The following is a 55,878-nucleotide window of genomic DNA, read 5'->3' on the forward strand; positions in this document are numbered from 1 at the left end:
AACCCGACACGGCTGCACTCGGCGCTGGGATACAGCTCACCTAATGACTACGCAAAGCAACTGAAGCAAACTGCTTAACGCTCGCTTTATGGCGTACGTTTTGAGGGAGCAAGTCCATGGTTACTTTGGGGCTTTTCCAAAGTGACCCGCCGTAAGGGCGGAACCATACGCAGCCGTTACCGCAGCAACGGATATGTACTCAGCCCCCTCCCAAATAGGATTAGCAAAGGCCTGAGCCTACTCAATCCCCACCTGGTTACGCCCATTATGCTTGGCCGTATACAAACCCTTGTCCGCCGCCATGATCAACTGGCGGCAATCCGTACCCTGCACCGGCGTCATGGTCGACAGGCCAATGCTGACGGTCAGGCTGGAGCCTTCAGTCGGCGCAATGTGCGGGATTTTCAGCGCCGCCACGGCCATGCGCAGCTTCTCGGCCACCATGCGAGCACCGCCCGGTGACGTATTGGGCAGCACCAGGGAAAATTCTTCGCCGCCGTAGCGTGCCGGCAGGTCCGAAGGGCGGCTGCTGGCGTCGCGGATGGTAGCGGCGACTTTGCGCAAGGCTTCATCCCCTTCAACGTGGCCGAAGCTGTCGTTGTAGGTCTTGAAGAAATCCACATCGATCATCAGCAACGACAACTGCGTCTGATCACGCATGGCCCGCCGCCATTCCAGTTCCAGGTATTCGTCAAAGTGGCGACGATTGGACAACCCGGTCAACCCATCGGAGTTCATCAACCGCTGCAACACAAGATTAGTGTCCAGCAGTTGTTGCTGGCTGACTCGCAACGCGCGGTAGGCCGCGTCCCGCTGCAACAGCGTCATGTAAGACCGCGAGTGATAGCGGATACGCGCTACCAACTCGATATTATCCGGCAGCTTGACCAAGTAATCATTGGCCCCCGCCGAAAACGCCGCGCTCTTGATCAGCGGGTCTTCCTTGGTCGAAAGCACGATGATCGGGATGTTCGCCGTGGCCGGATGGTTGCGGTAGTCGCGCACCAGGGTCAGGCCATCGAGGCCGGGCATCACCAGATCCTGCAGGATCACCGTCGGTTTGATACGGATAGCCTGGGCAATCGCCTGGTGCGGATCGGCGCAGAAGTGGAAGTCGATGTTTTCTTCATGGGCCAGGCCGCGTCGCACCGCTTCGCCGATCATGGCCTGGTCGTCGACCAGCAACACCATGGCGGCATTTTCGTCGGTCTTGACGTCGTCGATCTGTAAATCATTCATCTGCAGTCACCTGAATTACCACCTGCAAGCCAACATCACGCGAGGTCATGTTCATTGTGCAAAGACCTCCAGCAATCGGGGCGCAATTCTGTCCAGTGGGCGAATTTCAACAGCAGCATCAATTGCCGCCGCCGCTTTGGGCATGCCATACACCGCCGAGCTCTGCTGATCCTGGGCGATGGTCAAATAACCTTCTTCACGCAATAACTTGAGGCCCTGGGCCCCGTCGCGACCCATGCCGGTCAGCAGTACGCCAACGGCATCGCCATTCCAGTGGCTGGCCACGCTTTCAAAGAACACGTCGATCGAAGGCCGGTAAATCTCGTTCACCGGCTCTGCGGTATAGGCTAGCGTGCCATTCTTCAATAGACGAATGTGATGATTGGTACCGGCCAGCAACACCACGCCGCTTTGTGGCGGTTCCCCTTCGCGGGCCAGGCGCACCGGCAGTCCCGAGGCACTGCTGAGCCACTCGGCCATGCCGGCGGCGAACACCTGGTCCACATGCTGCACCAGCACAATGGCGGCGGGAAAGTCCCGGGGCAAACCCTTGAGCAGGATTTCCAGGGCAGCCGGGCCACCCGCCGACGAGCCGATAGCCACCAGGCTCTGGCGTTTGCCGGTGGTGCGCGCTGATGGGGTTTCGGTGCGCACGCGGCTGCCACGCTGGCCGATCAGCCAGCCGATGTTGAGGATTTTGCGCAACAGCGGCGCCGCCGCATCCTTGGGGTTGCCCACGCCGAGGGCCGGCGTGTCCACCACATCCAGGGCGCCGTGCCCCATGGCTTCGAACACCCGGCTCATGTTGGCCTGGCGGTCGACAGTCACCAGCAGGATCGCGCACGGCGTCTCGGCCATGATCTGCCGCGTGGCCTCCACGCCGTCCATCACCGGCATGATCAGGTCCATCAGGATCAGGTCCGGGGTCAATTCGGTACAGCGCTGCACCGCTTCCAGGCCATTGCCGGCCACCCACACCACCTCGTGCGCGGGCTCGAAGCTCAAGGCGCGGCGCAAGGCCTCTACCGCCAGGGGCATGTCATTGACGATCGCAATCCTCATGCCCGCGCGCCTCCGATCAGCTCCACCACGGCGTCCAACAACGCGTCGTCGTGGAAGCTGGCTTTGGCCAGGTAGTAATCGGCACCGGCGTCCAGCCCACGGCGACGGTCCTCTTCACGGTCTTTGTACGACACCACCATCACCGGCAACGATTGCAGGCGAGTATCCCGGCGCAAGAGTGTGACCAATTCAATACCGTCCATGCGAGGCATATCAATGTCAGTGATCAGCAGGTCGAAGTCTTCGGAGCGCAAGGCGTTCCAGCCGTCCATGCCATCGACTGCAACGGCCACTTCGTACCCGCGATTAAGCAGCAATTTACGTTGCAACTCACGCACGGTGAGCGAGTCATCCACCACCAGCACGCGCTTGCGCGGCGCCTCGGTGACCTGCTGGCTGCGCCGGGCGATGCGTTCGAGGCGCCCGGTGTTGAGCAGCTTGTCCACCGAACGCAGCATGTCTTCCACATCGACAATCAACACCACCGAGCCATCATCGAGCAAGGCACCGGCGGAAATGTCCTGGACCTTGCCCAGGCGGTCATCCAGCGGCAATACCACCAGGGTCCGCTCGCCGATGAAGCGTTCCACGGCGATACCGTACACCGCATCGCGCTCGCGGATCACCACGACTTTCAGGGTCTCGTCGTTATTCTGCCCCGGCGGGCGCTGCAACAACTGGCTGGCGGCGACCAGGCCGACATGCCGGCCCTCGTGCCAGAAATGCTGGCGGCCTTCCAGTTGCACGATCTCGTCGGGGGCCAGGTCGCACATGCGTTCGATATGCGCCAGGGGGAATGCGTAGGCTTCTTCGCCGACTTCCACCACCAGGCTGCGCACCACCGACAAGGTCAGCGGCACTTCCAGATGGAAACGGCTGCCCTGCCCCGCCGTCTGCTCCAGCACCACCGCGCCGCGCAGTTGGCGGACCATATGCTGCACCGCATCCAGCCCGACCCCGCGCCCGGACACTTCGGTGACCTTGTCACGCAGGCTGAACCCCGGCAGGAACAGAAACGTGAGCAACTCCTCTTCACTGAGGGTCAGCACCGTTTCCAGAGTGGACAAATGCCGGTCGACGATGGTGCCGCGCAGGCGCTCCAGGTCGACGCCGTTGCCGTCGTCGCTCAGTTCCAGCACCAGTAAACCGGCCTGATGGGAAGCACGCAGGCGGATCAAGCCTTCGGCGGGTTTACCGGCCAGCAGGCGCTGGTCAGGCATTTCGATGCCGTGATCGACGGCATTGCGCAATAAATGGGTGAGTGGCGCTTCAAGTTTTTCCAATACGTCGCGGTCGACCTGGGTCTTTTCGCCCTCGATCTCCAGGCGCACTTGCTTGCCCAGGCTGCGGCCGAGGTCACGCACCATGCGCACCTGCCCGGCCAGCACATCGGCAAACGGACGCATGCGACAGGCCAGCGCGGTGTCGTAGAGCACCTGGGCGCGCTGCCCGGCCTGCCAGCCGAACTCATCCAGCTCGGCGGTTTTTTCCGCCAGCAGCGCCTGGGCTTCGCTCAGCAGGCGGCGGGTATCGGCCAGGGCTTCCTGGGCTTCGAGGTTCAGATCCAGGGTCTTGAGCTGGCCGTCCAGGGCATCCAGGGCGCGCACGCTCTGGCTTTGAATGCGTTTGAGGCGCTGCATGCTCGCCAGGTACGGCTTGAGACGCTGGGTTTCCACCAGGGACTTGCTCGACAGGTCCAGCAGGCTGTTAAGCCGCTCGGCGGTCACGCGCAGTACACGCTCGCCGCCTTCGGTCATGCGTTTGCCCTGGCGCGGCGGATCGCTGGCCACTGGCGGCGCGGGTTCGGGTTCCGGCGGGAGCTCTTCAACCACCGGCGCCGGCACAACGGGTGGCGGCGCGACCTTGGCGGTCGGCTGGGACGGGTCCAGCAGACGCTCCATCAACGCCACATAAGCTTCGATGTCCGCTGGCCCCACGGTGTTGCCCGGGGTGGCGATACGCATCAGCAGGTCGGTGCCTTGCAGCAAGGCGTCGATATGTTCAGGTTGCAGGTACAGACGACTTTCCTGGGCGCTGACCAGGCAGTCCTCCATGACATGGGACACGCTGACCCCGGCGTCCACCCCCACGATGCGCGCCGCGCCCTTGAGCGAGTGGGCCGCGCGCATGCAGGCTTCCAGTTGGTCGGCCTGGGTCGGGTTGCGCTCCAGGGCCAGCAGGCCCGCGCTCAGCACCTGGGTCTGTGCATCGGCTTCCAGGCTGAACAGTTCCAGCAGCGAGGCATCGCGCATCTGGTCGGGGGTCATGTGAGGCTCCGGGTCACGGCGGACAACAATTGTGCCTCGTCCAGCCAACGCAGGCTGCGGCCCTTCCACTGCAACACACCCTGCGTGAACCGTGCGCTGGCCTGGGTGCCGGACGCCGATGCAGCCTGCAAGGTGCGTTCGTCGATAGCATGGATGCCGTCCACTTCGTCCACCGGCACCACCACCGGGCCATCCTGCGCGGCGATGATCAACATGCGCGGCATGATTCGCCCACCGCTGGCGCCGTTGCCGGTGCTGTCCAGGCCGAGCAGTTCCACCAATGACAGGCACGCCACCAGCGCCCCCCGCACATTGGCCACGCCGAGCAAGGCGCGGGACCGCTGGTGCGGCAGCGAGTGAATCGGTTGCAACGGCGCCACTTCCACCAGGCAACGGGTAGCGATGCCCAACCATTCTTCGCCGAGACGGAACATCAGCAACGAGCGGGTGACGATCTCTTCGTCGACTTCAGCCGCAGCGGCCGGACGACGGTCGTCCTGCTGCAAGGCGTAGCGATCCAGCAGGCGCGTGGCGGCCGCCGAATACACGGCGCAGTTGCGGCAATGAATATGATCCACCAGCAGCGGGCAGGACTTGTCGCCGTGGATACCGATGCGGTTCCAGCAGTCGTCGATGGCCTGGGTGTCGGCCAGGGTCAGGTCCAGGCCGGCGGTGTCGAGCGCGTCGGGGCTACTCATCGTTTGGACTCACTGTCTGCTCGCTCGCTACGGGCGGCCCGCGCCTGCAAACGGCGCGCCCCCGCACTGTCGCCCTGGGATTCGAGCAACGCGGCCAGGTGCATCAAGGCCTGCGGATGCTGGGGTTCCAGGTATAAGGCTTTTCGATAAAAACCCTGGGCTTCCAGGGCGCTGCCGGCCACATCGCTGAGCAGCCCGAGCCAGTAAAACACCTGGGCGGCTGGCGGGTGGCTGTTCAAATACTGCTCGCAGGCGGCACGGGCCTCGGCACTCTTGCCTTCGTTGGCCAGGGTGGCGATACGACTGAGCAAGGTGCTTGCGTCGGAAGGCGGCGGGGCCTTGATCGGCACCACCTGGGCGCTGACTGTGCTGAACGGTCGCGGCTTGACGGGGATCGGTGCCGCGCTGCGCTGAGGCGCCGGCATGGGCACGAACACCGGTTCAGGCTGAATCGGCTCGGCGTGCCGGCTGAAGGCAAAGGACTGCGGCACTCCAATCGAACGCATGCCGTGGCGGCCCAACAGGCTGCCCTCGGCCGGGCCGATAAACAGGACGCCGTCCACGTGGGTAAGGCCCTTGAGCACATCGAACACTTGTTTTTGGGTGGGCTGGTCGAAATAGATCAAAAGGTTGCGGCAAAACACGAAGTCATAGCTCGCCTCGTTCGCCAGCAGCGTCGGGTCGAGCAGGTTGCCGACTTGCAGACGCACCTGCTCGCGCACGCGGTCGGCGATGTGGAACCCGTCGTCGTGTTCAATGAAGTGGCGGTCGCGATAGGCGATATCGCTGCCGCGAAACGAGTTTTTGCCATACACGCCGCGCCGCGCACGCTCCACCGACAGCGGGCTGACGTCCAGGCCCAGCACCTTGAACTGGTGCGGCGCCAGGCCAGCATCAAGCAGGGCCATGGCGATCGAATAGGGCTCTTCGCCAGTGGAGCACGGCAGGCTGAGGATACGCAGTGCACGCATCTGCTTGATCTCGGCCAGACGGGCAATCGCCAATCGGGCCAAGGTCGCAAAGGATTCGGGGTAACGGAAAAACCAGGTCTCGGGGACGATCACCGCTTCGATCAGCGCTTGCTGCTCGTCGTGGGAGCTTTGCAGGTGCTGCCAGTATTCACCTGGCGTTCGCGCCTGCACGGCCTGGCTGCGCTGGCGCACCGCACGTTCGATGATGGCCTCGCCGACCGACGCAACGTCCAGGCCGATACGTTCCTTGAGGAAGGCAAAGAAGCGCGGGTCGTTGCTCATACGCTCAGCTCGGCAGAAAACAACAGGGCGCGCACGTCATCGGTGAGCACGTCATTCACGCCAATCCATTGCATCAAGCCCAAGGCATCCTCCCGCACAGGCCCCAGGTAGCGCGCCTGGGGGTTATCCAGGCCATAGGGCTGGAATTCGGCGGGGTCGCAACGCAGCGTATCGGTGGCCTGTTCGAGGATCAGCCCCAGCCGGCGGGATTCGACCCAAGGTTGCGGCTGGTAATTGACCAGCACCAACCGCGTGCTGGTGCGAGCCTGCGCCGGCGTACCGAAGGTCAGCGCGCTCAGGTCGATCACCGGCACCAACGCCCCACGGTGGGCAAAGATGCCAGCCACCCAGGAAGGCGCATGGGCGATGGGCTTGAGCGGCAGGCGCGGCAGCACCTCGGCCACTTCGGTGGCCTTGAGGACATAACGTTCGCTACCGATGTGAAACACCAGGAACAACGCCTTTTTCGCTGCCGGGACGGCGCCGCGTTTAGCCGCGAGGTCGCTCATCAGACTTTGAAACGCGACACGCCGCTGCGCAGACCCACCGCAACCTGGCTCAGTTCATCAATCGCAAAACTGGCCTGGCGCAGGGATTCTACGGTCTGGCTGCTGGCATCCCCCAGTTGCACCAGCGCGTGGTTGATCTGCTCGGCGCCGGTGGCCTGGGCCTGCATGCCTTCGTTGACCATCAACACCCGCGGCGCCAGGGCCTGTACCTGATGGATGATCTGCGAGAGTTGCTCGCCCACTTGCTGCACTTCGAACATGCCGCGGCGCACTTCTTCGGAGAACTTGTCCATACCCATCACGCCCGCGGACACCGCCGACTGAATCTCGCGCACCATCTGCTCGATGTCGTAGGTGGCCACGGCGGTCTGGTCGGCCAGGCGACGCACCTCGGTTGCGACCACGGCAAACCCGCGCCCGTATTCACCGGCCTTTTCAGCTTCGATGGCGGCGTTCAGGGACAGCAGGTTGGTCTGGTCGGCGACCTTGACGATGGTCACCACCACTTGGTTGATGTTGCCGGCCTTCTCATTGAGGATCGCCAGCTTGGCGTTCACCAGGTCGGCAGCGCCCATCACCGAGTGCATGGTCTCTTCCATGCGCGCCAGGCCTTGCTGGCCGGAACCGGCGGCCACCGAAGCCTGGTCGGCAGCAGTGGAGACTTCGGTCATGGTGCGCACCAGATCCTTGGACGTGGCGGCGATTTCCCGCGATGTGGCGCCGATCTCGGTGGTCGTTGCCGCTGTTTCAGTGGCGGTGGCCTGTTGCTGCTTGGAGGTGGCGGCAATCTCGGTCACCGAGGTGGTGACCTGTACCGAAGAGCGTTGCGCCTGGGAAACCAGGGCAGTGAGTTCGGTCATCATGTCGTTGAAGCCGGTTTCCACCGCACCGAATTCGTCCTTGCGCTCAAGGTTCAGGCGTTTGCTCAGATCGCCCGTGCGCATGGTGTCGAGGATTTCGACGATACGCTGCATCGGCGCCATGATTGCGCGCATCAGCAGCAGGCCACACAGGCCGGCGGCCAGGATGGCGATGATCAGCGACACGCCCATGCTGATCTTGGCCGACAGCACGGCGTCGTCAATGGCCGCGGTGGCACGGTCCGCGACGTTTTTGTTCTCGGTAATAATGTCATTGAGCTTCATGCGACCTTCGGTCCAGATCGGCGTCAGTTGCTCTTCAAGCATTTCACGCGCAGCGGGCAGGTCATTGTTCTGGACGCGGTCCAGCACTCGCTCAAGGACTTTGTTGTAATTGATGTGTGCGGCCTTGAAGTTGTCGAACTCCATGCGGTCAGCCTGGCTGTGCACGGTTTTTTCGTAGCTGGCCATCTGCTGCTCGATGCGCGCTTCGAAGGCCTTGTAGTCGTTCTTGTCGGTATTGGTGAAGGTTTTATCCTCGCGCAGACCGATGATATCGATGGTCTGCAGGTAACTGTCGACCCACGCACTGCGGATCATGGAGCTGAGGTAAACGCCTGGCACCGCATCGTCTCGGACGGCTTCCTGGCTGACTTCAATCTTCAGCAACCGTGAATAGGAGACCACGACCATTAACAGCATGATGGCGATAATGACCGCAAAACTTGCCAGGATGCGTTGGCGCAAGGTCCAGTTCTTCACAGTATTTCCTCGAAGGGCCATTCAAATGGAGGGGAGTATAGCTGAGCAGAAGGCCTCATTAATCAACGGGTTTTGATGTAGCGCTCACAGAATGCAAAAACACCCTGGGGCATGGCGCCAGCCAGGGTGTTTTATCTACGCAGGCAGGATCAGAGGGTAGCTTGGCGCACCTGCTTTTCCAGCTCCAGCTTCAACCCAGGCTCCAGTTTCAGTTGGCGGGCCAGTTCGTCCAGATACGCTTTTTCCATGAAGTTTTCTTCGTCTACCAGCATTACGCTGGCGATGTACATTTCGGCAGCCATTTCCGGGGTGCTGGCGGCACGGGCGACATCGGCGGGGTCAAGGGGTTTGTTCAGCTCGGCGTGCAGCCAATTGTGCAGTTCGCGGTCGTTGTCCAGCTTGGTGAACTCGCCTTCGATCAGTTCGCGCTCGCGTTCGTCCACATGACCGTCCGCCTTGGCCGCTGCGACCAGCGCCTTGAGAATGCCCTGGCTGTGTTGCTCGACCTGGGCCGGTGGCAGGCGGTCGATGGTCTGCGGTTCGCCCTTGGGCGCATTGGCTTGGTTGGCCTGCCAGTTGCCGTAGGCCTTGTAGGCAATCACACCCAATGCGGCCAGCCCGCCATAGGTCAGGGCTTTGCCGCCGAATTTGCGCGCCTTTTTATTGCCCAGCAACAGGCCCATGGCCCCCGCCGCCAGAGCGCCACCACCGGCACCGCCGAGCAGGCTGCCCAACCCAGCGCCGCCCAGCAGACCGCCCAAAGCACCTTTATCGTCTTGCTTGCGTTGGCCGCCAGCCTTGTTTTGCAACATGTCCTGGCCGGACTTGAGCAACTGATCGAGCAATCCACGGGTATTCATTCGTAGCCTCCAGACACTTGGGTTCATTGGACCAATAGGCCACCAGCGTAAAACTAAGTGCCAAAAAGCCCCGATCTAGAGTGCTTCCAGATGTAACGCCGCTGCCGTTCGCTAAAACCGATATACACTCGGACAAATCTATAAAAACACCCCACTGGTAATTCCAGCATGATGACCTTGCGTCAAATCCGGCACTTTATCGCCGTGGCCGAGACCGGCTCAATCTCGGCCGCCGCGCAGACCGCGTTTATTTCCCAGTCGACGCTGACCCTGGCGATCCAGCAATTGGAGCAGGAAATCGGCGTCAACCTGTTCAACCGCCACGCCAAGGGCATGACCCTGACCCACCAGGGCCACCAGTTCCTGCGCCAGGCGCACTTGATCCTCGCCACCGTGGACAACGCCAAACGCAGCCTGCAACAAAGCACCGACCAGGTCGCCGGCCAATTGATCATCGGCGTGACCAGCCTGGTGGCCGGCTACTACCTCGCCGATCTGCTCACCCGTTTCCAGCGCGCCTACCCCAACGTGGAAATCCGTGTGATGGAGGACGAGCGCCCGTATATCGAACACTTGCTCGTCAGCGGCGAGATCGATGTCGGCGTGCTGATCCTTTCCAACCTGGAAGACCGCCACGCCCTGCAGACCGAAGTGCTTACTCACTCGCCCCACCGCCTGTGGCTGCCGGCGCAGCATCCGCTGCTGGAACACGACAGCATCAACCTTGCCGATGTCACGCGCGAGCCGCTGATTCAGCTGAATGTCGATGAAATGGGCCACAACGCACAGCGCATGTGGGCCAGCGCCGGACTACAACCGCGCGTCACGTTACGCACCGCCTCGACGGAAGCCGTCCGAAGCCTGGTGGCGGCAGGCCTGGGCCTATCGATCCAGCCGGACATGACCTACCGCCCATGGTCCCTGGAGGGCGACATTATTGAGGCGCGACCGATTGCGGATCTCAGCCAGACCCTCGACGTAGGCCTGGCGTGGCGCCGTGGCACGGCGCGACCGGCACTGGTGGACCCGTTCCTCACCGTCGCCCGGGAACAGCCCCATCCACGCAAGCCATCTATTTAATCGAATGCTGCATTCAGTATTTAGTATTTGTTGACCTCGCGCCTGACCTCTAGTCTCTGTGCATCCATAAGAGAAAGGTCAGGCCCTCGTAAGAGAACGCCCATGGCCACACAAGAAAAGAGATCGCGAAAAATGTCCGGCGCGTCTACCCCGCTGCTTACTGCATTGCTGATTGACGGCGAACTGGTCCACGGCCAGGGTTTTGCCGAGCCGATCCTCAACCCGGCCACCGGCGAAGTGCTCACCCAGATCGCCGAAGCCAGCACCGAGCAGGTGGAATCGGCCATCCTCGCCGCCCACCGTGCATTTGCCGGCTGGTCGCGGACCACGCCGCAGCAACGTTCGAACATTTTGCTGGGCATCGCCGATGCCATCGAAAAACAAGCCGACTACCTGGCCCGCCTGGAATCCCTGAACTGCGGCAAGCCATTGCACCTGGCGCGTCAGGATGACTTGAGCGCCACCGTCGACGTGTTCCGCTTCTTCGCCGGGGCCGTGCGCTGCCAGACCGGGCAACTGAGCGGCGAATACCTGCCGGGCTACACCAGCATGGTGCGGCGCGACCCGATTGGCGTCGTCGCCTCCATTGCGCCGTGGAACTACCCATTGATGATGGCCGCGTGGAAGATCGCGCCCGCCCTGGCTGCCGGAAATACCCTGGTATTCAAGCCGTCGGAACACACACCGCTGTCGATCCTCGCCTTGGCCCCCGTGCTGAAGGACTTGTTACCACGCGGTGTCATCAACATCCTGTGTGGCGGTGGCGAAAGCGTGGGCAGCCATCTGGTCAGCCACCCGAAAGTGCGCATGGTGTCCCTGACCGGCGATATCGTCACTGGGCAAAAAATCCTGCAGGCCGCGTCGAAAACCCTGAAACGCACGCACCTGGAACTGGGCGGCAAGGCGCCGGTGATCGTGTGCAACGACGCCGACCTGCAAGCCGTAGTCGAAGGCGTGCGCGCCTACGGTTATTACAACGCCGGCCAGGATTGCACCGCCGCCTGCCGCATCTATGCCCAGGCGGGGATTCACGACAAGCTGGTCGCCGACCTCGGTGCGGCGGTCAGCAGCCTGCGGTTTGCCGGCAAGCGCGATGCCGACAACGAACTGGGCCCGCTGATCAGCACACGCCAGCGCGACCGCGTGGCCAGCTTTGTCGAGCGCGCCCTCGGCCAGCCCCATATCGAACGGGTCACCGGCGCCGCGGTGCATTCCGGCGCGGGCTTCTATTACCAGCCAACGTTGCTCGCCGGTTGTAAACAGAATGATGAGATCGTGCAGCGCGAAGTGTTTGGTCCGGTGGTCACAGTGACCCGCTTCGACGAGCTGGAACAGGCGGTGGACTGGGCCAACGACTCCGAGTACGGCCTGGCCTCCTCCGTATGGACCCAAAACCTGGACAAAGCCATGCAGGTGGCAGCGCGCCTGCAATATGGCTGCACCTGGATCAACAGCCATTTCATGCTGGTCAGCGAAATGCCCCACGGCGGCTTGAAGCGCTCGGGGTATGGGAAAGATCTGTCCAGCGATTCGCTACAGGACTACAGCGTGGTGCGCCACATCATGGCCCGCCACGGCCAACATCTTTAAAACAACAACTAAGCTTCTGCGTCACCGGTTGCACACAACTGCCCCGACCATAATTAAAGAAGAGGGAACCCCCATGTCCGCGCACAAGACCGCACTGCTCAGTGCCTTGACCACCGCGCTGCTGGCCAGCGCCAGCATTCAGGCCGCCGAACCGCTCAAGGCGGTAGGCGCCGGTGAAGGCCAGCTGGATATCGTCGCCTGGCCTGGCTATATCGAACGTGGCGAAAGCGACAAGGCCTACGACTGGGTCACTGGTTTTGAGAAGGAAACCGGTTGCAAGGTCAATGTGAAAACTGCCGCCACTTCTGACGAAATGGTCAGCCTGATGGCCAAGGGCGGGTATGACCTGGTCACTGCGTCGGGCGATGCGTCGCTGCGGCTGATCGTCGGCAAGCGTGTGCAGCCGATCAACACCGCGCTGATCCCCAACTGGAAGAACATCGACCCACGCCTCAAGGATGCGCCGTGGTACGTGGTCGGCCAGCAGACCTACGGCACCCCGTACCAGTGGGGCCCGAACGTGCTGATGTACAACACCAACGTGTTCAAGACCGCGCCCACCAGTTGGAATGTGCTGTTCAACGCCCAGAACCTGCCGGACGGCAAGCCGAACAAAGGCCGCGTGCAGGCGTATGACGGCCCGATCTACATTGCCGATGCGGCGCTGTACCTCAAATCTACCCAGCCGGAACTGGGCATCCAGAGCCCGTATGAGCTGACCGAAACCCAGTACAAAGCCGTGCTCGACCTGTTGCGCGCCCAGCAACCGTTGATCCACCGCTACTGGCACGACACCACCGTGCAAATGAGTGACTTCAAGAACGAAGGCGTGGTGGCCTCCAGCGCCTGGCCGTATCAGGTCAACGGGTTGGTCAACGAGAAACAGCCGATTGCCTCGACTATCCCCAAGGAAGGCGCCACCGGCTGGGCCGACACCACCATGTTGCACAGCGAAGCCAAGCACCCGAACTGCGCTTACAAGTGGATGGACTGGTCGCTGCAGCCGAAGGTCCAGGGCGATGTCGCGGCGTGGTTCGGCTCGCTGCCGGCGGTGCCTGCGGCCTGTAAGGAAAGCGAACTGCTGGGTGCCGAAGGGTGCAAGACCAACGGGTTCGACCAGTTCGACAAGATCGCTTTCTGGAAAACCCCGCAGGCAGAAGGCGGCAAGTTCGTGCCCTACAGCCGCTGGACCCAGGATTACATCGCGATCATGGGCGGCCGCTAAGGGTCCCTGCAGAGACTGCTTCTTGTGGTGAGCAGGCTTGCCCTGCGCGGGGCAAGCCCGCTCACCACAAAAGCCCGATTTTCACCGTTTCAGCGCAGCACACATGCATCCTCGTTTTTTCAGAAGCCCAGACCGGGCCGCTGCGACGGCCCATGCTTTTTTGGAGCACCGCACCATGACGCTTGCAGTCCAATTCACCCACGTTTCCCGTCAGTTCGGCGAAGTGAAGGCCGTTGACCGGGTTTCCATCGATATCCAGGACGGCGAGTTCTTTTCCATGCTCGGCCCTTCCGGCTCGGGCAAGACCACCTGCCTGCGCCTGATCGCCGGGTTCGAGCAGCCGAGCGCCGGCTCGATCCGGATTCATGGCGAGGAGGCCGCCGGCCTGCCGCCGTATCAACGCGATGTAAACACCGTATTCCAGGATTACGCGCTGTTCCCCCATATGAACGTGCGCGACAACGTGGCCTACGGCCTCAAGGTCAAAGGCGTGGGCAAGACCGAGCGACTGAACCGCGCCGAAGAAGCCTTGGGCATGGTCGCCCTCGGCGGTTATGGCGAGCGCAAGCCGGTGCAACTTTCGGGCGGTCAACGCCAGCGTGTGGCCCTGGCCCGCGCCCTGGTCAATCGCCCCCGCGTGTTGCTGCTCGACGAACCGCTGGGCGCCCTCGACCTCAAGCTGCGCGAGCAGATGCAGAGCGAGTTGAAAAAGCTGCAACGCCAGCTGGGCATCACCTTCATCTTCGTCACCCATGACCAGACCGAAGCCTTGTCGATGTCTGACCGTGTGGCGGTCTTCAATAAAGGCCGCATCGAACAGGTCGACACCCCGCGCAACCTGTATATGAAACCGGCCACCGCATTCGTCGCCGAATTCGTCGGCACCTCCAACGTGATTCGCGGCGAACTGGCCCAGCGCCTGAGCGGCAGCGCGCAGCCGTTTTCGATACGCCCGGAGCATGTGCGGTTTGCCGAAGGCCCGCTGGGTGCCGGCGAAGTTGAAGTCAGCGGCCTGCTGCATGATATCCAGTACCAGGGCAGCGCCACCCGCTATGAGCTGAAACTGGAGAACGGCCAGGCGTTGAACATCAGCCAGGCCAACAACCAGTGGCTGGACATCAGCAGCGGCCATCAGGTCGGCCAGCCGATCACCGCGCGCTGGGCGCGGGAAGCCATGACGCCGCTGACCGACACTGCAGGCGAGGTGTGACATGAGCCTGGCCCTTTCCCAACCGCCGATGCGCAGGTTCTCCAACCTGCTGTACCGCAAGCCCAACCTGTACCTGGCCATGCTGCTGATACCGCCGCTGATCTGGTTCGGCGCGATCTACCTCGGCTCGTTGCTGACCCTGCTGTGGCAAGGCTTCTACACCTTCGACGACTTCACCATGGCGGTCACGCCGGACCTGACCCTGGCCAACTTCGCCGCGCTGTTCCAGCCGTCGAACTTCGACATCATCCTGCGCACCCTGAGCATGGCGATTGTGGTGTCGATCGCCAGCGCCATCGTGGCCTTCCCGATTGCCTACTACATGGCGCGCTACACCACGGGCAAGACCAAGGCGTTCTTCTACATCGCGGTGATGATGCCGATGTGGGCCAGCTATATCGTCAAGGCCTACGCCTGGACCTTGCTGCTGGCCAAGGGCGGCGTGGCGCAGTGGTTTGTGCAGCACCTGGGGCTGGAGCCGGTGTTGCAGTTCGTGCTGGGCATTCCCGGCGTGGGCGGCAGCACCTTGAGCACCTCGCATTTGGGGCGGTTCATGGTGTTCGTCTATATCTGGCTGCCGTTCATGATTTTGCCGATCCAGGCATCCCTGGAGCGTTTGCCGCCGTCGTTGCTGCAAGCCTCGGCGGATCTGGGCGCCAAGCCGCGCCAGACCTTTATGCAGGTGATTTTGCCGCTGTCGATTCCGGGGATTGCGGCCGGGTCGATCTTCACGTTTTCGCTGACCCTGGGCGATTTCATCGTGCCGCAACTGGTGGGCCCGCCGGGTTACTTCGTCGGTGGCATGGTGTATGCCCAGCAAGGTGCCATCGGCAATATGCCCATGGCCGCGGCGTTCACCCTGGTGCCCATCGTGCTGATTGCGGTGTACCTGTCCATCGTCAAACGCCTGGGGGCCTTCGATGCACTCTGACTCTTCACCTCAAATGCAGTCATCAATAGGCTTGAAGATCGCGGCCTGGGGCGGGTTGGTGTTTCTGCACTTCCCGATCCTGATCATCTTCCTCTATGCCTTCAACACCGAAGAAGCCGCGTTCAGCTTTCCGCCCCAGGGCTTCACGTTGAAGTGGTTCAGCGTGGCGTTTGCCCGACCGGACGTGCTGGAGTCGATCAAACTGTCGCTGCAGATCGCCGCCATCGCCACCCTGATCGCCATGGTGCTCGGCACCCTCGCGTCGGCGGCGCTGTATCGCCGCGAGTTCTTCGGCAAGCAAGGCGTGTCGCTGATGCTGATCCTGCCGATTGCGCTGCCGGGGATCATCACCGGTATCGCGCTGCTGGCGACCTTCAAGACACTGGGCATTGAGCCTGGGATGTTCACCATCATCGTCGGCCACGCGACATTCTGCGTAGTGATCGTCTACAACAACGTCATCGCCCGCTTGCGCCGCACCTCCCATAGCCTGATCGAGGCCTCGATGGACCTGGGTGCCGACGGTTGGCAGACCTTCCGCTACATCATCATGCCCAACCTGGGCTCGGCGCTGCTGGCCGGCGGCATGCTCGCGTTTGCGCTGTCGTTCGACGAAATCATCGTCACCACCTTCACCGCTGGCCACGAGCGCACCTTGCCGCTGTGGTTGCTCAACCAGCTCAGTCGCCCTAGGGATGTGCCGGTGACCAACGTGGTGGCGATGCTGGTGATGCTGGTCACGATGTTCCCGATTCTCGGTGCCTATTACCTGACACGCGGCGGTGAAAGCGTGGCGGGAAGTGGCGGTAAATAACTCTGTGACTGGAGGAACGCGGCTCTAAATGTGGGAAGGGGCAAGCCCCCTCCCACATTTAGAGCCGGTTTCTTCAGGGAAATAACATTAGTTTGAGGAGAGCTGAACCATGCAAACCAAACTGCTGATCAACGGCCACCTGGTCGAAGGCGAAGGCCCGGCCCAAGCGATTTTCAACCCGGCGTTGGGCCGGGTGCTGGTGGAAATCAACGAAGCCAGCGAAGCCCAGGTCGACGCGGCCGTGCGTGCTGCCGACGCGGCTTTTGAAAGCTGGTCGCAAACCGCGCCGAAGGACCGCTCCCTGCTGCTGCTGAAACTGGCCGACGCAATCGAAGCCCACGGCGAAGAGCTGGCCAAGCTGGAGTCGGACAACTGCGGCAAGCCCTACAGCGCGGCGCTGAACGACGAGATCCCGGCGATTGCCGATGTATTCCGCTTCTTCGCCGGCGCCAGCCGTTGCATGAGCGGTTCGGCCGGCGGCGAATACCTGCCGGGCCACACGTCGATGATCCGCCGCGACCCGGTGGGCGTGATCGCCTCTATCGCACCGTGGAACTACCCGCTGATGATGGTCGCCTGGAAAATCGCCCCAGCCCTCGCCGCCGGTAATACCGTGGTGCTCAAGCCGTCGGAGCAAACCCCGCTGACCGCGTTGCGCATGGTTGAACTGGCATCGGAGATTTTCCCGGCCGGTGTACTCAATCTGGTGTTCGGTCGTGGGCCAACCGTAGGCAGCCCGCTGGTGAACCACCCGAAGGTGCGCATGGTGTCGCTGACCGGCTCCATTGCCACCGGCGCGAATATCATTTCCAGCACGGCCGACAGCGTGAAGCGCATGCACATGGAGCTGGGCGGCAAGGCGCCGGTGATCATCTTCAACGACGCGGACATCGAGGCCGCCGTGGAAGGTATCCGCACGTTCGGCTTCTATAACGCTGGCCAGGACTGCACGGCCGCGTGCCGCATTTACGCCCAGGCAGATATCTACGACGCATTTGTCGAGAAGCTCGGTGCGGCCGTCGCCACTATCAAATATGGCTTGCAGGATGACCCGGCCACCGAACTGGGCCCGTTGATCACCGCACAGCATCGCGACCGTGTCGCCGGGTTTGTCGAGCGTGCCGTGGCGCAGCCGCATATCCGCCTGGTGACGGGTGGCAAGGCGGTGGAAGGCAACGGGTTCTTCTTTGAACCGACGGTACTGGCCGATGCGCAACAGGACGATGAAATCGTGCGCCGCGAGGTGTTCGGACCGGTGGTGTCGGTGACCAGGTTCACCGACGAAGCGCAGGTATTGGGCTGGGCCAATGATTCGGACTACGGCTTGGCGTCCTCCGTATGGACCGCCGATGTAGGCCGCGCCCATCGTTTGGCTGCGCGCTTGCAGTATGGCTGCACGTGGGTGAATACCCACTTCATGCTGGTCAGCGAAATGCCCCATGGCGGTCAGAAACTGTCGGGTTACGGCAAGGACATGTCCATGTACGGGCTGGAGGACTACACCACGGTTCGCCACGTGATGTTCAAGCACTGATCGAGCGCCTCCCGGCACCTGCCTTGGGTGCCGGTCCTACAACAATAAAATCTCAGGTTGCCCCCCATGGACATCACCCGCCGCGACTTCCTCAACGGCGTCGCCATTACTGTTGCCGCAGGCATGACCCCGCTGCAACTGCTCCAGGCTGCACCCGATGGCCGCTACTACCCCCCTGCCCTCACCGGCCTGCGCGGCAGCCATGTCGGCTCGTTCGAAGTGGCGCACCAGATGGGCTGGGAAAAGAAGGTGTTCGACACCGAAAAACTGCCGATCACCGAGGATTACGACCTGGTGGTGGTCGGCGGAGGCTTGAGTGGTTTGTCGGCGGCGTGGTTCTACCGGGAGAAGCACCCGAAGGCGAAGATCCTGATCCTGGAAAACCACGACGACTTCGGCGGCCACGCCAAGCGCAATGAATTCCAGGCCGGTGGCCGCATGATCATCGGTTACGGCGGCAGCGAGGCGTTGCAATCGCCGAACCATTTGTACAGCAAGGAAGTGAACGGGCTGCTGAAGAAGCTCGGCGTCACTATCAAGCGCTTCGAAACCGCCTTCGACCGCCAGTTCTACCCCAACCTGGGGCTGTCGCGCGGGGTGTTTTTCGACAAGGAAAACTTCGGCGAAGACAAACTGGTGACCGGTGACCCGACGCCCATGGTGGCTGATGACATTGCGCCAGACCAACTGCATGCGCGGTCCATCCACGAGTTCATCAATGACTTTCCTCTGCCGGCAGCAGACCGCCAGGCGTTGATCGACCTGCACACGGCGCCCAAGGATTACCTGCCGGGTAAAACAGCCGAAGAAAAGGCCGACTACCTGGCCGCCACCAGCTACCGCAATTTCCTGCTCAAGGACGTAGGGTTATCGGAAGGCGCGGTGAAGTACTTCCAGAGCCGAACCAATGACTTCATGGCACTGAGCATTGATGCCGTGGCAGCGGCCGATGCCTATAGCGTGGGTTTCCCAGGCTTTGCGGGGATGAACCTGGCGCCAATCAGCGAAGAAGCCGCAGCGGAAATGGAAGAGCCCTACATCTACCACTTCCCGGATGGCAATGCCTCGGTGGCGCGGTTGCTGGTGCGCAGCCTGATACCCGGCGTGGCGCCGGGGCACACCATGGACGATATCGTGCTGGCCACCTTTGATTACGCCAGGCTCGACCAGCCCAAGGCGGCGGTACGGCTGCGCTTGAACAGCACGGCCGTCAGCGTGCGCAACGTCGACGGTGGCGTGCATATCGGCTACAGCCGCGGCGGCCAGCTCGCCCAGGTGCGCGGCAAGCGCTGCATCCTGGCATGCTACAACATGATGATTCCGTACCTACTCAAAGACCTGCCGGCGCCTCAGGCCCGTGCGCTCAGCCAGAACGTGAAATATCCGCTGGTGTACACCAAGGTAGTGATCCGCAATTGGCAGTCGTTCCAGCAACTGGGGGTGCATGAGATCTACGCGGCGACCCAACCGTACAGCCGCATCAAACTGGACTACCCGGTGAGCATGGGCGGCTACGATCATCCACGCGACCCGACGCAGCCGATTGGGCTGCACCTGGTCTACGTGCCTACCAGCCCCGACAGCGGCATGAACGCCCGCGACCAAGCCCGCGCCGGACGGGGCAAGCTGTATGGGCAGACGTTCGAGCAGTTGGAGGCGCAATTGCGTGACCAGTTGCAACGCATGCTCGGGCCGGGTGGGTTCAAGCATGAGACGGATATTCTGGCGATCACGGTCAACCGTTGGTCACATGGTTATGCGAGCTTCTCCAACAGCTTGTTTGATGACGCCAATGAGAACGAAGCGTTGATGAATTTGGCGCGCAAGCCTGTAGGACATGTGAGCATCGCCAATTCGGATGCGGCGTGGAGCGCGTATGCCCATGCGGCGATCGATGAGGCTTACCGGGCAGTCGGTGAAGTCGTCTGAAAGACGCTCTGACACGCACTGCAATAGTCAATGTAGGAGGGGGCATGCCCTCCCACATTAGGCGCGGAAATGTCTTGTCGCACTTGCAATGCCATCAACCCGCCATCAATCAATTTTCCTACGTCATCGAACCGCTTAAGCTATCCGGCGTCTGTTTAATGTCCGTTGCGTTTGGCCGAAGGCATGTCCGAACCGTAATTTCTGATCCGCTACGTGCCAGGAACGGCGCGGGATTTGCTCACGACAGGTTGTCTCTATGCACCGCAGGAATTTGCTCAAAGCGTCCATGGCCATTGCGGCTTACACCGGTTTGTCGGCCAGCGGCCTGCTGGCCGCGCAGGCCTGGGCCGGGAACCGTGCCGCCGACGGCAAGGCCGTGGCGTTCGACTTCGACGCACTCAAGGCCCAGGCCAAGCAACTCGCCGGGACCGCTTATAAAGACACCAAACAGGTGCTGCCGCCGACCCTGGCGACCATGACCCCGCAGAATTTCAACGCCATCGGCTACGACGGCAAGCATTCGCTGTGGAAAGAGTTGAACGGCCAGTTGGACGTGCAGTTTTTCCACGTCGGCATGGGTTTCAAGACGCCGGTGCGCATGCACAGCGTTGATCCGAAAACCCGTGAAGCCCGCGAGGTGCACTTTCGCCCCTCGCTGTTCAACTATGAAAAAACCACCGTCGACACCAAACAGCTGACCGGCGACTTGGGCTTCTCCGGTTTCAAACTGTTCAAGGCCCCGGAACTGGATCGCCATGACGTGCTGTCGTTTCTCGGTGCCAGCTACTTCCGCGCCGTGGATTCCACCGGCCAATACGGCCTGTCTGCCCGTGGCCTGGCCATCGACACCTACGCGAAAAAACGCGAGGAATTCCCCGACTTCACGCAGTTCTGGTTCGAAACCCCGGACAAGGACGCTACGCGTTTTGTGGTCTACGCCCTGCTCGACTCGCCAAGTGCCACCGGCGCCTATCGCTTCGATATCGACTGCCAGGCCAACCAGGTGGTGATGGCGATCGACGCGCACATCAATGCGCGCACCGCCATTGAGCAACTGGGCATTGCACCGATGACCAGCATGTTCAGCTGCGGCACCCACGAACGCCGGATGTGCGACACCATCCACCCGCAAATCCACGACTCGGACCGCCTGGCGATGTGGCGCGGCAACGGCGAGTGGATCTGCCGCCCGCTGAACAACCCGGCCAAGCTGCAATTCAACGCATTCGCCGACAAAGACCCGAAAGGCTTTGGGCTGGTGCAGACCGACCATGAGTTCGCCAGCTATCAGGACACCGTGGACTGGTACAGCAAGCGCCCAAGCCTGTGGGTCGAGCCGACCACCGCCTGGGGCGAAGGCTCCATCGACCTGTTGGAGATCCCCACCACCGGCGAGACCCTGGATAACATCGTGGCCTTCTGGACCCCGAAAAAGCCCGTGGCTGCGGGTGAGTCGCTCAACTATGGCTACAAGCTGTACTGGAGCGCCTTGCCACCGGTGAGCACGCCGTTGGCCCAGGTCGACGCGACCCGTTCCGGCATGGGCGGCTTTACCGAAGGTTGGGCACCGGGCGAGCATTACCCGGACGTATGGGCGCGGCGTTTTGCCGTGGACTTCAAGGGCGGGGGCCTTGACCGTTTACCGCCCGGCACCGGGATCGAGCCCGTGGTGACGTGTTCCCATGGTGAGGTCAAGGACTTCAGCGTGCTGGTGCTCGACAACATCAAGGGCTACCGCATCCTGTTCGACTGGTACCCGACCAGCGACAGCGTGGAGCCGGTGGAACTGCGACTGTTTATCCGCACCCAGGACCGCACGTTGAGTGAAACCTGGCTGTATCAGTACTTCCCGCCGGCACCGGACCAGCGCAAGTACACCTGATATCCAATGTGGGAGGGGCCTGTTCCCTCCCACGCGGTTTACTCGTGGGCTCTAAAACCGCGACACGCTCTTCATCGCTCCAATGAGATAACGCATCGCCACCTGATCGCTTTCGTTCAGGGCGCGATACTGCGCGAGCAACTCGACCTCATCACGACTTAAACGACGGCCACGCATGGACACCCTGCGGGTCAAAAAAGACGCCACCCAACCTGCTACGCTATCGGACTTGGCCATGGACTGCTTCTCCTGATATCAATCAAATACTCCGGTGCCCACCAACCGAATCCCGTGAGGCGCAACGCCTGCGTGGACAAACAGACTGACTCCCTGGGCCAGAAATCGGTCATATCCTAAGCGTAGAAACAATCTCGTTACGTGTGGGATTTTTTTAGAGTATTCACTTAAAAATTACTTCGGTAACAAATACCTACACCCTGATCCCACAGCGACGGACAAAAAAAACCCACCGGCTCAGGGTGGGTTCAGATGGCGCCTGTGGCGGATCAATCCCTCAAGTCAGACTCATGAATCGGCTGGTCCCGATGGGTCGCCCGTTGGTACTGCGCTGGCCAGATTGCCTTGCGCCCGCCCAAGTCATCGTCGGCATGCAATGGCCAGTACGGATCGCGCAGCAGTTCACGGGCCAGGAAGATGATATCGGCCTGACACGTGCGCAGGATGTGCTCGGCCTGGGCCGGCTCGGTGATCATGCCAACGGTGCCGGTGGCGATGCCCGACTCCTTGCGCACACGTTCGGCAAAGCGCGTCTGGTAGCCCGGCCCGGTGGGGATCTCGGCATTGGCGGCGGTGCCGCCGGAGGAAACGTCGATCAGGTCCACGCCCAGGCCTTTGAGGCGAAGCGCCAGCTCGACGGTTTCATCGGGGTTCCAGCCGTCCTCCACCCAGTCGGTGGCCGACACCCGCACGAACAGCGGCAATTCCTGGGGCCAGACCTCGCGCACCGCCTGGGTCACTTGAAGCACCAGGCGGATACGGTTTTCAAAGGAGCCGCCGTATTGGTCCTGCCGTTGATTGCTGATGGGCGACAGGAACTGGTGCAACAGATAACCGTGGGCCGCGTGGATTTCCACCACCTCGAAACCGGCGGTGAGCGCACGCTTGGCGGCAGCGACGAAGTCGGCGATCACGTGCTGGATCTGCTCTTCGTCCAGTTGCCGGGGTTGAGTGTGTTGAGGGTCAAAGGCAATCGGCGATGGGCCTACCGGCACCCAACCACCGTCCTCGGGTTTGACGCTGCCGTGCTTGCCGATCCATGGCCGATGGGTGCTGGCCTTGCGCCCGGCGTGGGCCAACTGGATGCCGGCCACCGCGCCCTGGGCGGCAATAAAGCGGGTGATGCGCTGCAGCGGTTCAATCTGTTGGTCGTTCCACAGGCCCAGGTCCTGGGCCGTGATGCGCCCATCGGCCGTCACGGCAGTGGCTTCGGTGAAAATCAGCCCCGCGCCACCGACGGCACGGCTGCCGAGGTGGACCAGGTGCCAGTCATTGGCCAGGCCATCATCACTGGAGTATTGGCACATCGGCGAGACGGCAATGCGGTTCAGGAGGGTCAATTGGCGCAGGGTATAGGGTTCGAGCAGCTGACTCATGGCGCACCTCTTCTGGGTTCTATGGGCACTGTTCAACAGTGCTTAGAGCCTAGTCGACAACGATGGATTGCACAGGGTTCAGAAGCAAAGCGGGAGCCGATGGCCGGCTCCCGTGCAGCAGATACTTACATTTCGACCTGGGTGCCCAGCTCGATCACCCGGTTTACCGGGAGTTTGAAGAAGCGCAGGTTACCGTTGGCATTCTTCAACATGAACGCAAACAAGCCTTCGCGCCAGCGCGCCATGCCTTCGATCTTCGAGGCGATCACCGTCTCACGGCTGAGGAAATAGGTAGTGCGCATCGGACTGAAATCCAGATCATCCAAGTGGCACAACTTCAGCGCTTCGGGCACATCCGGCTCGTCGGTGAAACCGAAGTGCAGGATCACACGGAAGAACCCTTCCCCGTAGGAATCCACCTCGAAACGCCGTGAAGCCGGGACGCGCGGGATGTCTTCGTACACCACCGTCAGCAGCACCACTTGCTCGTGCAACACCTGGTTATGCAGCAGGTTGTGCAACAGCGCGTGGGGCACGGCGTCGGGCCGCGCAGTCAGGAACACCGCCGTGCCCTGCACGCGATGGGGTGGCTGTACGCGGATGCTGCTGATAAAGATCGGCAGCGGCAGCCCGCCTTCATCGAGGCGTTCCACCAGCAATTGCTTGCCGCGCTTCCAAGTGGTCATCAACACGAACAGCACGATGCCCGCGATCACAGGGAAGGCGCCACCCTGGATGATTTTCGGCACGTTGGCGGCGAAGTACAGGCCGTCCACCAACAGGCAGCAGAGCAGCACCGGCACGGCCAGCACGGGAGGCCATTTCCACAGCAGCAACATCACCGCCGAGACCAGGATGGTGGTCATCAGCATGGTGCCGGTCACCGCCACGCCGTAGGCCGAAGCCAGTGCGTTGGAAGACTCAAAGCCCACCACCAGCAGGATCACGCCTACCATCAGCGACCAGTTCACCGCGCCGATGTAGATCTGGCCCTGTTCGGCGCTGGAGGTATGCTGAATGTGCATGCGCGGGATGTAACCCAGCTGGATCGCCTGGCGGGTCAAGGAGAACGCACCGGAAATCACCGCCTGGGAGGCAATCACCGTGGCCAGGGTCGACAGCACCACCAGGGGGATCAGCGCCCAGCTCGGCGCCAGCAGGTAGAACGGGTTGCGCGCGGCTTCAGGATCGCCGAGCAGCATGGCGCCCTGGCCGAAATAGTTGAGCACCAGCGCCGGCAACACCAGGATAAACCAGGCGCGGGCGATGGGTTTGCGGCCGAAATGGCCCATGTCGGCGTAGAGCGCTTCGGCGCCGGTCAGGGCCAGCACCACGGCGCCCAGGATGGCCACGCCAATGCCTGGGTGAGCCTCGAAGAAACGCACGGCCCACATCGGGTTCAGTGCCTTGAGCACTTCGGGGTGCTGGCTGATGCCATAGATGCCCAGCCCGCCCAGCACCAGAAACCAGGTCACCATTACCGGCCCGAACAACTTGCCGATGCGGTCGGTGCCGTGTTTCTGGATCAGAAACAACGCCACCAGCACGACCAGTGCAATCGGCACGACCCATTTCTCCAGGCCGTCGAACGCCAGCTCCAGGCCTTCAACCGCCGACAACACGGAAATCGCCGGGGTGATCATGCTGTCACCATAGAACAGCGCCGCGCCGCACAGGCCGCAGACCACCAGGAAACTGCGCAATTTCTTGCGCTCTCCCGCTGCCCGGCGTGCCAATGCGGTCAAAGCCATGATGCCGCCTTCGCCCTGGTTGTCGGCGCGCAACACAAACAGCATGTATTTGATCGATACGACCCAGATCAGCGACCAGAAGATCAGCGCCAGGATCCCCAATACACCGTCATGGTTGACCTGCACCCCATAACCACCGTTGAACACCTCTTTGAGGGTGTAGAGCGGGCTGGTGCCGATATCGCCGTAAACCACCCCGACCGCTGCCACCAGCATGCCGATCGGCTTGGTGTTTGAATGCTCGGCACCTGCCGCCTGACTACTCGCCTGACCCATCAACCACTCCTGCCCTTTGACCTGAGGTCTCTTATAAACAACGCGCCTAAGCTGACCCTAGCATGCGCTGTTTTACTTCTCGTAACAGACGTTTTATTGACCCAGGGGTTTTACCCGTGTTCAACGGCGCGAAGCATAGCGCAGCGCTCGTCGCATTTCCCTGCATAAAGCTGGTCAAGTGGATTGCCCGCCGCTAGAATTGCGCACTTTTTGATCAGAGGCGCACCAAGCGCCCATCCGTTGTCTTGTCGTGCACGACCGGCAGCGTCATTCAATACCGAGGTTAGACATGTCCACCACCATCGCAAAAGCCAACCCCAAGGTTGGCTTTGTTTCCCTGGGTTGCCCAAAGGCTCTGGTCGACTCCGAGCGCATCCTCACGCAACTGCGTATGGAAGGCTATGACGTTGTGTCCACGTACCAGGACGCCGACGTGGTGGTGGTCAACACCTGTGGCTTTATCGACTCGGCCAAGGCGGAGTCCCTGGAAGTGATCGGCGAAGCCATCAAGGAAAACGGCAAGGTCATCGTGACCGGTTGCATGGGCGTGGAAGAAGGCAATATCCGCAACGTGCACCCAAGCGTGCTGGCCGTGACAGGTCCGCAGCAGTACGAGCAGGTGGTCAATGCCGTGCACCAAGTGGTGCCGCCGCGTCAGGACCACAACCCGCTGATCGACCTGGTGCCGCCGCAAGGCATCAAGCTGACCCCGCGCCACTATGCGTACCTGAAGATTTCCGAAGGCTGCAACCACAGCTGCAGCTTCTGCATCATCCCGTCGATGCGCGGCAAGTTGGTCAGCCGCCCGGTCGGTGACGTGCTCGACGAAGCCCAGCGCCTGGTCAAATCCGGCGTGAAAGAGCTGTTGGTGATCTCCCAGGACACCAGCGCCTATGGCGTCGACGTGAAATACCGCACCGGTTTCTGGAACGGCGCGCCGGTGAAAACCCGCATGACCGAACTCTGCGAAGCCTTGAGCAGCCTCGGCGTGTGGGTGCGCCTTCACTACGTTTATCCGTACCCGCACGTGGACGAGCTGATCCCGCTGATGGCCGCCGGCAAGATCCTGCCGTACCTGGACATCCCGTTCCAGCACGCCAGCCCGAAAGTGCTCAAGGCGATGAAACGCCCGGCTTTCGAAGACAAGACCCTGGCGCGCATCAAGAACTGGCGCGAGATCTGCCCGGAGCTGATCATCCGTTCGACCTTCATCGTCGGCTTCCCTGGCGAAACCGAAGAAGACTTCCAGTACCTGCTGGACTGGCTGACCGAAGCCCAGCTGGACCGTGTCGGCTGCTTCCAGTACTCGCCGGTGGAAGGTGCTCCGGCCAACCTGCTGGACCTGGCCGTGGTGCCGGACGACGTCAAGCAAGACCGCTGGGAGCGTTTCATGGCGCACCAGCAGGCGATCAGCTCGGCGCGCCTGCAACTGCGCATCGGCAAGGAAATCGAAGTGCTGATCGACGAAGTCGACGAGCAAGGCGCGGTAGGCCGCTGCTTCTTCGACGCGCCGGAAATCGACGGTAACGTTTTTATCGACGATGCCAGCGGTTTGAAGCCGGGCGACAAGGTCTGGTGCACCGTGACCGACGCCGACGAGTACGACCTGTGGGCCGAAAAGCGCGACTGATGGCGTAAAAACATGAAAAAGCCCAGCCTCTGGACAAGATGCGGGGCTTTTTTACGTCTATCGTTTTGCCCATTGGCACGGATCTCAGCAAGGGGCAGCGGGCATGCGTCAGCATTCGGTTATCCATACACCCAACACCAGCGACTACGCGCAGTTGACGCAGATCTGGGAAGCCTCTGTGCGGGCCACCCATGACTTTTTACCCGACAGTTACATCGTGCTGCTCAAAAACCTGGTGCTGACCCGCTACCTGGACGCAGTGATGCTGATCTGCACCAAGGACTCGCGCCAGCGCATCACCGGGTTTGCCGGGGTCGCGGCGGGCAAGGTGGAGATGCTGTTTATCGACCCGCACCACCGGGGCCAGGGCCTTGGCCGACAACTGCTGTGGTACGCGATCGAGCACCTGAATGCCGAAGCGCTGGATGTCAACGAACAGAATCCCCAGGCGTTGGGGTTTTATTTGAAGCTCGGGTTCGAGGTGATCGGACGCACGGAGCATGATGGCCTGGGCCAGCCTTATCCGTTGCTGCATATGCGTCTGCGCCAGGCGCATCAACAGGAGCGCCAAGGCTAAATGAAATGGGTCCGGGATTAACCGCGCCCGCACAGGTACAATACCCGCCCCCTTTTGTTACGGCCCTTGTCATGACTGACCCCATACGCCTCTCCAAACGCCTTATCGAACTGGTCGGTTGCTCCCGTCGGGAGGCTGAGCTGTTTATCGAAGGCGGCTGGGTCTCGGTGGACGGTGAAGTGATCGACGAGCCGCAGTTCAAGGTCACGACGCAGAAAGTCGAACTCGACCCCGACGCCAAGGCGACGGTGCCGGAACCGGTGACCATCCTGCTGCACGCCCCTGCCGGCGTGGATGCCGAGACCGCCATGGCCTCGATCAGCGCCGAAACCCTGTCCGAAGAACACCGCTTCAGCAAGCGCCCGCTCAAAGGTCACTTCCTGCGCCTGACCGCCAGCGCCGACCTGCAAGCCAAGGCCAGCGGCCTGTTGGTGTTTACCCAGGATTGGAAGATTCTGCGCAAGTTGACCGCCGATGCCGCCAAGATCGAGCAGGAGTACGTGGTGGAAGTCGAGGGCGACATGGTTGCCCACGGCCTCAACCGCCTGAACCACGGCCTGACCTACAAGGGCAAGGAACTGCCGGCGGTCAAAGCCAGCTGGCAGAACGAAAACCGCCTGCGTTTCGCGATGAAAAACCCGCAGCCAGGCGTGATCGCGCTGTTCTGCGAAGCCGTTGGCCTGAAAGTCGTGGCGATCCGTCGCATCCGTATCGGCGGTGTATCGATCGGCAAGGTGCCGGTCGGTCAATGGCGTTACCTGTCCGGCAAAGAGAAGTTCTAAGCCGCTCCCCTTTTCTCGACACCGCCTGATGGGCGGTGTCCTCAGTTGAATACCAGGATTGCCCACCATGATTCACAACGACGTACTGCGCAGCGTGCGCTACATGCTCGACATCAGCGACAACAAGATGGTCGAGATCATCAAGCTCGGCGGCATGGACGTCGCCAAGGACGACCTGCTGACCTACCTCAAGAAAGATGAGGAAGAAGGCTTCGTCTTCTGCCCGGACGAGGTCATGGCCTACTTCCTCGACGGCCTGGTGATCTTCAAGCGCGGCAAGGACGAAAGCCGTCCGCCGCAGCCTATAGAAACCCCGGTGACCAACAACATCATCCTCAAAAAGCTGCGCGTGGCCTTCGAGCTGAAAGAAGACGACATGCATGCCATCCTCAAGGCTGCCGAGTTCCCGGTCTCCAAGCCGGAGCTGAGCGCGCTGTTCCGCAAGTTCGGCCACACCAACTACCGCACCTGTGGCGACCAGTTGCTGCGCAACTTCCTCAAGGGTCTGACCCTGCGGGTTCGTGCATAAGCCATGAGTTACCAGGTCTCGCCCGTCGGCTTCGTCCGCTCCTGCTTCAAGGAGAAGTTCGCCATCCCTCGCCAACCGCAACTGGCGCCCGCCGCCCGGGGCGTGTTGGAGTTGGTGGCGCCGTTCGACCAGGGTGAGGCGGTGCAGGGTTTGGAGCAGGTCAGCCATGTGTGGCTGTTATTCCTGTTCCACCAGGCCCTGGAAGACAAGCCGCGCCTGAAAGTGCGGCCGCCGCGTCTGGGGGGCAATACGTCCATGGGCGTATTTGCGACCCGCGCGACTCATCGACCTAATGGCATCGGCCAGTCGGTAGTGAAGCTGGACAAGGTGGAGCCGGGGCGGCTGTGGATTTCCGGGATCGATTTGCTCGATGGCACGCCGGTGTTGGATATCAAGCCGTATGTGCCGTATGCCGATAGCGTTGGTGCGGCCACCAACCACATCGCCAGCGATGCGCCCGAACTGATCGGCGTGCAATGGCTCAAGGCTGCACTGCAACAGGCGCAAGGCCATGCCCAGCGCCTTGGTGAACCGTTGGTAGAGTTGATTGATCAGTGCCTGGCGCAAGATCCGCGACCGGCCTACCAAACGCCCGGCCCTGAGCGTGAATACGGTGTGCGGTTCTGGGATGTAGATGTGCGCTGGCACTACCCGGAGCCGGGGATGATCTGTGTGCTGGAAGTGGTTCCGGCTAAATAGGACGAAAACCAAATGTGGGAGCTGGCTTGCCTGCGATAGCATCACCTCGGTTCAACTGAACCACTGAGGTGTCTGCATCGCGGGCAAGCCAGCTCCCACATTTTTTGGATCGCTGGTGTTACTGACTCTGTATTACTTCTCGACGAACGCACGCTCGATCAGGTAGTCACCCGGCTCACGCATGCGCGGCGAAACCTTCAGGCCGAAGCTGTTCAACACTTCGCTGGTTTCATCCAACATGCTTGGGCTGCCACACAGCATGGCGCGGTCGTCCTCGGGGTTGATCGGTGGCAGGCCGATGTCCGTGAACAGCTTGCCGCTGCGCATCAGATCGGTCAGGCGACCTTCGTTTTCGAACGGCTCGCGGGTCACGGTCGGGTAGTAGATCAACTTGTCACGCAGGGCCTCGCCGAAGAATTCGTTCTGCGGCAGGTGCTCGGTGATGAACTCGCGGTAGGCGACTTCGTTGACGTAACGCACGCCGTGGCACAGGATCACTTTTTCGAAACGCTCGTAGGTTTCCGGGTCCTGGATCACGCTCATGAACGGAGCAAGGCCAGTACCGGTGCTGAGCAGGTACAGGTGTTTGCCCGGTTTCAAATCGTCAAGCACCAGGGTGCCTGTCGGTTTTTTGCTGATGATGATCTCGTCGCCTTCCTTCAAGTGCTGCAATTGGGAAGTCAGCGGACCATCCGGCACCTTGATGCTGAAGAACTCCAGATGCTCTTCCCAGTTTGGGCTGGCGATGGAGTAAGCGCGCATGAGCGGGCGGCCGTTGGGCTGTTGCAGGCCGATCATCACGAACTGACCGTTCTCGAAGCGCAGGCCCGGGTCGCGGGTGCACTTGAAGCTGAACAGAGTGTCGTTCCAGTGATGAACACTGAGGACACGCTCGTGGTTCATGTTGCTCATGTACGGGGGACTCCTGGAAATGGGTCTGCGCCAAAGATGAAGTGCGCAATTGCACAGCATTCTAATGGCGGCGACAATATCTGTTAACTGGATTATTAAGATAAGGGTTATCGGTTATATCGATATGCGATTTACTCTCCGTCAACTGCAAGTCTTCGTCGCCGTCGCCCAGCAGGAAAGCGTCTCACGCGCTGCTGGCCTTCTGGCCTTATCTCAATCCGCCGCCAGCACTTCGATCACCGAGCTGGAGCGTCAATCCAGCTGCCAATTATTCGACCGCGCCGGTAAACGCCTGAGCCTGAACGCCCTCGGCCATCAGCTGCTGCCTCAGGCCGTAGCGTTGCTGGACCAGGCCAAGGAGATCGAGGACCTGCTCAACGGCAAGTCGGGCTTCGGCTCCCTGGCCGTCGGCGCTACCCTGACCATCGGCAATTACCTGGCCACCCTGCTGATCGGCAGCTTCATGCAGCAGCATCCCGAGAGCCAGGTAAAACTGCATGTGCAGAATACTGCCAATATCGTGCACCAGGTTGCGCACTACGAAATTGACCTGGGTCTAATCGAAGGCGACTGCAGCCACCCCGATATCGAGGTGCAAACCTGGGTCGAGGATGAGCTGGTGGTGTTCTGCGCGCCTCAGCATCACCTGGCCAAGCGCGGCGTGGCCACCATGGAAGAGCTGACCCATGAGGCGTGGATCCTGCGCGAGCAAGGCTCAGGCACGCGCCTGACCTTCGACCAGGCCATGCGTCACCACCGCAGCACGCTGAATATCCGCCTGGAGCTTGAGCATACCGAGGCAATCAAGCGCGCCGTGGAATCGGGATTGGGGATTGGCTGCATCTCGCGCCTGGCGCTGCGCGACGCGTTCCGCCGAGGCAGCCTGGTGCCGGTGGAAACCCCGGACCTGGACCTGGCGCGTCAGTTTTACTTCATCTGGCATAAACAGAAGTACCAGACCTCGGCGATGCGCGAGTTTCTGGAGCTGTGCCGCGCCTTCACCGCAGGGGTTCAGCGCAGCGACGAGATCGTGCTGCCGAACATCGCCTGATCGTCAGATCAGGATCACGGCCCACACCAGGGTAATCATGGTCAGTGCCACGAATTGCGCGGCGCTGCCCATGTCCTTGGCATTTTTCGACAAGGGGTGACGGTCCAGGGAAATGCGGTCAATGGCCGCTTCCACGGCCGAATTGAGCAATTCGACGATCAAGGCCAGCAGGCACACTGCAATCAGTAACGCCCGTTCGACCCGGCTGACGTTCAGGAAAAAGCTCAGCGGGACCAGGATGACGTTGAGCAACACCAACTGACGGAAAGCAGCCTCGCCGGTGAACGCCGCACGCAGGCCATCCAGGGAATAACCCCCAGCATTGAAGATACGTTTGATACCGGTTTGACCCTTGAAAGGCGACATAGACGTAGGCAACTGAACCAAAGAAGTGGGAAAACTAGATCACGCAAAGTCAAAAAAGCGTGAATCGGCAACAGCTTAATGCTGCGAAATTGACTCAAGTTGTTGCAAGAGCAGCGCCGCCTGGGTGCGCGTACGCACGCCCAGCTTACGGAAAATCGCCGTAACGTGGGCCTTGATGGTCGCTTCAGACACGTTCAGCTCATAGGCGATCTGCTTGTTCAGCAGGCCTTCACAGACCATGGTCAACACCCGGAACTGCTGCGGCGTCAGACTGGCCAAGCCATCGCGGGCGGCCTTGGCTTCGTCGGAGACGTTGATTTCTTCAAACGCTTGCGGCGGCCATGAGACATCACCGTCCAGCACCTTGCGTACGGCGTTCTGGATGTCTTCCATGGCGCTGGACTTGGGGATGAAACCGCTGGCACCAAACTCCTTCGAGCGCACCACCACATCGGCTTCTTCCTGCGCCGACACCATCACCACCGGTATTTGCGGGTATTGCCCACGCAGCAGCACCAACCCCGAGAAACCGTAAGCGCCAGGCATGTTCAGGTCGAGCAGCACCAGGTCCCAATCGGATTTTTCGGTGAGGCGGGTTTCCAGCTCGGCAATGCTGGCCACTTCAACCAGACGCACATCCGGGCCGAGGCCCAGCGTTACAGCCTGGTGCAGCGCACTGCGGAACAACGGGTGGTCATCGGCTATCAGGATTTCGTATGTGGCCATTGATTAAATGATCCTGTTTTTTATGGCAGCCTTGATGGGTTCAAGGTTCGCCAGTACACACGGCAATGGCCAGGCAGCCATCGCCATAGGGCACATTCAACGTCAAATGCACGTGAAACGACGTCGAAAATTCACGGTTGCGCCCCAATCGGCGCCCAGCATGCCCAGCGTAGCCTGGGGGGTCAAGCACTACGCCCGTGGGCATTTTAGCGGGTTGCGGGTTTACAGTGCCATCATGCAAACGTCGTCTGGCTATACCGCCGGTATATAGGGCGCAAGTCGCGTATGGACGACATCGCAGGCGTCCAAAGGCATCTGGAACTTGGCGGCCAGATAATGGGTGCTGAACACATCGAGGTAGGCGTCCAGCACTTCGCTGGCAACTTCATCCCCGGCCAACTCCAGGCACAGCGCCGCGACTTCGGCGGTACAGAAATGATCATCACGCTTGGAGCGGCGCAGTTTGTAGCGCGAGAGTTGCTCAGGCGCCAGGCTCAGGACTGGCAAGTGCTCCAGATACGGGCTTTTGCGGAACATCTTGCGCGCTTCACTCCAGGTGCCGTCGAGCAGGATGAATAACGGGCGCTTGCCCTCCGTCACGATGACTTCGCTGACCACCCGTTCAGGCGCCACGAATTCGCCAGGGAATACGATATAAGGCTGCCATTGCGGGTCTGCGAGCAAGGTGAGCAAATCCGGCTCGACTTCGGTGCGCGCCCAGGGGAACGCGGTGGTGTCGGCGATGACGTCGGCGATCAGCCAGCCGGTGTTGCTGGGTTTCATCGGTTCAACATCATGCATCAGCAAACACATCGCAGACCGGGCCTCGACCTTGGGTCGCCAGGCGCACAGGCAGTACTCTGGAATCACCCGGCAGCCGGGGCAGCGTTCGGCGCGGGAGCCACGGTTGACGAAGGGCTTGATGGCACGCGCCAGGCGCTGGGTGCGCAGACGTGAAACGGCGTGACTCATCGGATGCACCGCTGTAACGGGTAAATCGACACGGATAGAACTCGTGAAAGGCTGAAGTGGGCGCAGTTTACCAGCGATACGCCTGGCTGTAGTGGCAAGGGCTCACCTATAATCGCGCGCCACTGAACGCACAGCGCAGTGGCTGGTCTATGCACCAGTAACCGAATCAGGAGAGTTTCATGCTGCGTTCCATGCTGCGCTTTGTCGCCCCATCCATCGCCCTTGCGCTGGTGTTGCCTGTGGGCGCACATGCGGCCTCGCTGCTGGAGGCCCAGATGAACAGGAAACTGCAAAGCGTCGCGGCTGAGAGCAACAAAGACCTGCCCCGGGAAATCGACGAAAAAACCCTGGAAGTGGCCTACACCGTTGAAGGCATGCAGTTGATCGATCACTTGAGTGTGATGTCCGACCGCGCCGAGCAAATGCGCGCCAACCCCAAGGCTGTGTATTTCCAACTGGGGCAAAGCGTTTGCCTGAACAAAGGCTACCGCGAGCTGATGGCCAAAGGCGCCGTGATGCGCTACGAAATCACCGAGAACAAGACTAACCGTCCTGTGGCATCGGTGAAGTTCGTGGAAGCGGATTGCCCGGCACCGCCAAAAAAGAAAAAGTAATTCTGTCTGACGTTCGCGCGCTGCTCTCAGTGGCGCGCCCCCCCCCCGCTCCAACGCCCCTCAAACAGCTAGACTCCGTATTGAGCAACCAATAAGCGGTTGCCAGCCAACGGTTTTTCGGCCCATGATCAAGCCATCCCAACCGCTCACTTACAGCACTTTTCATGCTGTTCTGTAACATTTTCAGGGCAAAAGAAGGTTGCCCCCTGCGGCAAGCAGCGACACATGTAGTGTCGTAGCCTCCGGCGAACTTCTCGTCGGCTACCCGGCCCTGCAAGAAGGAGAAGTTGAATGCCTTACGAACCGAATGACAGCCTGCTCCAGCATTTTGAAAAAAACGGGGCCGACCTCACGCAGCAGGTCGAAGCCCAACTCCAACTGATCGCCCCCGACAGCCCGAATATCCCTCTGTACCGCGACATGATCCTCACCGTGCTGCGCATGGCACAGGACGACCGCAACCGCTGGAATGCCAAGATCACCCTGCAAGCCATCCGTGAACTGGACAACGCCTTCCGTGTGCTCGAACAGTTCAAGGACCGGCGCAAAGTCACCGTATTCGGCTCGGCCCGCACGCCGGTGGAAAGCCCGCTGTACGCGCTGGCCCGAGAAGTGGGCGCAGCACTGGCGCGCTCGGACCTGATGGTGATTACCGGTGGTGGTGGCGGCATCATGGCCGCGGCGCACGAAGGCGCAGGCCTGGAGCACAGCCTGGGGTTTAATATCACCCTGCCATTTGAACAGCATGCCAACCCGACGATTGATGGCACCGACAACCTGCTGTCCTTTCACTTCTTCTTTACCCGCAAGCTGTTCTTCGTCAAGGAAGCCGATGGACTGGTGTTATGCCCTGGCGGGTTCGGCACTCTGGATGAAGCGCTGGAAGTGCTGACACTGATCCAGACCGGCAAGAGCCCGCTGGTACCGGTGGTGTTACTGGATGCGCCGGGTGGCGGGTTCTGGCAAGGCGCGCTGGACTTTATCCGCAGCCAGCTGGAAGCCAATCGCTATATCTTGCCAACTGACCTCAAGCTGGTGCGACTGGTGTATAGCGCTGAAGAGGCCGTGGAAGAAATCAATCAGTTTTATGCCAACTTCCACTCCACTCGCTGGTTGAAGCGTGAGTTTGTGGTGCGCATGAATCATCCGCTCAGCGATCGGGCGCTGGCCCATTTGCAGAGTGAGTTCGCCAGCCTGCGGTTGAGCGGTGAGTTTCGGCAACTCGCTTATACCGGTGAGGAGCATGATGAGGCACGGTTCAGCCATCTGACGCGGCTGGTGTTTAACTTTAACGGTCGCGACCAGGGGCGCTTGCGGGAATTGGTGGATTACATCAATTTGCCGGAGAACTGGGTGCAAGCTCAGGGCAAGGCGCAGCAACGGATGACGCCAGAGACAGCGTGACTTTTTACAGCCGAAAAAAAAGGCCCACTATTTTCATAGTGGGCCTTTTGTTTTTTGGCGTTCAGTCGTCCATATCCCGACCACTTAACAAGCGGCTGATCATGTCCATCGAAAACCCGCGATAACTCAAGAAGCGACCTTGCTTCGCACGTTCCCTGGCATCAATCGGAAGGTGGCCCGCAAACTTGCGACGCCAGGTTTCCTCCAACTGCGACTGCCAACTGATACCGCACTCACGTAGCGCGAGGTCAATATCGGCACGTTGCAGTCCACGCTGGCTCAACTCTTCGCGAATCCGCGCAGGGCCATAACCGGAACGTGCGCGGTAGGACACAAAACTTTCAAGGTAACGGGCTTCCGACAACAGCCCTTCTTCCGTCAACCGGTCGAGGGCTGTTTCGATCATCTCAGGCTCTGCACCACGCTGGCGCAACTTACGTGTCAGCTCGACTCGCCCATGCTCGCGGCGAGCGAGCAGGTCCATCGCAGTGCGCCGAACGGCGACGAGTGTATCCAGTACAACAGTCATCTTTTGCTTCAGACGTCAGTATCGGCTTCTTCCACTTCTGCAACCGGCTCGCGGTTGGCAGCAGCTTTCACGTCAGGGGCTGCGGTCAGCAGCTTGTCGCGGATCTGCTTCTCAAGCGTGGCGGCGATATCCGGGTTGTCTGCCAGGAACTTGGCCGAGTTGGCCTTGCCCTGACCGATCTTGCTGCCGTTGTAGGCATACCAGGCACCGGACTTCTCGACGAAACCGTGCAGCACGCCCAGGTCGATCATCTCGCCGTTCAGGTAAATACCTTTACCGTAGAGAATCTGGAACTCAGCCTGACGGAATGGCGGCGCCACTTTGTTCTTCACAACCTTGACGCGGGTTTCGCTACCAACAACCTCGTCACCTTCCTTCACCGCGCCAGTACGGCGGATATCCAGACGGACCGAAGCGTAGAACTTCAGCGCGTTACCACCGGTGGTGGTTTCCGGGCTACCGAACATCACGCCGATCTTCATACGGATCTGGTTGATGAAGATCACCAGGCAGTTGGCGTTCTTGATGTTACCGGTGATTTTACGCAGTGCCTGGGACATCAGACGGGCTTGCAGACCCACGTGCATGTCACCCATTTCGCCTTCGATTTCAGCCTTGGGTACCAGGGCTGCCACGGAGTCGACCACGATCACGTCGATGGCGTTGGAGCGCACCAGCATGTCGGTGATTTCCAGGGCTTGCTCACCGGTGTCCGGCTGGGAAACCAGCAGGTCGTCAACGTTGACGCCCAGCTTGCCGGCGTATTCAGGGTCCAGGGCGTGCTCGGCGTCGACGAACGCACAGGTGGCGCCCATTTTCTGCGCCTGGGCAATCACCGACAGGGTCAGGGTGGTTTTACCGGAAGATTCAGGACCGTAGATTTCAACAATACGGCCTTTTGGCAGGCCGCCAATGCCGAGCGCGATGTCCAGACCCAGAGAGCCAGTGGAAATAGCCGGGATCGCCTGACGGTCGTGATCGCCCATACGCATTACGGCACCCTTGCCGAATTGACGTTCGATCTGACCCAGGGCCGCAGCCAAGGCTTTCTTCTTGTTGTCGTCCATTAAAGTCCTCACGTAATCAATAAGGCCGGGGCGGCCAACACCTGTATAAGTAGACAGTATTGTTCCACAAAGATCGTAGATCGCCTACCCCTGATTTTCTATTTCTGCTGCAGCTCGTCGCAACAAGCCCTCTAGCGCAGCCTTTACCGTTTGTCGGCGGACCTCATCGCGGTTGCCGGGGAAGTGCTCAAGCTCGGCCGTGACCTCGTCGCCCACGCCGAAGGCCAACCACACTGTACCCACCGGTTTATCTGGCGAACCGCCGTCGGGCCCGGCCACGCCGCTGACTGCCACGGCGAATCGGGCCAGGCTTTTTTCCTGGGCGCCGCGGGCCATCGCTTCCACCACTTCCTGGCTGACGGCCCCGACTTTGGCGAAGAGTTTTTCCGGCACATCCAGTTGCCGGGTCTTCTGCCGGTTGGAATAGGTGACATAACCCGCCTCGAACCAGGCCGAACTGCCCGGAATCCTCGTGATGGCTTCGGCAATACCGCCGCCGGTACAGGACTCGGCAGTGGTGACGTGCGCATTGAGCACCTGTAAACGGCGCCCCAGTTCGGCAGCCAGTTGAGTGATTTCCTTCACGGTCGTCTCCAGGAATGGGCGGGGGTTTGCCTACCCTACAGGAGCCCATCGACCATGCAAGACACAGAGTGCATCAAGAGACTAATGCGCGACGGCCTGCACGTAGGCCTGGCAAGCACGCAAGGCGATCAGGGCGTTATCGCCGTCGTCGGTGATGCGGATAATTCGCTGAGCATGCGCCGGGTCAAGTCGGGCTCGCGAGGTTGCATGAACCACGCCGCTGGCGGTGGGGGCGGCAGGCACTGTGCAGCCACTGGCGACGGTGTCGAGAAGGACTGACAGCCGCACATCAGCAGTGGCCAGGCGGTCGCGCAGAGCAGCTTGGTTGCGTTGGGCATCGTTCAATTCCTGGGTGTGGTGCTGGTCGCCGGTGTTGAGCTGTTGTTCAAGAGCCAGGCGTTTGGCCTGTTCGGCCTGTTGTTGCTGAAGAATTGCCTGGCTTTGCTGGCTGAGCGCCTGTGCATGGACCACCGATTGCAGCTCCAACTGCGCCCCGTATCGCCACGCTTGCACCTGCCAAACAAGCGCCATGAGCAGGCACACACCGACCAAGCGAAACACACCTAGGAAACGCATAGCACCGCCTTCGCCCGCGCCCACAACTGCAAACGGTCGTCCAGGCCGTTGAGGCCGCCGTTGATGCGCCGGGTGATGGTGGTGAACTGGCCTTTGTCGGCGAGCTCGTTGAGGCCGTTGCTTTGCCAGAACCAGGCGGCGGATTCGCAGGCCCATTGAGGCTGCTCCAGCAATTTCGGTTGTCGCAGCAGACGATCGTCACCAAACAGAGCTTGGCTGCACGCCATGTAATTACGGCGCCCGGTGATCTGGATCAGCCCCCTGCCCCGATACATTTGCCCATCACCGTCCGCCTCAGGGGTGTTGCCGAGCCGCGCGGCCAAGCTGCCGGTGTCGTACTTGCTCAGGTATTGATCGCTACCCAATTCGCGCACGTACTGTAACTGGGCAGACTCGTGACCGATTTGGGCGAGGAAGGCGGCGACGCGACGGGCCGTATTGATCTGGTGCCCCGCAAAGGCAGCATTTAGAAAGGTTAAAAAAATGCCCGCGCGAAGGCGGGCTCCAGGCATTACACCCAGAAGCTGAGCATGTGTGATTACCATGGGTTTTACTCTAAGAAAGGATCTACACCGACAAACCGCTGGCCTGGACCGTACTCCGATAGCCACCTTTTCGCTCGCCCCTGGATTTCACCGTTTTAATCGACCAGCGCCCTTGCATGAACCCCGGCCACGACTCATCCAACAGCAACAGGCCTTCAGCAGCCAACGAAGGATTACCAGGGCAGACCACATCGATCTGCAACCCTTCGCGCCCCACCCGCCGCATCTCTCCCTGCGCCGCCGAGCGTGCTTCGTCCTCGCTCTGGTATCGCTGTGTCACCACTTTGAAGGGTGCGATGCCCACCTTGACGACACGCTGTTTTCCGGCTGCCGCGTCCCACCATGACGTTTGCGCGCCGTTGTATTTGGCACGGCTGGTGTCGGTGAAACTGGCGCTGATGAACGCGCGCTCGCCTGGACGATTGTCATGGGTAATCGACAACCGTACATCCGGCAATGCCTTGCCCGACAGCGTCTTGATCTGGCCTTTACGCCCCAGTACATACAGCTCATCGACAGGTTTGGCCACCGCATCGAAGCGCTTTGCCAGGCGCGTCAGAAAAGCCATGTCGCTTTCATTGGTCTGATCGATGTGCGCGATCATCTCACCGTCGAGTTCAGGCGCCACGCGCGGTGAAAAACCGTATCGGGTGGTCAGTTGGCGAAACAGCTCACCCAGGGTTATCGGCCCATGGCTGGCGGTGCGGCGCTGTTTGAATTCGTGCTCGTCGAACGGTGCCGCCGTGGCCACCAGCACCAGTCTCAATGGGAACATCGAGGGCGTGCGCTGGGTAATCTTGAACACCCCCTTATCCACCAGGCCCGATTCCAGGTAGCCGATACGCAGGCCAATTTTGCCGCCCAGATCGGGCAGCCCTTCAAGACCCTCGATATCAAGGGTCAGCTTCAGTTGATCAGATACAAACCCCGCTGCGTCGGTGTGTTCCCACTCCAATAGCCGCTCGTTAAATAGCGCGGCATTAGTTCCGTAAAGCTCCACTACAGGTGTAAATCCGAGTGCCATAATGGCTCCTTAATCCCAGGCGGAAACCGGTCGACTTGCGACCGGTTGCGCATCCAATTCGGGCACCAGCACACTGACGCCCGCAGGCAGTACTGCGCCCTGTTCGGCCAACTCCGGATTCAAGCGCCACAACGCCTCTTCTGCGGCATCATCACTGCGCCCCAGTTGGCGGTAGAGCAACAGGTTCACCGAGTCGCCGGCAATACTTCGAACCCTACGCATTGACGAACTCCTCCAGTACCAACGACCAATTGATCACCATGGCCGTACCGTCGTCGATCACGCTGGCTTGTTTTTCACTGATCGACTTGATGGTCCATAACCCCCAGTTACGCCCTAATCCGTCCACCAACGGCAACGGCGTCCGCAGGGCCTGCAGGGCGCGCAACTCATCCAGGCGCGCCATGCCCTTGGCGCGCGCAGCCTTGCCGCCGAATGCCAGCGTTTCGAGCCCCTGGCCAACCTGGCTGGATTTAGGTTTGCCGGCAATGATGTCGAGACTGACCCAGCCCCCGCTGCTCCCACGATCAAGCGTGTCGTAGGCGAACCCACGGGACAGCCCGAAAATAAAAGTACCCAAGACCATCTGTTGTCGCATCACACAGCTCCATCGGTGAGTGCTGCGCCGCGTCGGGTCGCCAGCAGGTTGTCCATCGACAGCGGGGTAAATTGCGCTTCGATCTGTTGCACCACGAGCGCCGCCAGTTGTTGATGGCTGGCTTGCTCAGGCGCGGTGATGGTGATTTGCGGGGCGAAGTTGATTTGGCGGTTGTCGGCTTGAGGGGCGTTGAGGTTTTTGCTGACCTCTGTGGGCGATGGTAGACGATCGCCTGTCCCCATCACTTTTTCAGCGAGCCACGCACCGACGTCGCTGCCCACGAAAGTACCCACGGCACCGCCGACTACCTTGCCGATTGCGCCCCCGGCGACGCCGCCCATCACACCGCCCAACACTGTGCCGGCACCCGGAACGACCGAACCGATAACAGCTCCCGCCAGCGTGCCGACCGCTCGGCCAATCGCCATCCCGGCCACATCACCGACGACACCGCCGGCAACACCGCCGCCGATCGAGCCCACGCTGGTGCCAACCGCTTGACCCAGGTTCCCGGTCATCGCGCCTTGCGTCATCTCTACACCGGCCTGGGCCACCACCAAACCCAGGGGCACCCCTTTGGCCAGCTTGCTCACCTTCGCCGCTTTGCCAGAGATGCCAAGGCCGGAAGCAGACGGGCGATTACCGTTGTGCTCGTCATTGCTCGGGGCTTTGCGCTGGCTGTCCGGCGGTGTGGTTTTATTCCCTGCTGCCGGCCCCTCTCCGAGCACTTTCCCTGCGACCTTTTCGAAAATCTTGTCCTTCACGGCACCGAAAACACCGGAAACCACCGGGATCAGCACCGCCCCCGCCAGGGTGACGGCAGCGGCAGCCTTGGGCAGGCCTTCCGCGAGCCAAGCCACGCCACTGACCAGGCCATTCATTGCGGTCAGCGAGGCATCCACAACGGGGGCCAGCGCTGTATCAGAGGCGGTGCTCAAGCGTGTGGTACTGGCCTCGTAGGCTTGCCGACGTGCGTAAGTAGAGTCCGCACGAACCGTGGCCGAGCGCAGGACCGAACCCTGATCGCCCAACGTGGAAGTAGCGTAGGTGGATTTCTCGGCCACCAGCGAAAAGGTCTGTTTCACGCTGTCGATCACCGGTACCAGGCTCAGAATCGTCTGGTTGCCGTCGAACAACTGCGTCGCCAGCACCGCTTGCCTTTCAGCGGGTTGCGACTTGAGCGCCTCCAGCACCGTAAGCACGGCCTGTGGGGCGTCCTGTTTCATGCCCGCCGCGAGTACTTTTGGATCAAGCTTGAGCTCTGCCCAGGCGCTGCGTTGCCCTGCAGAGGCGTTGTCGCCTTTAGCCAGGACGGCGCTGATTTTTTCCAGCCCGGCACCGGCAACAGCCTTGCTGTTACCTGCGCTCAACAACGCCGCCGAAAGCGCTGCAGCCTGTTCGGGGCTCATGCCCGCAGCCTTCGCGGCAGCGCCCTGGAGTTGCACAATAGCGCCGATATCCGCCGATTCGGCCTTGAGCGAAACCTGGGTGCCCAGCACGTTTGTTGCGTCGGCAAGGTCCAACGCTTGTGCGCGATCAAGGTGCATGGACTCGCGCCAGCCGCCCATGATTTCGCCGGCATTTTTGACGTCGATCTTGAACGCCGTCGCCATGATCGCAGCGTCGCGAGCGAACTGCTGCAGGTCTGCCCGGCGCCCAACGGGGTCGATATTGCCCGAAGCGTCCTTACGATCACTGCCGATACCGGAACGGGCGGCGGCATACTCGACCTTCGCGAGGTCGACGGCACTGGCACCACTGGCAGCCACCAACGGCTCGGACGCCATGGCAAGGTTGGCTTCACGCAATGCCTTGCGCTCATGCCGGGCAAACATCAACAGTTGATCAATATCGGTCATCGCGGCGTCCAGCGCCTGCGAGGGTGTACGCTTGTCGGTAGCCGCGACGGTCTTCGTACCCTCTGCGTTCCCGGCAGCTTCGGCTTGCCGGACGTCCATCACCTTGAGCAACGAGACGTTGAACAGCTCCAGCGTATCGACCAACCGTACCTGCCCGTCCGCCAGATGCTTGATCTGCAAGCTGGCATCGGCCAATGCCAATGCCAAATTCGCCGTACTCCCCGGTGCCTCCAGCGGACTCGCCAGAGTTTGCGCCATAGGCTTGAGGCTGGCTTGTGCCCCTGCCATTGCAAGTGAGCCCTGAGTCATCACGCCTTCCTTGGCAATGGCTGACCCCGCTCCATGATTACCGTCTGCCATTGCGCTCTACTCCTGTTTAACACCAAGACGACTGATTGCGATGTCGTAGCGGCGCATTGCTTTTCCGGCTTCCCAGTCGAGGATTTCCGCTTCGCTTACCGAGTAAACCAGCGGCACTACATCGAGGATCACTTCGATGTCGCGTTCCGAAAGAAGTCCGCCGGTTTGTTTAAAAAATCGTCAATGCGCTCCTGCAGTTCGGTCCAGTCAGGCACGGTCAGGCCGGCAAGATCGGGAATCATCAGGCCGGTGCAGTGAGCGGTGATGAACTCGGCCCGGTCTTTGTTAGTGGCCAGTTTTTTCATCACCTTGGTAGCGCGCAAGGCGGGCATTTCCAGGGTGACGCTGGTGAGAGTGCGACCGCTCGCGTCCAGCGGCAGCAGCAGGGCAACCTGTTCGCACGTCAACGACTCGCGCGGGCTATCGGTTTGCGCGAGAAAAAACGATGCAGGCCGGGTCGACATTTCGTGTACGTACTGCGCAATGCTCACGTAGTCCGGGCGCTTGAGTTGGTCGAGCTCTTTTTCCGACAGGCCGGTGGCGAGTTTCGCCAGTTCGAAGAACTGGTCGTCCTCGTCATCACCGGCCCGGGCCAGCGCGTCTTTCTGCGCGGCGTAGAACAACGGCTTGAGTTGAACTTGCTCGATCATTGCACCGGTGTCGGCGGTGATCGGGGACAGCAGGATGTGCAACGGTGGCATCCAGGCCATGGGGAATTCCTTGTTGAGCGGTGTTGAAAAGTGTGAAAAATCTAAACCTGAGCACGGCCCCTGTGGGAGCTGGCTTGCCTGCGATGGCATCCACTCGATGCTCCAGGGATACCGAGTCGCCTGCATCGCAGGCAAGCCAGCTCCCACCTTGCCCGTGCTCGCTTCAGATTGCGCCGGCCCTTAAGGCATCAGCACCGCGCGGCGGGCATCGCCAAGAATGTCGACGCCGTTGAGCACGAACTTCTGGGTGCGCACGTCGATGTCGATCACTGGAATGCCATTTTCCAGACGGTTGTAGGTACGGCAGGACAATTCCAGAGTGGTGACCGGCTTGGCGTTCATGGTCAGCGCCGTCTCGGCCAGGGACTTCAGCTTGCCGCCCACGGTGTGGTAGGTGAAATAGGTCTTGCCGTCCTGATCCTGACCGGCTTCACGCACGTTCAACAGGATGTCGTCACCCTGGGTGACGCCAAGCGCCAGCAGGACTTGGGCGCCAACACCTTGCAGTACCAAGGTTGCATTCAGCACTTTGGCGCTTTTGGCGACCTCCTCGGCGATGAAGCGCCCACCGGTCATCGGGTCCATCTCGAACTCGATCTTCGGCGGCGTAAAGGAATCAACGGTTGCCGACAACGGCAGGCCTTGAAGGGTGGCCGCAATGGCCTGTCTGACTCGGTTGGTAAACATTAGAGAACGTCCTCCAGGAACTGCTCGATGATTTCATCGCGGGCGTTGAGTTGATAAACCATGTGTTCGTTCGGCGCGTAGCGGCCGTAGTCGATGACGATGAACCAGGTGCCGTTCTTGTACTTCTCGACGCTGTTCAGTTCCGGGTGCAGGTACACGCTGCCGCCGGGAATGGTTTCGTCGGCCACAAGGGTTTGCAGCCAGTCGTTGATGCGCTTGACCTCCTGGTCCATGAAGGACTTGGTGAGGTTCTTGGACATGGCTTTCTGGCCGGCCTTGACCAGCTTGCGGCTGATGGCATCTTCCAGGCCGACGTAGCTGATGAACTTGCCGGTGATGGAGCGGTTACCCAGCAGCGAGAAACCGCCGAGGATGGTGCGGGCGTAGTAGCTCACGCCATAGCGGTTGAGCAGATCGCCTTCGGTGGAGGTGTCGAGGATGTTGTACTCGACGACGCGGGAAACATCCTCGGCGAACGTCACCTGATTGCCCGGGCTTTCCCACTGTTTGACCTTGGCCAATGCGGCGATGGCCAGGGACGACGGCGACAGGAACACGTTTTTCTTGGCCGCCTTGGAGTACACCGACGGCATGTTGTGCACCAGCAGGCATCGGTCGAAACCGAGGTCGGCACCGCCCAGCTCGCCGCTGTAGGTCACTTGGTCAGCGACGGACGCGTCCTTGCCATCCAGCACCACACGCGCCTTGATGCGCTTGCCGAAGGAGGCGAACTCACCCGCCACAGCCTTGGTGGCGGTAAAGCCCGGTGCGCCAATGATGGTCAAGTCTTCAGGAACACTGCTCAAGGCCGCCAGGCCCAGCTTGCGGCCGGTGACGGGGTCGTTGCCGCCGATCACGTTATTGATGGTGTCGGCCGGGGTCGCGCCTTCTTCGACGATCACCACGTAGACCGGCACCTTCACCACTTTGAGGATCTGGTACACCGCCTGAAACAAGGTGCCCGACTCGGTGCCGGTAGGGTCCAGCAGCGCCTGAGTGGTGAAGCTGTTGATGCGGAACGGTGCGTTTTTCGGGATCGACGCATGGGCCTTCGGTGCGGTGCCGACCAGGCCGATCACGTTATCGCCCAGGCCACCCATGGCCTCGGGGGATTCGGTGGCATTGACGGTGATTCCGTTGTGCTCGAAGTTCAAAACCTCAGCCATGATTAGTCAGCCTTCTTGGGGGTGGAGTTAAGGACGCTGGTCAGTTCCAGGCGGCCAGCGGTGCGCAGGGCGGATGCTTCGACGTCCAGCAGGTCGAGCTCCTCGCCGGCGGTGGACCAATGGCCTTTGCCGATGGGGAATGGGATGAGGACGGTGTAGGTTTGGCGGTTGGCCATGGGTGGAATTCTCCGAGTGGAAAATGCCAAAGCCCCTGCGGGGAGGGGCTTTGGGGAGGCGAAAAAAAACCGCTTTCGCGGTGGGGGGGTTACTTCAGGAAGGTTGGCAGCTCGGGCCACACCAGCTTCGAAGGTTCGCTTGCCTGCTCAGGGATATCGCGCAATGCCTTGCGATACGCAGCTACCTCAGCACGTTGTGCGTCGGTGGCTGGGTGGTCCGGCAACTGGGTGAAATCAGTAGCACGTAGAAATTGATCACGACGGGCGCGAATAGCTGCCCACTCCACTTCCGGCATTGGATACGCAAGCGGCGAAGTTTGAAGCGTTTCAACAGATGTATCAGACATATCAATCACCTCAGTTAAATACCACGTTCTCAGCGCGCGACAACCTCGATTTCAGTTCACCCACATTGAAGAGGCGACCATTACCCACTCGCATCGTGTCGATACGCACAGTTGTATAGTAGATATTTGGCACCAGAATACGCATCACGACGTTTCCGTTGGTATCTGCATAAACGGCAGGCGTCATATTACCAAACGTCGAAATATTCATAAGAGCCCTGTTAGGCTTATAGCAATAACCCACCACCGTCTCATCAATAATCTTGGCGGTTCCGTAGCTATAACCCTGAATATTGAACCAGAACATTTCCGCGCTGACGTTAATATTCAATGGCAACTTGAAATGTATGTATACCTTTTCAAGGCCTCCCAGATCGGTTGAATCGAAATCGCCTACAGACAAGACACTGATAGGAGTCCCCTGCCCGTCGATACCTCCGGTAGTGTAAACATGACCTTGGAAAATATTCCGTCGAACGGAGCCAATTGCGTTGGCACTCCCCTCGACATCCTTGAGATTTCGCCACTCATTGAACTGCGCCAACGCCCCGGCCATGGTCGTATTGATACTGCCAATCTTTCCATTGACCGCAGTGGTCAAGTTATTTGCCGCTGTCACCAGCGACGTAATAGTCGTTTCTAGACTCACGTTTAAAACTCCTTAAGTGTTAATGCCTTAACGGCTCGCTTCCAGCGACATCAAACGAAACAACAATTCGGTGTGACGAGCCATATTGTCGATATTCGCTGTTGCGAGTACCGCAATATCCTCCCCCAACAATATATTGAGGTTGTCACTCCCCACCACAATCGTCACGCTATCCGCCGGCAACAGCGAAATATCCAGCGTGAACTTTTGCAGCACTCGCGCCGCCGCCGCTTTATACGTCAGCAACTTCCCCGCCACGGAATACACCGCCAGCAAGGTCCCGCTGGCGAGGTAAAACCCGAACTCGCCAATCTCATACTCGCCGTCGCCATCAAACAGCGCGGCCATCCTGAGCTGGCGCTCGCCCAGGTCTTCGTAATCGACGATGGCCACCCGTTGGCGCTCGTCACGCAAGGCCACTTCCGTGCCGTTGGGGTTGTAGCGGCCGGTGCCGGCGCCGATGTGGGTGATTTCGCCTTTGAGGCCCTGGTTCTTTGCCTGCAGCACTTCATCCAAACCTTTGGAGGTGAAGCGCACCAGGCGCGTGATTTCATCTGTCATGGCTGCGCCCTGAGGTCGTAATCGTTAATGGTGTAGTGCTGGGCAACCCCGGCGCTGTTTAGGCGAGCCACCAGCGCCAATTCAGGCAACGCGCCGTTCAGGTAGAACTCGCCGTCGCTTAAAGGCGCGTCGAGCACTTGCGTGAGTGCGAGCTGGCCTTCGGTCTCATGCACGATGGTGATCGTCGCCTGATCGCGCTCACTTTTGGCTGCGTTGATACGCCGGATCAGCCGGTTGTGGTCGCCACTGGACCAACTGCGCCCGATGATCGCCTGCACGTCGAAGGTGTAAGGCACGCCCAGCGGGCGTTGCTGGTACCAGGCGCTGATATTGGGCGTGAAGCCCAATGATTCCACCGCGTGGCTCAGCGCCTTGGGCGTACCTGCCTGGCGCTGGATCTGCCAGGACAAAGCCAAGGTCAGGCGTTTTTCCGCTTCGCTGGCCTCGGCATCCCATTCGCTGACGCCACGATCGGCGGCCAGGTAAGGCAGGAACTCACTAGGGGTATACAGCGGGTTCATCAGCGCCGGAAACGGCGGGGTGACGCGCTCGAGCAATCTGCCGAAGCCCAGGTCCAGGGCCTTTTCCAGCGGTGAGCTGTTGGCCGGTAGCAAACTTGCGTTGGGTTCACTCATAGCGTGCGCACCTCCACCTCGACACCCGTGCAATACGGAGCCTGGAACGCGGTGCTGACAATCGGCGCCAGCGGTTCGAGGATGTGCAGTTGCGCAGCGCCGGCACTGTGGATGGCGTAGTCGATCCAGCTGGGGTCCACCCGCCCTTCCAGGCGGTGGCAGGACTCTGCGTAGTCTTGCAGCAGTTTCTGCGCCGCCACTTGGGTCAGCCCCGAGTCCGGGCCGGCGTTGATCTTGGCCACCACGCGAATTTTATAGGGTTGAATCTGCGCGCCTTGGACGCTGACCAGATCGGTTTCGGGCCTTACATCCGGCCGTACGAAATGTCGACGCACACCGTCAAGCAAGTCGGCAGATGGCGTGCCGTCGCCCTCCCTCGAAAGCACAGTGACCATGACTTCACCCGGTGCGGTGCGGCGAGCGTTGCCGTCCTTGACCTGGGCCGCGTAACCGTCCGGGTCGAAGGTGTAGGTGACCGTGACCACACCGGGCGTCGCACTTTGCACTTTCACCGCCGGGCGCTCACCCAAAGTGAACACTTCACGGCGATACTGCATGCGCGAGCCCGCCGCCGGAGCGTGGGGCGCCAGGTAGTAACGCAGGCGGGCGTCGTCGTCGCTTTCCAAGGTGGGCGGCACCGGCGGGAATGCGGCCGGGTCGCCGGGGTCGAGTACTTGGCGTTCCAGGCCCATATCGGCCAGGCGTGCATCCAGGTTGCTGCCGGTGGCCCACCACGCCAGCATCTGCTTGATGCGGGCGTTATATTTGCGCTCATGGGTTTGCAGGCGCACGCAAAAAGCTTCCAGCGCCAGGGTCAGCAGTTCGCTTTCGTTGTCGAGGCTGACCTGGAGTTTGGCTGCGCTTTGCGGCGCGCGGGTGGCGACGTAGTCGATGACAAACGCTTTGAATTCGGCCAACAACGGTTCGAACTCATCGACCTTAATAATGGCCGGTTCCGCCAGTTGGTTCTGGCCGGGGATCAGCATGCTCATGTCACGACCTCGAAGGATTGTTGGCGGTTTTTCCAGATGCCGGCAAACCGCAACAGCAGGCCGGCGCCTTGGCGGGTGGCGACGATGACCTGAGGGTCGAAGTCGCCGATGCCGTTGTGGGTGTTGTAGAAGGCTTGCGCGGCGTGGCTCTGGGCGAGGATCAACAGGTCGTCACCGAGGTTTTGGCCGAGCAATTGCGGGATCAGCGAGCCGTACAACGGGCGCTTCTGGCGAGTGCCCACAGGGGTGGTCAGCGCTCGGGTGGCGCGCTGCACAAATTGCAGCCAGTCGTCGACGGCCGCCCCGGTGTTCCTATCGATTCCGAGCATGGGGTGTCCTTATCGGGGGCTGATGACGCGTCCTTGATGGTCCACCACCGGGCCGCTGAAGTGCGCGCCGCCGGCATCCAGCAACAGGCTGGTGCCACCGACTTGCAGGGTGATGCCTTGGGCGTTGAGGCTCAGGCTGGCGACGCCGACTTTGACGTCAACCTGTTCGCGGGAACCGCTGAAGGTGGTGGGGCCGTTGACCCAGTTGAAGGTATGGCTGGCGTCGTCGTAGTCGCTTTGGGTGCCGTCTTGGTGTCGGCGCCGGGTCAGCGTCGCCACGCTGGAGACCGGCGGGAAGCGATCACTGTTGAGGCCGAACAGGGCCACGGATTGCACACCGCCCTCCCCCCCGCCGTAGTTGAGCAGCAGGCATTGCTCACCCACCGTGGGGATGCGGGTTTCGGTTTGTGCACCGGCACTGGGGTTGAAAAAACGGATCGCCGGGGTGAGCAAATCGCCGTGGCTGACCTTGCAGGTGTTGCTGGCCGCATCGACCTGCTGGCAAACACCGATCCGGCAGAAGCTCTCGGCGCGGCGGTAGAGGTCCTCGAGCTGGGACTCCATCTCGGCCAGGCGTTCGACGATCGGTCCCAATTGCATGCGTAACAGCGCGTCGAACATGGGCTACTCCGCCAGTGGCTGGTATTGGGTTGGGTCGTCGATGTTGGAGACGTCCCAGGTGCAGGCAAATAGCGGTTGGCCCGTGGGATCGTCGAGTAACGCCGGCCCCAGATAGAGGGTTTGCGTGAAGGAAACCGTCCAGGTGTCGTAGTCCGTTTGCACGGAAGTGCGCACAGCGGGCGCAGCGACGATATTCGCCGGCAAATCGCACTGTGCCTGGGGCAGGTTCCAACGGTTATCCAGCACCAGGTCCATCAGTTGGCTGGCCAGGTCGCAGGCGTCGAACGGCAATGCACCGGGTGCCACCATGGCCCTGAGCGAAATGGCCAAGACGTGGGCCTTGCGCCCTTCACGGGAGCGAATGCCCGGGCCATTGCCTTCGACCGTAACCATTACGCCGGTTTGTTCAGCATCGCCTTGAAAGTCTTGGTGACTGCCGACCTTGATGTCCGGGAAGGCCGCATGCAGCACCGAGCCGATGGCCTGGGGCAGTTGGGATGGCTTTTCGATAAACGTCATTTTAAGTCGCGTCCTTGCAACGGTTAGTGCGGGTCCTGGCCGGAGCCTTGGTTGATCCCGATGCGCTTGGCCGCCCATCGTTCATAAAGGCCGATGGCCACATCAGCACCGGCCATCGCGGTCAGGCAACCAATCGCGCCGGCGGTCCAGATCGACATGCCGGCGGCGTAGCACAGCATCAGGGCCGACACCCCGCAAACCATGCACGCTCCGGAACGCAGGGCCAATCGGCGGATCAGCGACCAGCCACGTGCGCCTTCTTTATCGGCGCGCCACATTTCACCTGAGACCCCGCCGATCAGCGCCAATATGATGACCAGCCAGATAGGCATTTCCGCTAACGCTTGCTGTTCATTTGTCATGTCACGCCTCCTGGCTGAGCAATAAATAGTCCGTATTTCATTTACAAATGCTTGGATAGGTAGGCATTCCAAAAAGCCCGGTCGCCCGGGCTTTTCAGTAATGATGTCCTCGGACTTTCGGCGCTACTGGCGCGGTACGGTCCTTCCCTCGATGTTTTTCCGACCACGATCCCTGTCTGCCGGATAACTGCTTCTGGTGCTTTACGCTGCACACCCGGGTCAGTTGCCAACCCTCTGAACCGTTAAGGCCGGTTCATCGCTGCCTGTTGTTGAAGCGTTGAAACTTAAGAGCGTCGGCATCCTTGCCGGTGTTGCCTGGCATCCCTGCCATCGCTTCGATGGCGTCCTTGCCGATGTTGCGTGCCTTCCTTGTCTTCCTTGGCAGCATCCTTGCCGCCTCCACCAGGCCTTGTTGGCTGGCTTGAGACAAAGAATATGCATGTATGCATATACAGTCAATGCATAAACGCATTTATTTTGCCAAACAAATGCATTGATGCATTGAAAGCCTTACGGGCTTGGGCTTGGCCGGTTTTCCAGGGGCGAAAAAAAACCCGCACATGGGCGGGTTTCTTCTTACGCGTGGAGGTTAGCGGGCGTACATGCCCCACCAGAAAACATGACCGAGGATACTGATCTGCTCATCCTGGATCTCCTGGAAGCTGTAGTCCTCATCCGGATGTTCATCACGATTGAAGCTGCGCAGGCGAATGCCGGAAGGCAGGCGGTAGAGCTGTTTAACCCGCAACTGGCCGTTGTGATTGATGGCATACAGGTCGCCATCCACAATATCGCCAATGCCGCTCTTGCCGGCATTCACCCCCACCGTGGCGCCGTCGCGCAACACCGGCAACATACTGTTGCCGCGCACTGTCACGCACTTGGCCTGGTCGAACTGCACACCGTTATGCCGCAGGCTGCGTTTTCCAAAACGCAAGCTGGCCTTCTCGCTTTCCTCGATGACGAATCTTCCTGATCCAGCAGCCAATTCAACCTCGCGCAGAAAGGGGATCGACACCTCGTCATCATTAACGGGCGTGTCGTCGTCCCACAGGCTTATGTCCTTGAGTTCAGAATGCATAGGGTCGCGCTCGTCGTCCCGCGAAACGCCGACCGCTACGCGCCCGCGCAGTTGGTCGGTGCTGACGCGGAAGTACTCGGCGATGCGGGAAATATGCTTGTCCGACGGGTCGACGATCTTGCCGCTGAGAATCCGGGACAACGTGGATTGAGGCACGCCGGTACGCCGGTGAAGCTCCGTGGGGGAGATCCGGTCGCGGTCCAGCAGTTCTCTTAAGACGATAGAAACGTTGCGTTTTTGCATGATGCGGATACTGACGGGAGATTGAAAGGTTAGCAAATGCTAAACGGCATACATTATGCATTTTTTTATGCATTGACCACGCCCTTAGCAGGTCTGCGAAGGGCAAGTGTTGAGTGATAACCTTATCGCCATCGCAAAACCGACGGGAGACGAGCAAGGATGACTCAATGGAGAACCTACAATTTCTGGACCAAGGCATGGATACTTAGCCTGATGGCACTGATTACCCTCGTTTCCGACGATGCAGATCCAGGCTCATGGGGCGATGGCTCGTCTAATCGCAAACGCGTCTTCAGCCCCGGCTTCATTGTGCTCTGCACTTTGGTGGCGGCGTGCGAACTGATACTCCTGAACCATTTCTACGGTAAGTGAACTGATTTGAAACCCTGTAATTGAGTCATACCCCTTTTGCGTTTTACCTATCAGCTTGCGACCTGCGAAGCCCCGACCTCGCGTGTTAACCTTGCCGCCATCGCAAAATTAGCAGGGCCAGGTGCCCCATCTTTGCCCCACTCCTTTTAACGAATTTGCTAACTATCTGATGAGTAAGAACACTTCCGATCTGTCCTCCCATACCCCAATGATGCAGCAGTACTGGCGCCTGAAAAACCAGCACCCTGATCAGTTGATGTTCTATCGCATGGGCGACTTCTACGAGATCTTCTACGAGGACGCGAAGAAGGCCGCCAAGCTGCTGGACATCACCCTGACCGCGCGCGGGCAATCGGCAGGGCAGTCGATTCCGATGTGTGGGATTCCCTACCATTCGTTGGAAGGTTACCTGGTCAAGCTGGTGAAGCTGGGCGAGTCGGTGGTGATTTGTGAGCAGATCGGCGACCCGGCCACGAGTAAAGGGCCGGTGGAACGTCAGGTGGTGCGCATTATCACGCCGGGGACGGTGAGTGATGAAGCGTTGCTGGATGAGCGTCGCGATAACCTGATTGCGGCGGTGTTGGGCGATGAGCGGCTGTTCGGCCTGTCGGTGCTGGACATCACCAGCGGCAATTTCAGCGTGCTGGAGATCACGGGCTGGGAGAACTTGCTGGCGGAGTTGGAGCGCATCAATCCGGTGGAGTTGCTGATCCCGGATGATTGGCCGAAAGACTTGCCAGCCGAGAAACGCCGTGGGACCAAGCGCCGTGCGCCGTGGGATTTTGAGCGGGACTCCGCGTTGAAAAGTCTGTGCCAGCAGTTCTCGGTGCAAGACCTCAAGGGCTTCGGTTGCGAGACGTTGACCCTGGCCATCGGCGCCGCCGGTTGCCTGCTCAGCTACGCCAAGGAAACCCAGCGCACGGCCCTGCCGCACTTGCGCAGCCTGCGCCATGAGCGCCTGGACGACACGGTGGTGCTCGATGGCGCCAGCCGCCGAAATCTGGAACTGGACACCAACCTGTCAGGCGGGCGTGACAACACCCTGCAATCGGTGGTCGACCGTTGCCAGACCGCCATGGGCAGCCGCCTGCTGACGCGCTGGTTGAACCGTCCGTTGCGGGATCTGGCGGTGCTGCAAGCGCGTCAGACCTCTATTACCTGCCTGCTGGATGGCTATCGCTTCGAAAAGCTGCAACCGCAGCTCAAGGAAATCGGCGATATCGAGCGAATCCTGGCGCGGATCGGCCTGCGCAATGCGCGCCCTCGTGACCTTGCACGCCTGCGTGATGCCCTCAGCGCTCTGCCACAGTTGCAAGTGGCAATGACCGAACTGGACACGCCGCACCTGCAGCAGTTGGCCGAAACCGCAGGTACCTATCCGGAACTGGCAGCCCTGCTGGAAAAGGCCATCATCGACAACCCGCCGGCGATTATCCGTGACGGCGGTGTATTGAAGACGGGTTACGACAGTGAGCTGGATGAGCTGCAAGCCCTGAGCGAAAACGCCGGGCAGTTCCTGATCGACCTGGAAGCCCGCGAAAAGGCCCGTACCGGCCTGGCTAACCTGAAGGTCGGCTACAACCGCGTGCATGGCTACTTTATTGAGCTGCCAAGCAAGCAGGCCGAGTCGGCACCTATCGACTATCAACGCCGCCAGACCCTCAAAGGCGCCGAGCGTTTTATCACGCCGGAGCTCAAAGAGTTCGAAGACAAGGCGCTGTCGGCCAAGAGCCGCGCCCTGGCTCGGGAAAAGATGCTCTATGAAGCCTTGCTCGAAGACCTGATCAGCCAACTGGCGCCGCTGCAAGACACTGCCGCTGCCCTGGCGGAGCTGGATGTGTTGAGCAACCTCGCCGAACGTGCGCTGAACCTTGACCTGAACTGCCCGCGTTTTGTCAGCGAGCCGTGCATGCGCATCGTGCAGGGGCGCCACCCGGTGGTCGAACAGGTGTTGACCACGCCGTTTGTCGCCAACGACCTGTCGCTCGACGACGATACCCGCATGTTGGTCATCACCGGTCCGAACATGGGCGGTAAATCCACCTACATGCGCCAGACCGCGTTAATCGTATTGTTGGCGCATATCGGCAGCTTTGTACCCGCGGCCAGTTGCGAGCTGTCCCTGGTGGACCGCATTTTCACCCGAATCGGCTCCAGCGACGACTTGGCCGGTGGCCGTTCCACCTTTATGGTGGAAATGAGCGAAACCGCCAATATTCTGCACAATGCCACCGAACGCAGCCTGGTGTTGATGGACGAAGTGGGGCGTGGCACCAGCACCTTCGATGGTCTGTCCCTGGCCTGGGCGGCAGCCGAGCGGTTGGCGCATCTGCGGGCTTACACGCTGTTTGCCACCCACTACTTCGAACTGACGGTACTGCCGGAAAGCGAGCCGCTGGTGGCCAACGTGCATCTCAATGCCACCGAGCACAATGAGCGCATTGTGTTCCTGCACCATGTGCTGCCAGGGCCGGCGAGCCAAAGCTACGGCTTGGCGGTGGCGCAGTTGGCCGGTGTGCCGAACGACGTGATCCTGCGTGCCCGCGAGCACCTCAGCCGGCTGGAGACCACGGCCTTGCCCCACGAAACGGTGGTCGCCAGCCCGGTCAAAGCCAGCAAGAAACCTGCCGCGCCGCATCAGAGCGATATGTTCGCCAGCCTGCCCCATCCGGTGCTGGATGAGTTGTCAAAGCTTGACCTGGATGACTTGACGCCGCGTAAAGCGCTCGAAATGTTATATGCACTGCAGGTTCGGATATAACGCAGACGCTTGCAAGCTGGTAGACTCTCGCGCGGTTTGGGATGCTGCGGGCTTTTAGCCTGGCCTGCAGACTATCGCTCCCGAACCTCGCGAGCCCTGCCGTAAAGGGTTTCGCCGCCGCCGCCTGAGGAGAAAATTAGAAATGACCTTCGTCGTTACCGACAACTGCATCAAGTGCAAGTACACCGACTGCGTCGAAGTGTGTCCGGTGGACTGCTTCTATGAAGGCCCGAACTTCCTGGTTATTCACCCGGATGAGTGCATTGACTGCGCCCTGTGTGAACCAGAATGCCCGGCCAACGCTATTTTCTCTGAAGATGAAGTGCCCGCAGGCATGGAAAATTTCATCGCGTTGAACGCTGAGCTGGCTGACATCTGGCCTAATATCACTGAAAAGAAAGACGCGCTGCCTGACGCTGAAGAGTGGGATGGCAAAACGGGTAAGATCGCCGACCTCGAACGCTGAAAGCTTCACTGATCGTCCAAAAGGCCCCTTGCGGGCCTTTTTGCGTTTCTGGATGAAGGGTTTCACTTTTCTACAGGCAAAAAAAAGGGGCGGTATGACCCGCCCACATTTTTTCCCTAGTCCCTGTGTTCCTTTTCATCATCCTGATGAATCGCATCCTGCGACGTTCCCTGAGCCATCGTTCCTTGATGGCTGTGTCAATCCGTGGACACAGGGCTGATGTTAGAGGGTTCCCCGGGAAGTTCAACGGGGCACAACTCACCCCACCACACAGTCACACCCGCAACACGCTATAAAATACCTCTTATATATCAATAGCATAGAGATATCTTTCGATATTTAGAGCCGTAAGGATCTGATAGAAAAACCGAACACTTACGCAAAAGTAAGTTAATGCTTACACGCACGACTGAGTAAATGCGCACCCGATACCGCCTGCGCCTTGCGTAGA

58 protein-coding genes are annotated in these 55,878 nt (G+C 60.5%); 19 read left to right on the forward strand and 39 right to left on the reverse strand.

Annotated features, from left to right (window positions below; genetic code table 11):
- Positions 1-237 precede the first annotated feature (237 nt).
- The 8 genes from NDJ82_RS14735 to NDJ82_RS14770 form a co-directional block, all read right to left on the reverse strand.
- Positions 238-1,239: a diguanylate cyclase gene (locus tag NDJ82_RS14735; protein WP_191947267.1), complete on the reverse strand. Its 1,002-nt coding sequence runs from the start codon at positions 1,237-1,239 to the stop codon at positions 238-240.
- A gap of 51 nt (positions 1,240-1,290) precedes the next feature.
- Positions 1,291-2,301, reverse strand: a complete 1,011-nt coding sequence (locus NDJ82_RS14740; protein ID WP_099583397.1) for a chemotaxis response regulator protein-glutamate methylesterase — start codon at positions 2,299-2,301, stop codon at positions 1,291-1,293.
- Positions 2,298-4,568 carry a hybrid sensor histidine kinase/response regulator gene (locus NDJ82_RS14745; RefSeq protein WP_112193823.1) on the reverse strand — a complete coding sequence of 757 codons (2,271 nt, stop codon included), beginning with the start codon at positions 4,566-4,568 and terminating at the stop codon, positions 2,298-2,300. The genes NDJ82_RS14740 and NDJ82_RS14745 overlap by 4 nt, the downstream gene beginning before the upstream one ends.
- Positions 4,565-5,266 (reverse strand): chemotaxis protein CheW, encoded by a 702-nt coding sequence (locus NDJ82_RS14750; RefSeq protein ID WP_099583399.1) that lies wholly within the window; start codon positions 5,264-5,266, stop codon positions 4,565-4,567. The genes NDJ82_RS14745 and NDJ82_RS14750 overlap by 4 nt, the downstream gene beginning before the upstream one ends.
- Positions 5,263-6,519: a CheR family methyltransferase gene (locus NDJ82_RS14755; RefSeq protein ID WP_099583400.1), complete on the reverse strand. Its 1,257-nt coding sequence runs from the start codon at positions 6,517-6,519 to the stop codon at positions 5,263-5,265. The genes NDJ82_RS14750 and NDJ82_RS14755 overlap by 4 nt, the downstream gene beginning before the upstream one ends.
- Positions 6,516-7,028, reverse strand: coding sequence for a chemotaxis protein CheW (locus NDJ82_RS14760; protein ID WP_158878482.1), 513 nt, complete (start codon positions 7,026-7,028; stop codon positions 6,516-6,518). Before NDJ82_RS14760 ends, NDJ82_RS14755 begins: the two co-directional genes overlap by 4 nt.
- Positions 7,028-8,650 carry a methyl-accepting chemotaxis protein gene (locus NDJ82_RS14765; RefSeq protein WP_099583402.1) on the reverse strand — a complete coding sequence of 541 codons (1,623 nt, stop codon included), beginning with the start codon at positions 8,648-8,650 and terminating at the stop codon, positions 7,028-7,030. The genes NDJ82_RS14760 and NDJ82_RS14765 overlap by 1 nt, the downstream gene beginning before the upstream one ends.
- Before the next feature lie 149 nt (positions 8,651-8,799).
- Positions 8,800-9,510 carry a tellurite resistance TerB family protein gene (locus NDJ82_RS14770; RefSeq protein ID WP_158878481.1) on the reverse strand — a complete coding sequence of 237 codons (711 nt, stop codon included), beginning with the start codon at positions 9,508-9,510 and terminating at the stop codon, positions 8,800-8,802.
- 168 nt (positions 9,511-9,678) lie between these two features.
- On the opposite strand from NDJ82_RS14770, the gene NDJ82_RS14775 reads away from it, so the two are divergent.
- The 9 genes from NDJ82_RS14775 (at position 9,679) to NDJ82_RS14815 (ending at position 21,705) form a co-directional block, all read left to right on the forward strand.
- The gene (locus NDJ82_RS14775; RefSeq protein ID WP_099583405.1) at positions 9,679-10,590 is read left to right on the forward strand and encodes a LysR family transcriptional regulator; all 912 of its coding nucleotides are present in this window, start codon (positions 9,679-9,681) and stop codon (positions 10,588-10,590) included.
- A gap of 132 nt (positions 10,591-10,722) precedes the next feature.
- Positions 10,723-12,180 carry a gamma-aminobutyraldehyde dehydrogenase gene (locus NDJ82_RS14780; protein ID WP_177411512.1) on the forward strand — a complete coding sequence of 486 codons (1,458 nt, stop codon included), beginning with the start codon at positions 10,723-10,725 and terminating at the stop codon, positions 12,178-12,180.
- A 73-nt stretch (positions 12,181-12,253) separates the two neighbouring features.
- Positions 12,254-13,405, forward strand: a complete 1,152-nt coding sequence (gene ydcS / locus NDJ82_RS14785; protein ID WP_099583407.1) for a putative ABC transporter substrate-binding protein YdcS — start codon at positions 12,254-12,256, stop codon at positions 13,403-13,405.
- A gap of 175 nt (positions 13,406-13,580) precedes the next feature.
- On the forward strand, positions 13,581-14,615 hold the full coding sequence (locus NDJ82_RS14790; protein WP_122307257.1) for an ABC transporter ATP-binding protein: 1,035 nt from the start codon (positions 13,581-13,583) through the stop codon (positions 14,613-14,615).
- 1 nt (position 14,616) lies between these two features.
- Positions 14,617-15,546, forward strand: coding sequence for an ABC transporter permease (locus tag NDJ82_RS14795; protein ID WP_032891733.1), 930 nt, complete (start codon positions 14,617-14,619; stop codon positions 15,544-15,546).
- Positions 15,536-16,360, forward strand: coding sequence for an ABC transporter permease (locus NDJ82_RS14800; RefSeq protein WP_099583409.1), 825 nt, complete (start codon positions 15,536-15,538; stop codon positions 16,358-16,360). The genes NDJ82_RS14795 and NDJ82_RS14800 overlap by 11 nt, the downstream gene beginning before the upstream one ends.
- Positions 16,361-16,469: 109 nt before the next feature.
- The gene (locus NDJ82_RS14805) at positions 16,470-17,894 is read left to right on the forward strand and encodes a gamma-aminobutyraldehyde dehydrogenase (RefSeq protein ID WP_250925761.1); all 1,425 of its coding nucleotides are present in this window, start codon (positions 16,470-16,472) and stop codon (positions 17,892-17,894) included.
- A gap of 66 nt (positions 17,895-17,960) precedes the next feature.
- On the forward strand, positions 17,961-19,823 hold the full coding sequence (locus NDJ82_RS14810; RefSeq protein ID WP_250925762.1) for an NAD(P)-binding protein: 1,863 nt from the start codon (positions 17,961-17,963) through the stop codon (positions 19,821-19,823).
- Positions 19,824-20,079: 256 nt separating this feature from the next.
- Complete coding sequence (locus NDJ82_RS14815) at positions 20,080-21,705, forward strand: glucan biosynthesis protein D (RefSeq protein ID WP_032891741.1); 1,626 nt, start codon at positions 20,080-20,082, stop codon at positions 21,703-21,705.
- A 51-nt stretch (positions 21,706-21,756) separates the two neighbouring features.
- Here the strand turns inward: NDJ82_RS14815 and NDJ82_RS14820 are convergent, their stop codons facing one another.
- From NDJ82_RS14820 to NDJ82_RS14830, 3 genes are all read right to left on the reverse strand, one after another.
- Positions 21,757-21,942, reverse strand: a complete 186-nt coding sequence (locus tag NDJ82_RS14820) for a hypothetical protein (RefSeq protein ID WP_099583412.1) — start codon at positions 21,940-21,942, stop codon at positions 21,757-21,759.
- A gap of 269 nt (positions 21,943-22,211) precedes the next feature.
- Positions 22,212-23,318: an NADH:flavin oxidoreductase/NADH oxidase gene (locus NDJ82_RS14825; RefSeq protein ID WP_158878475.1), complete on the reverse strand. Its 1,107-nt coding sequence runs from the start codon at positions 23,316-23,318 to the stop codon at positions 22,212-22,214.
- 125 nt (positions 23,319-23,443) lie between these two features.
- Complete coding sequence (locus NDJ82_RS14830; RefSeq protein WP_099583414.1) at positions 23,444-25,345, reverse strand: potassium transporter Kup; 1,902 nt, start codon at positions 25,343-25,345, stop codon at positions 23,444-23,446.
- 289 nt (positions 25,346-25,634) lie between these two features.
- On the opposite strand from NDJ82_RS14830, the gene rimO reads away from it, so the two are divergent.
- The 5 genes from rimO to tsaA all read left to right on the forward strand — a co-directional run bounded on the left by rimO (position 25,635) and on the right by tsaA (position 29,562).
- Entirely contained in the window at positions 25,635-26,975 is a 1,341-nt protein-coding gene (rimO, locus tag NDJ82_RS14835) for a 30S ribosomal protein S12 methylthiotransferase RimO (RefSeq protein ID WP_046384502.1), read from the forward strand.
- 103 nt (positions 26,976-27,078) lie between these two features.
- Positions 27,079-27,552: a GNAT family N-acetyltransferase gene (locus tag NDJ82_RS14840; RefSeq protein ID WP_250925763.1), complete on the forward strand. Its 474-nt coding sequence runs from the start codon at positions 27,079-27,081 to the stop codon at positions 27,550-27,552.
- A 71-nt stretch (positions 27,553-27,623) separates the two neighbouring features.
- Positions 27,624-28,334, forward strand: a complete 711-nt coding sequence (locus NDJ82_RS14845; protein ID WP_099583452.1) for an rRNA pseudouridine synthase — start codon at positions 27,624-27,626, stop codon at positions 28,332-28,334.
- Between the two features lie 67 nt (positions 28,335-28,401).
- The gene (locus NDJ82_RS14850) at positions 28,402-28,863 is read left to right on the forward strand and encodes a YehS family protein (RefSeq protein WP_250925764.1); all 462 of its coding nucleotides are present in this window, start codon (positions 28,402-28,404) and stop codon (positions 28,861-28,863) included.
- Positions 28,864-28,866: 3 nt separating this feature from the next.
- A complete protein-coding gene (tsaA, locus tag NDJ82_RS14855) occupies positions 28,867-29,562 on the forward strand; it encodes a tRNA (N6-threonylcarbamoyladenosine(37)-N6)-methyltransferase TrmO (RefSeq protein WP_191958252.1) in 696 nt (231 codons plus the stop codon).
- A 132-nt stretch (positions 29,563-29,694) separates the two neighbouring features.
- Here the strand turns inward: tsaA and fpr are convergent, their stop codons facing one another.
- Complete coding sequence (gene fpr, locus NDJ82_RS14860; RefSeq protein WP_003231344.1) at positions 29,695-30,474, reverse strand: ferredoxin-NADP reductase; 780 nt, start codon at positions 30,472-30,474, stop codon at positions 29,695-29,697.
- A 124-nt stretch (positions 30,475-30,598) separates the two neighbouring features.
- Between fpr and NDJ82_RS14865 the strand changes: the two genes are divergently transcribed.
- Positions 30,599-31,525, forward strand: a complete 927-nt coding sequence (locus NDJ82_RS14865; RefSeq protein WP_162633371.1) for a LysR family transcriptional regulator — start codon at positions 30,599-30,601, stop codon at positions 31,523-31,525.
- Between the two features lie 3 nt (positions 31,526-31,528).
- Here NDJ82_RS14865 and NDJ82_RS14870 read toward each other — a convergent pair whose 3' ends face one another.
- From NDJ82_RS14870 to NDJ82_RS14880, 3 genes are all read right to left on the reverse strand, one after another.
- A complete protein-coding gene (locus NDJ82_RS14870) occupies positions 31,529-31,891 on the reverse strand; it encodes a diacylglycerol kinase (protein ID WP_032891758.1) in 363 nt (120 codons plus the stop codon).
- 75 nt (positions 31,892-31,966) lie between these two features.
- Entirely contained in the window at positions 31,967-32,617 is a 651-nt protein-coding gene (gene erdR / locus NDJ82_RS14875; protein ID WP_112193797.1) for a response regulator transcription factor ErdR, read from the reverse strand.
- Positions 32,618-32,869: 252 nt separating this feature from the next.
- A complete protein-coding gene (locus tag NDJ82_RS14880) occupies positions 32,870-33,589 on the reverse strand; it encodes a tRNA-uridine aminocarboxypropyltransferase (protein ID WP_158878474.1) in 720 nt (239 codons plus the stop codon).
- Positions 33,590-33,768: 179 nt separating this feature from the next.
- On the opposite strand from NDJ82_RS14880, the gene NDJ82_RS14885 reads away from it, so the two are divergent.
- Together NDJ82_RS14885 and NDJ82_RS14890 are read left to right on the forward strand one after the other, a co-directional pair.
- Positions 33,769-34,203 (forward strand): PA3611 family quorum-sensing-regulated virulence factor, encoded by a 435-nt coding sequence (locus NDJ82_RS14885; protein ID WP_112193793.1) that lies wholly within the window; start codon positions 33,769-33,771, stop codon positions 34,201-34,203.
- A 291-nt stretch (positions 34,204-34,494) separates the two neighbouring features.
- Positions 34,495-35,607: an LOG family protein gene (locus NDJ82_RS14890; RefSeq protein WP_250925765.1), complete on the forward strand. Its 1,113-nt coding sequence runs from the start codon at positions 34,495-34,497 to the stop codon at positions 35,605-35,607.
- Between the two features lie 61 nt (positions 35,608-35,668).
- On the opposite strand, the gene recX is transcribed toward NDJ82_RS14890, so the two are convergent.
- The 24 genes from recX to NDJ82_RS15010 all read right to left on the reverse strand — a co-directional run bounded on the left by recX (position 35,669) and on the right by NDJ82_RS15010 (position 51,828).
- Complete coding sequence (gene recX, locus NDJ82_RS14895) at positions 35,669-36,136, reverse strand: recombination regulator RecX (protein ID WP_003189043.1); 468 nt, start codon at positions 36,134-36,136, stop codon at positions 35,669-35,671.
- Positions 36,137-36,144: 8 nt separating this feature from the next.
- On the reverse strand, positions 36,145-37,203 hold the full coding sequence (recA, locus tag NDJ82_RS14900; protein ID WP_032891767.1) for a recombinase RecA: 1,059 nt from the start codon (positions 37,201-37,203) through the stop codon (positions 36,145-36,147).
- Positions 37,204-37,287: 84 nt separating this feature from the next.
- Positions 37,288-37,788, reverse strand: coding sequence for a nicotinamide-nucleotide amidohydrolase family protein (locus tag NDJ82_RS14905; protein ID WP_191958250.1), 501 nt, complete (start codon positions 37,786-37,788; stop codon positions 37,288-37,290).
- An 81-nt stretch (positions 37,789-37,869) separates the two neighbouring features.
- The gene (locus NDJ82_RS14910) at positions 37,870-38,364 is read right to left on the reverse strand and encodes a lysis system i-spanin subunit Rz (RefSeq protein ID WP_099583462.1); all 495 of its coding nucleotides are present in this window, start codon (positions 38,362-38,364) and stop codon (positions 37,870-37,872) included.
- A complete protein-coding gene (locus NDJ82_RS14915) occupies positions 38,352-38,909 on the reverse strand; it encodes a glycoside hydrolase family 19 protein (protein ID WP_158878470.1) in 558 nt (185 codons plus the stop codon). The genes NDJ82_RS14910 and NDJ82_RS14915 overlap by 13 nt, the downstream gene beginning before the upstream one ends.
- Positions 38,910-38,931: 22 nt before the next feature.
- Positions 38,932-39,933: a contractile injection system protein, VgrG/Pvc8 family gene (locus NDJ82_RS14920; RefSeq protein WP_250925766.1), complete on the reverse strand. Its 1,002-nt coding sequence runs from the start codon at positions 39,931-39,933 to the stop codon at positions 38,932-38,934.
- Between the two features lie 9 nt (positions 39,934-39,942).
- Complete coding sequence (locus tag NDJ82_RS14925) at positions 39,943-40,155, reverse strand: tail protein X (protein WP_044272200.1); 213 nt, start codon at positions 40,153-40,155, stop codon at positions 39,943-39,945.
- Positions 40,148-40,531, reverse strand: coding sequence for a phage tail protein (locus NDJ82_RS14930; RefSeq protein WP_099583465.1), 384 nt, complete (start codon positions 40,529-40,531; stop codon positions 40,148-40,150). The genes NDJ82_RS14925 and NDJ82_RS14930 overlap by 8 nt, the downstream gene beginning before the upstream one ends.
- Positions 40,531-42,750 (reverse strand): phage tail tape measure protein, encoded by a 2,220-nt coding sequence (locus tag NDJ82_RS14935; protein WP_250925767.1) that lies wholly within the window; start codon positions 42,748-42,750, stop codon positions 40,531-40,533. The genes NDJ82_RS14930 and NDJ82_RS14935 overlap by 1 nt, the downstream gene beginning before the upstream one ends.
- Before the next feature lie 128 nt (positions 42,751-42,878).
- Complete coding sequence (locus NDJ82_RS14940; protein WP_099583544.1) at positions 42,879-43,460, reverse strand: phage tail assembly protein; 582 nt, start codon at positions 43,458-43,460, stop codon at positions 42,879-42,881.
- A gap of 180 nt (positions 43,461-43,640) precedes the next feature.
- Positions 43,641-44,147 (reverse strand): phage major tail tube protein, encoded by a 507-nt coding sequence (locus NDJ82_RS14945; RefSeq protein WP_044272192.1) that lies wholly within the window; start codon positions 44,145-44,147, stop codon positions 43,641-43,643.
- Positions 44,147-45,313 (reverse strand): phage tail sheath protein, encoded by a 1,167-nt coding sequence (locus NDJ82_RS14950; RefSeq protein ID WP_099583467.1) that lies wholly within the window; start codon positions 45,311-45,313, stop codon positions 44,147-44,149. Before NDJ82_RS14950 ends, NDJ82_RS14945 begins: the two co-directional genes overlap by 1 nt.
- A gap of 2 nt (positions 45,314-45,315) precedes the next feature.
- Positions 45,316-45,489 carry a hypothetical protein gene (locus tag NDJ82_RS14955; protein WP_178075323.1) on the reverse strand — a complete coding sequence of 58 codons (174 nt, stop codon included), beginning with the start codon at positions 45,487-45,489 and terminating at the stop codon, positions 45,316-45,318.
- Positions 45,490-45,578: 89 nt separating this feature from the next.
- Entirely contained in the window at positions 45,579-45,836 is a 258-nt protein-coding gene (locus NDJ82_RS14960) for a tail fiber assembly protein (protein WP_244643647.1), read from the reverse strand.
- A gap of 10 nt (positions 45,837-45,846) precedes the next feature.
- Positions 45,847-46,485: a hypothetical protein gene (locus tag NDJ82_RS14965; protein WP_099583469.1), complete on the reverse strand. Its 639-nt coding sequence runs from the start codon at positions 46,483-46,485 to the stop codon at positions 45,847-45,849.
- 27 nt (positions 46,486-46,512) lie between these two features.
- Positions 46,513-47,046 carry a phage tail protein gene (locus NDJ82_RS14970; RefSeq protein WP_250925768.1) on the reverse strand — a complete coding sequence of 178 codons (534 nt, stop codon included), beginning with the start codon at positions 47,044-47,046 and terminating at the stop codon, positions 46,513-46,515.
- On the reverse strand, positions 47,043-47,681 hold the full coding sequence (locus tag NDJ82_RS14975) for a phage tail protein I (RefSeq protein ID WP_112193773.1): 639 nt from the start codon (positions 47,679-47,681) through the stop codon (positions 47,043-47,045). The genes NDJ82_RS14970 and NDJ82_RS14975 overlap by 4 nt, the downstream gene beginning before the upstream one ends.
- Positions 47,678-48,673 carry a baseplate J/gp47 family protein gene (locus tag NDJ82_RS14980; protein ID WP_112193771.1) on the reverse strand — a complete coding sequence of 332 codons (996 nt, stop codon included), beginning with the start codon at positions 48,671-48,673 and terminating at the stop codon, positions 47,678-47,680. The genes NDJ82_RS14975 and NDJ82_RS14980 overlap by 4 nt, the downstream gene beginning before the upstream one ends.
- Positions 48,670-49,002: a phage baseplate protein gene (locus NDJ82_RS14985; RefSeq protein WP_112193769.1), complete on the reverse strand. Its 333-nt coding sequence runs from the start codon at positions 49,000-49,002 to the stop codon at positions 48,670-48,672. The genes NDJ82_RS14980 and NDJ82_RS14985 overlap by 4 nt, the downstream gene beginning before the upstream one ends.
- A 9-nt stretch (positions 49,003-49,011) precedes the next feature.
- Positions 49,012-49,623 (reverse strand): phage baseplate assembly protein V, encoded by a 612-nt coding sequence (locus NDJ82_RS14990; RefSeq protein ID WP_191947117.1) that lies wholly within the window; start codon positions 49,621-49,623, stop codon positions 49,012-49,014.
- Positions 49,624-49,626: 3 nt separating this feature from the next.
- Positions 49,627-50,142 carry a hypothetical protein gene (locus tag NDJ82_RS14995; protein ID WP_250925769.1) on the reverse strand — a complete coding sequence of 172 codons (516 nt, stop codon included), beginning with the start codon at positions 50,140-50,142 and terminating at the stop codon, positions 49,627-49,629.
- A 23-nt stretch (positions 50,143-50,165) separates the two neighbouring features.
- Complete coding sequence (locus tag NDJ82_RS15000; RefSeq protein WP_112193763.1) at positions 50,166-50,504, reverse strand: phage holin family protein; 339 nt, start codon at positions 50,502-50,504, stop codon at positions 50,166-50,168.
- A 253-nt stretch (positions 50,505-50,757) separates the two neighbouring features.
- Complete coding sequence (locus tag NDJ82_RS15005) at positions 50,758-50,934, reverse strand: hypothetical protein (RefSeq protein WP_250925770.1); 177 nt, start codon at positions 50,932-50,934, stop codon at positions 50,758-50,760.
- A gap of 159 nt (positions 50,935-51,093) precedes the next feature.
- Positions 51,094-51,828: a LexA family transcriptional regulator gene (locus tag NDJ82_RS15010; RefSeq protein ID WP_112193761.1), complete on the reverse strand. Its 735-nt coding sequence runs from the start codon at positions 51,826-51,828 to the stop codon at positions 51,094-51,096.
- A gap of 541 nt (positions 51,829-52,369) precedes the next feature.
- Here NDJ82_RS15010 and mutS point away from each other — a divergent pair.
- A complete protein-coding gene (gene mutS / locus NDJ82_RS15020; protein ID WP_250925771.1) occupies positions 52,370-54,961 on the forward strand; it encodes a DNA mismatch repair protein MutS in 2,592 nt (863 codons plus the stop codon).
- A gap of 142 nt (positions 54,962-55,103) precedes the next feature.
- On the forward strand, positions 55,104-55,427 hold the full coding sequence (fdxA, locus tag NDJ82_RS15025; RefSeq protein ID WP_034111970.1) for a ferredoxin FdxA: 324 nt from the start codon (positions 55,104-55,106) through the stop codon (positions 55,425-55,427).
- The last annotated feature ends 451 nt before the right edge of the window (positions 55,428-55,878 follow it).

The sequence above is a fragment of the Pseudomonas sp. SR18 genome, from assembly GCF_023701505.1.
Taxonomy (GTDB): Bacteria; Pseudomonadota; Gammaproteobacteria; order Pseudomonadales; family Pseudomonadaceae; genus Aquipseudomonas; species Aquipseudomonas cyclaminis.

Coding starts and splice junctions, on each gene's coding strand:
- NDJ82_RS14735 (WP_191947267.1), bottom strand. CDS start 1,239: ATGAATGATTTACAGATCGACGACGTCAAGACCGACGAAAATGCCGCC.
- NDJ82_RS14740 (WP_099583397.1), bottom strand. CDS start 2,301: ATGAGGATTGCGATCGTCAATGACATGCCCCTGGCGGTAGAGGCCTTG.
- NDJ82_RS14745 (WP_112193823.1), bottom strand. CDS start 4,568: ATGACCCCCGACCAGATGCGCGATGCCTCGCTGCTGGAACTGTTCAGC.
- NDJ82_RS14750 (WP_099583399.1), bottom strand. CDS start 5,266: ATGAGTAGCCCCGACGCGCTCGACACCGCCGGCCTGGACCTGACCCTG.
- NDJ82_RS14755 (WP_099583400.1), bottom strand. CDS start 6,519: ATGAGCAACGACCCGCGCTTCTTTGCCTTCCTCAAGGAACGTATCGGC.
- NDJ82_RS14760 (WP_158878482.1), bottom strand. CDS start 7,028: ATGAGCGACCTCGCGGCTAAACGCGGCGCCGTCCCGGCAGCGAAAAAG.
- NDJ82_RS14770 (WP_158878481.1), bottom strand. CDS start 9,510: ATGAATACCCGTGGATTGCTCGATCAGTTGCTCAAGTCCGGCCAGGAC.
- NDJ82_RS14775 (WP_099583405.1), top strand. CDS start 9,679: ATGATGACCTTGCGTCAAATCCGGCACTTTATCGCCGTGGCCGAGACC.
- NDJ82_RS14780 (WP_177411512.1), top strand. CDS start 10,723: ATGTCCGGCGCGTCTACCCCGCTGCTTACTGCATTGCTGATTGACGGC.
- ydcS (WP_099583407.1), top strand. CDS start 12,254: ATGTCCGCGCACAAGACCGCACTGCTCAGTGCCTTGACCACCGCGCTG.
- NDJ82_RS14790 (WP_122307257.1), top strand. CDS start 13,581: ATGACGCTTGCAGTCCAATTCACCCACGTTTCCCGTCAGTTCGGCGAA.
- NDJ82_RS14795 (WP_032891733.1), top strand. CDS start 14,617: ATGAGCCTGGCCCTTTCCCAACCGCCGATGCGCAGGTTCTCCAACCTG.
- NDJ82_RS14800 (WP_099583409.1), top strand. CDS start 15,536: ATGCACTCTGACTCTTCACCTCAAATGCAGTCATCAATAGGCTTGAAG.
- NDJ82_RS14805 (WP_250925761.1), top strand. CDS start 16,470: ATGCAAACCAAACTGCTGATCAACGGCCACCTGGTCGAAGGCGAAGGC.
- NDJ82_RS14810 (WP_250925762.1), top strand. CDS start 17,961: ATGGACATCACCCGCCGCGACTTCCTCAACGGCGTCGCCATTACTGTT.
- NDJ82_RS14815 (WP_032891741.1), top strand. CDS start 20,080: ATGCACCGCAGGAATTTGCTCAAAGCGTCCATGGCCATTGCGGCTTAC.
- NDJ82_RS14820 (WP_099583412.1), bottom strand. CDS start 21,942: ATGGCCAAGTCCGATAGCGTAGCAGGTTGGGTGGCGTCTTTTTTGACC.
- NDJ82_RS14825 (WP_158878475.1), bottom strand. CDS start 23,318: ATGAGTCAGCTGCTCGAACCCTATACCCTGCGCCAATTGACCCTCCTG.
- NDJ82_RS14830 (WP_099583414.1), bottom strand. CDS start 25,345: ATGGGTCAGGCGAGTAGTCAGGCGGCAGGTGCCGAGCATTCAAACACC.
- rimO (WP_046384502.1), top strand. CDS start 25,635: ATGTCCACCACCATCGCAAAAGCCAACCCCAAGGTTGGCTTTGTTTCC.
- NDJ82_RS14840 (WP_250925763.1), top strand. CDS start 27,079: ATGCGTCAGCATTCGGTTATCCATACACCCAACACCAGCGACTACGCG.
- NDJ82_RS14845 (WP_099583452.1), top strand. CDS start 27,624: ATGACTGACCCCATACGCCTCTCCAAACGCCTTATCGAACTGGTCGGT.
- NDJ82_RS14850 (WP_250925764.1), top strand. CDS start 28,402: ATGATTCACAACGACGTACTGCGCAGCGTGCGCTACATGCTCGACATC.
- tsaA (WP_191958252.1), top strand. CDS start 28,867: ATGAGTTACCAGGTCTCGCCCGTCGGCTTCGTCCGCTCCTGCTTCAAG.
- fpr (WP_003231344.1), bottom strand. CDS start 30,474: ATGAGCAACATGAACCACGAGCGTGTCCTCAGTGTTCATCACTGGAAC.
- NDJ82_RS14865 (WP_162633371.1), top strand. CDS start 30,599: ATGCGATTTACTCTCCGTCAACTGCAAGTCTTCGTCGCCGTCGCCCAG.
- NDJ82_RS14870 (WP_032891758.1), bottom strand. CDS start 31,891: ATGTCGCCTTTCAAGGGTCAAACCGGTATCAAACGTATCTTCAATGCT.
- erdR (WP_112193797.1), bottom strand. CDS start 32,617: ATGGCCACATACGAAATCCTGATAGCCGATGACCACCCGTTGTTCCGC.
- NDJ82_RS14880 (WP_158878474.1), bottom strand. CDS start 33,589: ATGAGTCACGCCGTTTCACGTCTGCGCACCCAGCGCCTGGCGCGTGCC.
- NDJ82_RS14885 (WP_112193793.1), top strand. CDS start 33,769: ATGCTGCGTTCCATGCTGCGCTTTGTCGCCCCATCCATCGCCCTTGCG.
- NDJ82_RS14890 (WP_250925765.1), top strand. CDS start 34,495: ATGCCTTACGAACCGAATGACAGCCTGCTCCAGCATTTTGAAAAAAAC.
- recX (WP_003189043.1), bottom strand. CDS start 36,136: ATGACTGTTGTACTGGATACACTCGTCGCCGTTCGGCGCACTGCGATG.
- recA (WP_032891767.1), bottom strand. CDS start 37,203: ATGGACGACAACAAGAAGAAAGCCTTGGCTGCGGCCCTGGGTCAGATC.
- NDJ82_RS14910 (WP_099583462.1), bottom strand. CDS start 38,364: ATGCGTTTCCTAGGTGTGTTTCGCTTGGTCGGTGTGTGCCTGCTCATG.
- NDJ82_RS14915 (WP_158878470.1), bottom strand. CDS start 38,909: ATGGTAATCACACATGCTCAGCTTCTGGGTGTAATGCCTGGAGCCCGC.
- NDJ82_RS14920 (WP_250925766.1), bottom strand. CDS start 39,933: ATGGCACTCGGATTTACACCTGTAGTGGAGCTTTACGGAACTAATGCC.
- NDJ82_RS14925 (WP_044272200.1), bottom strand. CDS start 40,155: ATGCGTAGGGTTCGAAGTATTGCCGGCGACTCGGTGAACCTGTTGCTC.
- NDJ82_RS14930 (WP_099583465.1), bottom strand. CDS start 40,531: ATGCGACAACAGATGGTCTTGGGTACTTTTATTTTCGGGCTGTCCCGT.
- NDJ82_RS14935 (WP_250925767.1), bottom strand. CDS start 42,750: ATGGCAGACGGTAATCATGGAGCGGGGTCAGCCATTGCCAAGGAAGGC.
- NDJ82_RS14940 (WP_099583544.1), bottom strand. CDS start 43,460: ATGGCCTGGATGCCACCGTTGCACATCCTGCTGTCCCCGATCACCGCC.
- NDJ82_RS14945 (WP_044272192.1), bottom strand. CDS start 44,147: ATGTTTACCAACCGAGTCAGACAGGCCATTGCGGCCACCCTTCAAGGC.
- NDJ82_RS14950 (WP_099583467.1), bottom strand. CDS start 45,313: ATGGCTGAGGTTTTGAACTTCGAGCACAACGGAATCACCGTCAATGCC.
- NDJ82_RS14955 (WP_178075323.1), bottom strand. CDS start 45,489: ATGGCCAACCGCCAAACCTACACCGTCCTCATCCCATTCCCCATCGGC.
- NDJ82_RS14960 (WP_244643647.1), bottom strand. CDS start 45,836: ATGTCTGATACATCTGTTGAAACGCTTCAAACTTCGCCGCTTGCGTAT.
- NDJ82_RS14970 (WP_250925768.1), bottom strand. CDS start 47,046: ATGACAGATGAAATCACGCGCCTGGTGCGCTTCACCTCCAAAGGTTTG.
- NDJ82_RS14975 (WP_112193773.1), bottom strand. CDS start 47,681: ATGAGTGAACCCAACGCAAGTTTGCTACCGGCCAACAGCTCACCGCTG.
- NDJ82_RS14980 (WP_112193771.1), bottom strand. CDS start 48,673: ATGAGCATGCTGATCCCCGGCCAGAACCAACTGGCGGAACCGGCCATT.
- NDJ82_RS14985 (WP_112193769.1), bottom strand. CDS start 49,002: ATGCTCGGAATCGATAGGAACACCGGGGCGGCCGTCGACGACTGGCTG.
- NDJ82_RS14990 (WP_191947117.1), bottom strand. CDS start 49,623: ATGTTCGACGCGCTGTTACGCATGCAATTGGGACCGATCGTCGAACGC.
- NDJ82_RS14995 (WP_250925769.1), bottom strand. CDS start 50,142: ATGACGTTTATCGAAAAGCCATCCCAACTGCCCCAGGCCATCGGCTCG.
- NDJ82_RS15000 (WP_112193763.1), bottom strand. CDS start 50,504: ATGACAAATGAACAGCAAGCGTTAGCGGAAATGCCTATCTGGCTGGTC.
- NDJ82_RS15010 (WP_112193761.1), bottom strand. CDS start 51,828: ATGCAAAAACGCAACGTTTCTATCGTCTTAAGAGAACTGCTGGACCGC.
- mutS (WP_250925771.1), top strand. CDS start 52,370: ATGAGTAAGAACACTTCCGATCTGTCCTCCCATACCCCAATGATGCAG.
- fdxA (WP_034111970.1), top strand. CDS start 55,104: ATGACCTTCGTCGTTACCGACAACTGCATCAAGTGCAAGTACACCGAC.